Source organism: Trinickia sp. HAY1-2D (genome assembly GCF_056754935.1).
The window spans coordinates 4,269,024-4,326,694 of the sequence record NZ_JBPGWX010000002.1; the positions used below are offsets into that span (position 1 = coordinate 4,269,024).

The window sequence follows — 57,671 nt, forward strand, 5'->3', positions numbered from 1 at the left end:
GTAAGCTCAAGTCGACGGTCCAGGTGGATCCGTCGCTGATCGGGGGCGTGCGCGTGACGGTTGGCGACGAAGTGCTCGATACCTCGGTCCGCGCGCAGCTCGCCGGCATGCAGACGGCGCTCACGAATTGAGCGATGCGCGACATGCCCAGCGGCACGCAACAGAATTGAACATCAGGAGCGAATAATGCAACTCAATCCCTCTGAGATCAGCGAGCTGATCAAGAGCCGGATCCAGGGCCTTGAAGCGAGCGCGGACGTTCGCAACCAGGGCACCGTGATCTCCGTGACCGACGGTATCGTGCGCATTCACGGTCTGTCGGACGTGATGCAGGGCGAAATGCTCGAATTCCCGGGCAACACGTTCGGCCTCGCGCTGAACCTCGAGCGCGACTCGGTCGGCGCCGTGATTCTGGGTGAGTACGAGCACATCTCGGAAGGCGACGTCGTGAAGACGACGGGCCGCATTCTCGAAGTGCCCGTGGGCCCCGAGCTGATCGGCCGCGTGGTCGACGCGCTCGGCAACCCGATCGACGGCAAGGGTCCGATCAACGCGAAGATGACCGACGCCGTTGAAAAGATCGCCCCGGGCGTGATCTGGCGTAAGTCGGTGTCGCAGCCGGTGCAAACGGGTCTGAAGTCGATCGACTCGATGGTGCCGATCGGCCGTGGCCAGCGCGAGCTGATCATCGGCGACCGTCAATGCGGCAAGACCGCCGTGGCTGTCGACGCGATCATCAACCAAAAGGGCAAGGACCTCATCTGTATCTACGTCGCGATCGGCCAGAAGGCTTCGTCGATCATGAACGTGGTGCGCAAGCTCGAAGAAACGGGCGCGATGGCATACACGATCGTGGTGGCCGCTTCGGCATCCGAATCGGCTGCGATGCAGTATCTCGCGCCGTACGCGGGCTGCACGATGGGCGAGTACTTCCGCGATCGCGGTCAAGACGCGCTGATCATTTACGACGACTTGACCAAGCAAGCGTGGGCGTATCGTCAGATCTCGCTGCTGCTGCGCCGCCCGCCGGGTCGCGAAGCGTATCCGGGTGACGTGTTCTATCTGCACTCGCGTCTGCTCGAGCGCGCCGCGCGCGTTTCGGAAGAGTATGTCGAGAAGTTCACGAACGGCGAAGTGAAGGGCAAGAGCGGCTCGCTGACGGCACTGCCCGTCATCGAAACGCAGGCCGGCGACGTGACGGCGTTCGTGCCGACGAACGTGATCTCGATTACCGACGGTCAGATCTTCCTCGAAACCGACCTCTTCAATGCGGGTATCCGTCCGGCCATCAACGCCGGTGTGTCGGTCTCGCGCGTGGGCGGTGCGGCGCAGACGAAGGTCGTCAAGAAGCTCTCGGGCGGTATCCGTACCGACTTGGCGCAGTACCGCGAACTGGCTGCATTCGCGCAGTTCGCCTCGGATCTCGACGAAGCGACCCGCAAGCAGCTCGAGCGCGGCCGCCGTGTGACAGAGCTGCTCAAGCAGCCGCAGTATCAGCCGCTTCAGGTGTGGGAGCTGGCCGTCGCGCTGTTCGCCGCGAACAACGGTTATCTCGACGACCTCGAAGTGAAGGACGTGCTTGCGTTCGAAAAGGGTATGCGCGAATACCTGAAGACGAGCCATGCCGATCTCGTAAAGCGCATCGAAGACACGAAGGACTTGTCGAAGGACGACGAGGGCGCGCTGCACGCCGCTCTGAAGGACTTCAAGAAGTCGGGTGCTTATTGATCGAGGCATAGGGACCTAGAAGCCGCGCTCGCCGGAAACGAGCGGTTCGCGCGGCTTCGATCAGGGAGCAAGCAATGGCTGGAATGAAGGAAATTCGCGGCAAGATCAAGAGCGTGCAGAACACGCGCAAGATCACGAAAGCGATGGAGATGGTTGCCGCATCGAAGATGCGTCGTGCGCAGGAGCGCATGCGTGCCGCCCGTCCGTACGCCGAAAAAGTCCGTGACATCGCAGCGCACATGAGTCGCGCGAACCCCGAGTATCGTCACCCGTTCATGGTGTCGAACGAAGGCGCGAAGGCGGCTGGCCTGATCCTCGTGACGACGGACAAGGGTCTGTGCGGCGGCTTGAACACGAACGTGATGCGTGCGTCGCTGCAAAAGATCAAGGAGCTCGACGATAAAGGCCAGAAGGTCGAGGCCACCGCGATCGGCAGCAAGGGGTTCGGGTTCTTGAACCGCCTCCATGCGAAGGTCGCCTCGCATGTCGTGCAGCTCGGCGACACGCCGCATCTGGAAAAGCTGATCGGCGCGGTCAAGGTGCAGCTCGATCTGTACTCGGAAGGCAAGGTCTCGGCCGTGTATCTCGCCTACACGCGTTTCATCAATACGATGAAGCAGGAGCCCGTGATCGAGCAGTTGCTGCCACTGTCGGCCGAGCATTTCGAGAGCGACAAGACAACGCCGAACGCCGCGTGGGATTACATCTACGAGCCGGATCCGCAGGCGGTCGTCGATGAGTTGCTCGTGCGCTACGTCGAGGCGCTCGTGTATCAGGCGGTAGCCGAGAACATGGCGTCCGAGCAATCGGCACGCATGGTCGCGATGAAGGCGGCATCGGACAACGCGAAGACGGTGATCAACGAGCTGCAGCTGTCGTACAACAAGAGCCGCCAGGCTGCGATCACGAAGGAATTGTCGGAAATCGTCGGCGGCGCTGCCGCGGTCTGACGCGCCTCGTACCGAACTGCGCCCTTGCGCGAGTGAAGAATTGAGTATCTAAAGGAAAAGCGATGAGTACTACTGCTTTGGTAGAAGGCAAGATCGTACAGTGCATCGGCGCGGTGATCGACGTGGAATTCCCGCGCGCGCACATGCCGAAGGTCTACGATGCCCTCGTGCTCGAAGGCACGGAACTGACGCTCGAAGTTCAGCAGCAGCTGGGCGACGGCGTGGTGCGCACCATCTGTCTCGGTGCATCCGATGGTCTGCGCCGCGGCATCATGGTGAAGAACACGGGTTTGCCGATCAGCGTGCCTGTCGGCAAGCCGACGCTCGGCCGCATCATGGACGTGCTGGGTCGTCCGATCGACGAAGCCGGTCCGATCGAAAGCGCGACCAAGCGTTCAATCCACCAGAAGGCGCCTAAGTTCGACGAACTGTCGCCGTCGACGGAACTGCTGGAAACGGGCATCAAGGTTATCGATCTGATCTGTCCGTTCGCGAAGGGCGGTAAGGTGGGCTTGTTCGGTGGCGCCGGCGTCGGCAAGACCGTGAACATGATGGAGCTCATCGACAACATCGCGAAGGAGCACGGCGGTTACTCCGTGTTCGCCGGCGTGGGCGAGCGTACCCGTGAAGGGAACGACTTCTACCACGAAATGAAGGACTCGAACGTGCTCGACAAGGTCGCGCTCGTCTACGGTCAGATGAACGAGCCGCCGGGCAACCGTCTGCGCGTGGCGCTGACGGGCCTCACGATGGCCGAGCACTTCCGCGACGAAGGCCTCGACGTGCTGTTCTTCGTCGACAATATCTACCGTTTCACGCTGGCCGGTACCGAAGTGTCGGCACTGCTCGGCCGTATGCCGTCGGCGGTGGGCTATCAGCCGACGCTGGCAGAAGAAATGGGCAAGCTGCAAGAGCGCATCACGTCGACGAAGACGGGCTCGATCACTTCGGTGCAAGCCGTGTACGTGCCTGCCGATGACTTGACGGACCCGTCGCCGGCTACGACGTTCGGCCACTTGGACGCAACGGTCGTGCTCTCGCGCGATATCGCCTCGCTCGGTATTTATCCGGCCGTGGACCCGCTCGATTCGACCTCGCGTCAGATCGACCCGAACGTGATCGGCGAAGAGCACTACTCGATCACGCGTGGTGTGCAGCAGACGCTGCAGCGCTACAAGGAACTGCGCGACATCATCGCGATTCTCGGGATGGACGAGTTGTCGCCCGAAGACAAGCTCTCGGTGGCTCGCGCACGTAAGATCCAGCGTTTCCTGTCGCAGCCGTTCCACGTCGCGGAAGTGTTTACGGGTTCCCCGGGCAAGTATGTGCCGCTCAAGGAAACGATCCGCGGCTTCAAGATGATCGTCGAAGGCGAGTGTGATCATCTGCCCGAGCAGGCGTTCTACATGGTCGGTACGATCGACGAAGCCTTCGAAAAGGCGAAGAAGATCCAGTAACGATCGGGCCCAGGAGTCAGTACGAATGGACTGACTCCGCCGACCGCTGAGGAATCAATATGGCAACCATCAAAGTAGACGTCGTCAGCGCGGAAGAGCAGATCTTCTCGGGCCATGCGAAGTTCGTCGCGCTGCCGGGCGAGGCGGGCGAGCTCGGCATTTTGCCGGGCCACACGCCGCTCATCACGCGTATTCGTCCGGGTGCCGTGCGCATCGAAGCCGAAAGCGGCGAAGAGGAGTTCGTCTTCGTGGCCGGCGGCATTCTCGAAGTGCAGCCGGGTGCCGTGACGGTGCTGGCCGATACCGCGATCCGCGGCAAGGATCTCGACGAAGCGAAGGCTGAGCAGGCGCGCAAGCGCGCAGAAGAAGCGTTGCAGAACTCGGGCTCGAACCTCGAGTATGCGACGGCGCAGGCCGAGCTCTCGTATGCCGTGGCGCAACTTGCGGCGATTCAGCGGCTGCGGAAGATGCGCACGACGCAGCACTGAGCGCCTCATTGCTTTCCGGCCGTGCCGTGCTCACTACCGCCGGCAAGTACGGTCAACGGCCCGCCCCTCGCAGGCCCGAAAGCGCGGAAATGCCGTTCAGCGATCACGCTGAACGGTATTTTCATTTGAGAAGCAGATGATCGCGCTTCTGTGGTCTCTCGCACAACCACGTCGTTGCGATCCATTTTTCTCCCGCCGTTACGGGGGTGGAACCGTGTAAGAAGCTGCGATCAGGGTTTCCATCCTCACCGTGATAGCTAAAAAAAAGCGCGTTGCCCCGGTGCGGACTCACGAACGAGCCATTGAGCAGCGGAAACACGGTGGCCCCGGCAGCGGGGCAATCATTCAGATAGACGATCAGCGTCGCAAGCCGTTGGCCCTTGCTGCTCAGCGCAGTGCGATACGAGGGTAGTTCGGGATCGAAAAAATCGTGATGGGGCTTAAACTCGTCGCCCGCTTCGTAATGCGTGACCTGCAAAGGCTGAAAACAGGCGGATGGCCAATGCGTGAGCGTCTCGATACGGTCCTCGAGCCGCTTGATCGCACCGTGCTCCGCGCCGAACAAGCGTCCGATGGCGCCAATGCGCGCGGCGGTGAACGATTGCCTGCGTGTGACCGCGTCTACGACGCGCGCCGCTTGAAGCGTCCCCCTCGACAATTCGATCAGTTCATCGCATTCGTGGCCTGTCAGAAAGCCTTCCAGCAGTACCCACTGCGAACGACCCGGTGCCGAGTGCCGGTGCGCTACGATCCGTGCGCGGTGGCCGTCCGCGAAGGCCACGGTGCTTTCGTTGAGATCGACGCACGGGACGACTGATTGCGACGAAGGCACGAGATTGTCTCGAGCTCGGATGATCGGGCGTCAGCTCAGGGCGGGCGCATTCGCTGCCTTGCTCGACAGCCATTTCGTCGCGATCCACCCTTCGCCCCCGGAAATCGGCACGCCGCGATACTTGCCGCGGTGTGCACCCGGTTCATCCATCCCCGGGTAATTGAAAAAGAGCGCATTGCCTTTGTGCGGGCACACCGACAAGCCACTGTCCGGAAGCGAGATTGCGCCGGGCGCCGTACCGTCGCTCAGAAACATGACGAGGGTGGCAACCCGCTGTCCCTGCCACGCCTGGCGATCGCCCGCTTCCCGGTGCGAATCGTCGAAGTCTCGGCTCGACGCGAACGAGCCGTCCTCGCGGTAACGTGAGACTTCGATGGCGTAGGCATCGTCGTCGGGCCATTGCGTCAACGCGCCGATACGCGCTTCGATCTTCGCGACGAAGCTGCTTTCCGAGCGAGCAAAGCGGACATGTTCGACAGCACTCGAGGAGCGGGCGTAGTCACTGTGGTTGGCTTGCAATCGCGCTTTCGCGAGCGCGAGCCATTCGTCACATTCGTCGTGCGAAAGCAGCCCGCCCAGCACGACGACCTGCGGCGCGAGCTCCGGCGTCAGCGAGTACGCATGCAGCCTGACGCGGTGGCCGTCGGGGCAGGTCACGATGTTTTCTTCGATGCTGATCCACGGGTAGGTCGAGTCCATGATGTCGCTCGGTTCAGAATTTGATTGGTGTTGACGATGGGTTCTCGCGCTCGCACAGCCACGTAGTCGCGATCCACTTTTGTCCCTCGAGGACGGGGCCCGCGGCATGCAAGCAGCTGATATCGGGTTTGCCGCCGCTGCCCGGGTAGCTGAAGAACAGCGCATTTCCCTTTTGTGGGCACACGAAGAGGCCGTCCAGGCGTGGAAACGCTGTGGCACCGGAGCGCGGACAGTCATTCAGGTACATAAGAAACGTCGCCAGCCGCTGACCGTTCGTTTGCAGAATTTCCCGGAAAGCCGGCATGTCCGGGTTGTAGCAGTCGTGATGCGGCCGGTATTGTCCACCCACGCCGTAGCGGATCATCTGGAAGTGCTGGAAATGGGTCGACGGCCAATGGGTCAGCGCTTCGATGCGTGCCTCGATCTTTCTCGTCAGGTCGTATCGAGCACCCGCAAATTCGACGGCTTCAGCGACCCGCGCTGGGGAGACAAAGCCCTCTCCGGTTCGCGAACTGACCACCTCGGCAGGTTCGAGCTTGTTTTCGGCCAGCACGATCAACTCGTCGCATTCGGCATCGGTCAAGAAGTGCTCCAGTACGACCACTTGGGGCGTCGAGTCGGGGAGCCCTCGATAGCTTAGAAGCCGAGTGCGATGGCCGTCGGCGAAGCGAACGCTGCCTTCGTGGATGTCGATTCGTGGATATGTCATGGAAGTCAATCAACGGTAATGGTCGTTGGCCGATCGCCCTGACTTCAGGCAAACGGATCGTAGGCGTGCTCGCACACCGCGTAGACGAATTCATCGTCGACGACCGAGACGAGGTTCAGGAAAGCGCCGGCGCGCACCGTCTCGCGGCGAAGCGGGACCACCTTTGTCGTGGATAGCCACTCCCACCCGTTTTCCGTTCGAAACGTCGTCGGCGGCATGTGATAGAGAAAGCTCTCCGCGTCCAGGTCGATCAGGTCTGCGCGAACCGCCACGAAGACCTCGTCCTGGTTGCACCACAATCGCGCACGGCGAAAATCCGAACGCTCGATCGAGCGGTATCCGAGCGCAAACGCGAGACCGACTCTGCGCTCCCTCGACGCATAAACGGCTCTGCGGCATTCGGGGTCCGTGATGGGCGTCGTAAATGAAGGCAACGCTTCGTCGAAGCAATAAGGGCTTCCGTGATAGAGAACGGAGGGCGTTTCGCGGACTTCGCGCATCCCGATCGCAGAGGGGGCGGCTCCCATTCGTTCCTCGCATGTCGATGCTTTCCGAAAAAAGGCGGCGTGCCAGCGCAGGCATCATGGCGGCCCGGCGCCGCCAAATCAGGCGAGCGCCTGTGACGCTCGCCTGGCAACATTACAGTCGCGGGTTGCCCGTGTTGGGCGGCTCCCACTCGGCGGCATTGAGGCCGGCGCCGCCTTGCTGTTCCTTCGTGCGCTGGAGTAGCGCGAGGTTCTGCAGCAGCGTGCTGCCGCCAGACGCCTGACGCGGTGAAGGGATGAATACTTTGGGGTCCGCGGACTCGGCGGTGGGCTGCGGGGTGGATACAGGTGTGGCCGTACCAATCGTAAGTGGCATATCGAGCTCCGGTTGAAGGATAAAAAATCAGGCAATGTCGATTTACGACACTTCTACTACTCATGCGCCCGCTCGCGATGACGCGCATGAACTCTCTGCGCCAATGCATCGGCATCGGCGTTTAATCGGGGAAGCCGGTACAAGAGTGTGCTATTGATGTAGGTTCACGCTTTGTGGAATTAACTCGTCGAGCAAATCGGCCGCTTGTTTCGACAAAAACTTCCGATTTGGCTGAATGCCGACTCTGCCCAGATCCATACGATCGCCGTCCCAGCACGATTGAATCGTGACGTCGGAATGGGTCAGCCCGTCGCTGTGAAAGTAAATGGCGGTGCACAGCAGGTCGATCCGATATCCGGATAACGAGAAAAACGTCCCGTTCAACGCATACGCGAGTTCTGCGCCTCTTTCCCCATGCAACGGATCATGCCGTTCGCTCTCCCGGCAGCTGTCGTGCAGCAGTGCGAATAATTCCACGACCAACGGGTCGGCCCCACGCCGCATACAGACCTGCGACGCATAATGCTGGACGCGAAGCCAATGATCGATTCCATGAACGCCGTGCCAAGCGATCTTGAATTGTCGCTCGATATGCTCCAATAGACCAGCTCGATCATAATCTGCCCGGCGCTGCTGCATGTTTCTCGCCCTCGAATAAACGCACGTTGGGTATTATTTCGCCGGCCGAATAAATTATCGGTGGGGCGAACAGATTTTGACTTTATCTACATATTTACGTAGTCATGAGAACAATTTTTCGGTGTGCCAATGCATGGCGTTATGAAACAGCAATTGGGTCGTCGAGCCGGCAATGCAGGCGAAGATTTCATCGTATGTGCGAATGAACGTGCGGTTCGAGCCGGTGCTTGCGGTCCGGTCAATCGCCGCCCGACGGTGAAATCGTTTTTCCGCAATGCTGCGGGTAACCCTCGATATATTGGCGCAGGCTCGAATGGGAGAATCGAGCGCCAGAAGGCCAACGCCGCAAGGGACCTGCCATGTCAAGCAATGATGCCGGGCGCGAGAACGGCGCGCTGATTGCGCCGAGAAACGGTGTTTCGTATGTGCGAGGGGCGAGCGACGCGCCATTGTCGGACGCGACGATCGGCGAGTTCCTTGGGGCTACCGCCGCGCAGTTCCCCGATCGTCTCGCTGTGGTCTTTCGGGAGCAGGGCATCCGTTGGACCTGGCGCGAATTCTCCGACGAAGTCGATGTGCTTGCCGCGGGGCTGCTAGGGCTCGGCATTGCGGCCGGTGATCGCGTTGGCATATGGTCGCCGAATCGCGTGGAATGGCTCATGACGCAATTCGCGACGGCTCGCATCGGCGCGATCCTCGTCAACATCAATCCGGCCTATCGCCTTACGGAGCTCGAATACGCGCTCAACAAGTCAGGTTGTGTCGCGCTGATCGCGGCGCCGCAGTTCAAGACGTCGATGTACCTGGACATGCTCCGCACGGTTGCGCCGGAGCTGGAGAAGTCCGAGCCCGGCGCGTTGCACGCCGCAAGCTTGCCGCAGCTACGCACGGTCGTGCGAATGGGCGATACGCCGACCCCCGGCATGCTGACTTTTTGCGAGCTCATCGAAAAAGGCCGCGTCTCGCTCGATCCGGCCGCGCTCGATGCCCGTGCAGCGATGCTTTCCGCGGGCGACGCAATCAACATCCAGTTCACGAGCGGCACCACCGGCCATCCCAAGGGTGCGACACTCACGCACCGCAATGTGGTCAACAACGCGCGGTACATCGCCCGCGCCATGCGGTTGACCGAGAACGATTCGCTTTGCATTCCCGTTCCGCTTTATCACTGCTTCGGCATGGTGCTCTCCGTGTTGGCCTGTGTTTCCGCGGGCGCCACCATGGTATTTCCGGCCGAGGCGTTCGATCCCGGCGCCACGCTCGCCGCTGTCTCGGAGGAGCGCTGCACGGCGCTGCATGGGGTACCGACCATGTTCATCGCCGAGCTCGATCACCCCGATTTCGACCGGTTCGATTTGACTGCGCTCCGTACGGGGATCATGGCCGGTTCACCGTGTCCGATCGAGACGATGAAGCGTGTCGTGGCACGGATGCACCTGTCCGAAATCACGATCGCCTACGGCATGACCGAGACGAGCCCGGTCTCGTTCCAGAGTGCAACGACGGATCCGCTCGACAAGCGCACGTCGACGGTGGGCCGCATTCAGCCGCATCTCGAGGCGAAGGTGGTCGATGCCGAGGGACGGACCGTTCCGGTCGGCGCGATTGGCGAGCTTTGGACGCGCGGCTACTCCGTCATGCGCGGCTATTGGGACGACGATGCCCGCACACGCGAGGCGATTCAGGATGGCTGGATGCACACCGGCGACTTGGCGACGATCGATGCCGAGGGCTATTGCAACATCGTCGGACGCCTGAAAGACATGCTGATTCGAGGCGGCGAGAACATCTATCCGCGCGAGATCGAGGAGTTCCTATTCCAGCATCCGAAGATTCAGAGCGTACAGGTCTTCGGTGTACCGGACGCGAAGTATGGCGAGGAGGTCTGCGCCTGGGTCACGTTGCGTCCCGGCGAGCAGATGACCGAAGACGAATTGCGCGAGTACTGCCAGGGCCGCATCGCGCACTACAAAGTGCCGCGCTATGTGCGCTTCGTCGACGAAATGCCGATGACCGTGACAGGCAAGGTGCAGAAGTTCGTCATGCGCGAGCGCATGGTCGAGGAACTCGGGCTCGCCTTGCCGAAGACCTGTTGAGGGCGGTGGCGCGACGAACCCGTGAGGCAAAAAAAAAGCGGGCCAGCGGCCCGCTAAAAACCACACGCTACGGGGTTAGCGCGAGGAGACCAAGGAAGGAACCAATGAGGCGCTATGTATTGCGCCTCGACGATTCCAGCAAAGATGTACCCAAAAGGATTCGATCTGTCTGATCGGATTTCGGCATCATTATTGCACGAAGTCAGAAAGTGCAAATATTGGGACGTCGAAACACACCTGTGTTGAAACCGTTGAGGGGCATTGTGGGCGAATTGCCCGGGCGACGCGGTAACAAAGTGTTTCAGGATGTAACCTAGGCGGGACAAGGCGCAGCGGGACTTTTTGCCGAATTTTGCGCAAATTGGGTCATTATTTCCGATGCGCAAGTGGCTTGGTATCGATTACAGAATTGCATGCCAATTGCGGGCGGGAGTCAATTGCCGGATATTCCATTTCATGCAAACCAATATAAAGATTAGCCGGAAAATTTAGCTCGAAATGCTAAATCGCCATTTTTAGGACGATGCGCAAGTGGACATGTTGCTCGTTGCTTTTTCTCTACGGCTTTCGAGACGATGAAGGAGCCATTGGCATTGCGGCGTATGTTGACGCGCGATCTCCGGAGCGGGCTGTCCTGGCATCGGCGTCGTCCCAGCGACTCGGTGGCCGGCTACATGCGATCGCGCGGCTGCCGAATGGTCAAGATCGAGCGCGCGCCTCCTTGGCGCCGACCCCCAGCATGACGGCGGCGCGCCGCGCATGCGGAGGGAGCGGGGAAACCCCGCGCGGCCGGTCTTCACGCCGCTTCGGGGCGCGCCTTCATTTCAGCCATTTATCGGAAATGGCCTGAAACTCGCCCGTTGCGCGGGCAAGATGCAGCCATTGGTCGACATATTGCTGAAACGCGACATCGCCGCGCGGGACCATGTAGGCCTTCTCCCCGTATTGAAACGGCTTGTCGGGATGGATCGAGCACAGGCCCGGATTCAATTTTTGCTGCAGCAGCGTCTCCGATGCGTCGGTCACCATGACATCCGCCTTGCCGGCCAGGATCTGCTTGAAGATCGTCACGTTGTCCGGGTAGACGGTGACATTCGCGTGCGGGAAATACTGCTTGGCGAAACGCTCGTTCGTGCCGCCCGGATTGACGATCACACGCGTGGACGATTGGTCGATCTGAGCGACCGTCTGGTATTTGTCCGCGTCGGCGCAGCGCGCGATCGGCGTCTTCCCGTCGATCATGTACGGTTCCGTGAAGAACACGTGCTTCTGGCGCTCGAGCGTCGTCGAGACGCCCCCGACGGCGATATCGCATTTTGCGATGAAGTCCTTCATCAGATTCGACCACGTCGTCTTCACGAACTCGGCCTTCGCGCCGAGCGACTTCGCGAGCGATTCGGCCATGTCGATGTCGATTCCTTCGAAGGTGCCGTCGGACTTCAGGAACGAATAGGGTTTGTAGTCGCCGGTCGTGCACACGCGCAGCGTGGTGCGCGCCGCGATCGCATCGAGGCGCGATGCCGGAGGCGCCGCTGCCGAGTCCGCTGTCGCGTCGGCTAGCGCAGTGCCAGAGCAGGCAAGGCTGAGCAGGCAGGCAAGGGTGGCTTTTCTCATCGTGGTCTCCGATTGGACGTTTGCGGCGATGGTAGCAGCATCAAAACTCTGCCTGCGTGCTTTTGTCGCGAGCGCGACGGCTGCCCGCTCGCGTCCGGTAAAATGAGCGCTTTTCCAGCCGCGCCGCCTCGCAGACCCAACGTGCCCTCGACCCTGATCAACGACACCTTCTTGCGCGCGCTGCTGCGCGAGCCGACCGAGTACACGCCCATCTGGCTGATGCGCCAGGCCGGCCGTTATCTCCCCGAGTACAACGCCATGCGCGAGCGGGCCGGCAGTTTCCTCGGTCTCGCCAAAAACCCCGACTACGCGACCGAGGTCACGCTGCAGCCGCTCGAACGCTACCCGCTCGATGCGGCGATCCTCTTTTCCGACATCCTGACGGTTCCCGACGCGATGGGGCTCGGCCTGTCGTTCGCTGCAGGCGAGGGGCCGCGCTTTGCGCGCCCGGTGCGCGACGAGGCCGATGTTGCGCGCCTGGCCGTACCCGACATCGAGGCGACGCTCGGCTACGTGACCGATGCCGTGCGCGAAATCCGTCGTGCGTTGACCGACGCACAAGGGCGCCAGCGCGTGCCGCTGATCGGCTTCTCCGGCAGCCCGTGGACGCTCGCCTGCTATATGGTCGAAGGCGCCGGCTCGGACGACTTCCGGACGGTGAAGTCGATGCTCTACAGCCGCCCCGATCTCATGCATCGGATCCTCGAAATCAACGCGCAGGCCGTGGCCGCCTACCTGAACGCGCAGATCGAGGCGGGTGCGCAGGCGGTCATGATTTTCGATACCTGGGGCGGTGCGCTCGCCGACGGCGTGTTTCAGCGTTTTTCGCTCCACTACACCGGCGAAGTCGTGCGTCGGTTGAGGCGGGAGCATGACGGTGCGCGTGTCCCGGTGATCACGTTCACGAAAGGCGGCGGCCAGTGGCTCGAAGCGATCGCCGATGCCGGCGTCGATGCCGTCGGGCTGGACTGGACGACCGATCTCTCACGCGCACGCGCGCGTCTCGGCGATCGCGTGGCGCTGCAAGGCAACCTCGATCCCACCGTGCTGTTCGCCCCTCCCGCGACGATCCGCGCCGAGGCGCGAGCCGTGCTCGAGCGCTTCGGCCCGCATTCCGGCCACGTATTCAATCTGGGCCATGGGATCTCGCAGTTCACCCCGCCCGAACACGTCGCGGAGCTCGTGGACGAAGTGCATCAAGCAAGTCGCACCCTGCGCGCCCAGTCTCCTGCCACATAAGCATGTCCTTTTTATTGCGACGCAGCGAAATGGGCTCTGGCTCTAAGGGCTGCGGTGGGCTGAAAACGGCGCCGACCGGGGGTTTCCAAGTTGTCAAGACTTGACTTATGCACATTCTTCTCGTTGCGGCGCGGTAGAGCGAAAGCGAGTTGACGCGATGCTGCAAACGTTGTAGCGGACCCCCTCCGGCCTTGTTCGACAAGGGTTTCCGGGCGGTGGGAGATATGTGCGGTTGCCCACGGAAGGCCGTCGCCGCGCCACTCGACGGCCAACGCCTGGGCACTTTTCAACAAAGTTATCCACAGGGGCGCGGCGGGTAGGGCAATCCCCAGCAAGATCCTCGACTTAGCGGCGAATGTGATGTTTTACTTTAAGTTCGATTCGGCGGTATGCCGGGCGCAGCGAGCTGGCCGCTACATGATCCCGCGGGCCTTTGCCGCATGACGCAACTGATCGCCCGGATTGCGCTCGATCATCCCGTGCCGACCTTGTTCGACTATCGGTGTGAGTCCTCACTCGCGCCGCAAGCGGGCATGCTCGCGGTGGTGCCGTTCGGCAGACGCGAGATAGTGGGGTTGATCTGCGAGGTTGTGACGACGACAGAGGTGCCGTCCGAACGGCTGCGCGACGTCCGACTGGTCTGCGCCGGCTGTGCGCCGTTCACCGATGAATGGCTTCGCCTCGTGGCGTTTGCCGCGGATTATTACCAGCGTTCGGTGGGCGAGGTTGCGTTACCGGCACTGCCTCAAGTGCTGCGCGATCCCGCGCGCTGGGAGCGGCTTTTCGCGCCCGGTATCTCGTTCGGGCTCACGCCGGCCGGACGCGAAGCGTTGCCGGCCGCGCTGCCGGCGCGCGCCAACGCGTTGCGGCGCCTTGCGGGGGCACTGGAGGCGGGGCCACTCGATGCTCGCGAGGCCAGATCGCATTTTTCAAAGGCGCGCGCGACGTTGGAAGCGTGGCAGTCGCAGGGCTGGATCGAGGCGATCGAAACGGCCGCGGATGCGGCCGTTACCGAGGCCACCGATGCCGGACCCGGAGCGGGCGTGCCTGCGCCGCCTGCACAGCCGTGCGCGCCACGGCCCACGCTGACGCCCGAGCAGAGCCAGGCGGTGGAGGCCATCGGTGCGGCCGAAGGCTTTGCGCCCTTCCTGCTGCACGGCGTGACGGGCAGCGGCAAGACCGAGGTCTATCTGCATGCGCTCGCGGAGCTCTTCGCGCGCCATCCCGATGCGCAGGCGCTCGTGCTCGTCCCCGAGATCAACCTCACGCCGCAGTTCGAGGCCGTGTTCCGCGCGCGCTTCGCCGCCCGGCTCGGCGGCGAAGCCATCGTCACGCTGCATAGCGGCATGGCCGATGGCGAGCGCGCGCGAAGCTGGCTTGCCGCGCATCGTGGCCGCGCGCGTATCGTGCTCGGCACGCGCCTCGCCGTGCTGGCCTCGATGCCGCGGCTCGCGCTCGTCGTGGTCGACGAAGAGCACGATCCCGCCTACAAGCAGCAAGAAGGGCTGCGTTACTCGGCTCGCGATCTCGCCGTGTGGCGCGCCAAACAGCTCGCGATTCCGGTTGTACTCGGCTCGGCCACGCCCTCGCTCGAAAGCTGGTGGCACGCGCAGCAGGGGCATTATCGGCGGCTGACGCTGACGCGACGGGCCGTGGCCGACTCCGCATTGCCGGCCGTGCGGATGATCGATCTCGAGGAAGAACGCCGACGCGGCCGGGCGAGTGTCGAGGGGTTTTCGACGCCGCTCGTCGCCGCGCTCGAGGCGCGCCTCGAACGCGGCGAGCAAAGCCTCGTGTTCCTGAATCGGCGCGGCTACGCTCCGGTGCTCTCGTGCGACGCATGCGGCTGGTTGGCCGGCTGTCCGCGCTGCAGTGCCTATGTCGTGCTCCATAAACCCGAGCGCGCCTTGCGCTGCCATCATTGCGGCTGGGAGTCGCGGGTTCCGCGCGCCTGCCCGGAGTGCGGCAATGTCGATATCGCGCCGCTCGGCCGCGGCACGCAGCGCGTGGAGGAAACCCTCGCCACGCTCTTGCCGGGCGCACGCGTACTGCGCATCGACGCCGACAGCACGCGCCGCAAGGGCAGCGCGCAGGCGCTTTTCTCCGATGTCCATGCCGGCGAGGTCGACGTTCTGGTGGGCACGCAGATGATCGCCAAAGGGCATGACTTTCAGCGCGTGTCGCTCGTCGCCGTACTCAATGCCGATACGGCGCTCTTTTCGCACGACTTTCGCGCCGGCGAGCGGCTGTTCGCGCAGCTCATGCAAGTCAGCGGGCGGGCGGGGCGAGCGGGGCTATCGGGAGAAGTGCTGGTTCAAACACGCTATGCACGCCACGCGCTCTATCAGGCGCTGGCGCGTCACGATTACGGAGGTTTCGCCGACGCGACGCTCGGCGAGCGGCGCGAGGCGCATCTGCCGCCTTTTGTCTATCAGGCACTGCTGCGAGCCGAAGCGCGTACGCTCGAGGCGGCGATCGGCTTCCTTCAGGCTGCGGCTGCCGCGCTCGGCGGCATGGAGTCGGCGGACCGTGTGACCGTCTACGATCCCGTGCCGATGACGATCGTCAAGGTGGCCAACGTCCATCGGGCGCAGTTGCTCGTCGAAAGCGGTTCGCGCGCGGCATTGCTAGCCACGTTGCGGGGCTGGCAGCCGGCGCTGCGCTCGCTCAAGGGCGTGCTGCGCTGGGCACTCGAAGTCGATCCCGTCGATATCTGACACGCACGGCCGCACCGCCTCGCCTTATCGCAACCGGCCGCGAGCCGAACGCGCGCGGGCGCGCACATCGATAGCGTAGCCGGGCTTCGCGGTAGCAAGCGGGAGCGTTCTACCTCGGGCGGGGGCGGCCTGGCGCCGCTTGAGCGGTTGCCGATATCTGGCCGACGAGCGGCACTCATGTGAGCAAAGCATGACGAAGTCTCGCGTTATTCGTCCCGGGGGCTGCGCATTGCGGCTGCTGCGGTTGGCGGCTGTTTTCGGCCGTTCTCGGCCATTGGCCGGCGGCTCGCTTGGCCTGCTGCATGTCCGGTTACCCCGGGCGCCACGGGCATGCTGCGCTTCGATAGGGTTGTCGTCAGATTCGTTGGGCGTCCTGTCGCGCCTTGCCTTCGCGTTGCGCCTGCTGCGCTTGCTCGGCGGCGAGCCGCGCGGTACGCACTCGGGCGATGGCCATCGCGCGATTCATCGCGGGCGAGGCACCTCGAACGAAAAGCGTCAGGCAGAAGACCGTCATGATCCAGATGCTGCCGAGTACGAGCCACTTTTCCATTGCGCCTCCCTTCCTGTCCGTTGCCCGCACCCGATGCCCGGGCGCTCACCTGTGTTTACGGCAGCCCCGAACGCTTCCGGAGGGCGCTGGTAACGATTTAGGCTCAGGGAAAACACTGAGCGCGTGAGTGGCACCGCGGCCGGGCGCCGTTCCTGCTCAAACCCTTACCTGACAAGGGACGGCATGAGGTGCAACCCTATCTTCAATTCGGTTGCACCTTTTTATTGGGAGGCGTACGATTCGGCCAACTTTTGATCATTGGCCGGCATCTGGCTGGCAAGCGAAGAATCATGGCTAGCACCACCCTTGGCGTCAAAGTCGACGATCTGCTCCGCGCCCGGCTCAAAGAGGCGGCGACGCGGCTCGAACGCACTCCGCACTGGCTCATCAAGCAGGCCATCTTTGCCTATCTCGAAAAGATCGAGCACGGGCAGCTGCCCCCGGAGTTGACGGGCGCAACCCACGCCGCCGATTTCGCCGACGCGGCGTCCGGCGCCGAGCATGACGACGAAGGCGCACCGCACCCGTTCCTCGATTTCGCGCAGAGTGTGCAACCGCAATCGGTGTTGCGCGCGGCGATCACGGCGGCCTACCGGCGGCCGGAACCCGAATGCGTGCCCTTCCTTCTCGGCGAGGCGCGGCTGCCTGCGGCGCTCTCGGCCGAGGTCCGCAAGATGGCTGGGGGGCTCGTCGAGGCATTGCGCGCCAAGCGCACGGGCGGTGGCGTCGAGGGCCTTATCCATGAGTTTTCGCTGTCGAGCCAGGAAGGCGTCGCGCTCATGTGCCTGGCCGAAGCACTCCTGCGTATTCCCGACCGCGCGACGCGCGATGCGCTCATTCGCGACAAGATCAGCAAGGGCGATTGGAAGTCGCATGTGGGCCATGCCCCGTCGTTGTTCGTCAACGCAGCGACCTGGGGCTTGATGATCACGGGCAAGCTCGTCACGACGAACAGCGAAGCGGGGTTGTCGTCCGCGCTGACGCGTCTCATCGGCAAGGGCGGCGAGCCGCTCATCCGAAAGGGCGTCGATATGGCGATGCGCCTGATGGGCGAGCAGTTCGTGACGGGCGAGACGATTTCGGAAGCGCTGGCCAACAGCCGCAAATACGAAGCGCGCGGCTTTCGCTACTCGTACGACATGCTCGGCGAAGCCGCCACGACCGAGGAAGATGCGCAACGCTATTACGCATCGTACGAACAGGCCATTCATGCGATCGGCAAGGCCGCGGGGGGCCGTGGCATCTATGAAGGCCCCGGCATTTCGATCAAGCTCTCGGCGCTGCATCCGCGCTACTCGCGCGCGCAGCAAGAGCGCGCGATGACCGAATTGCTGCCGCGCGTGCGCGCACTCGCGGTATTGGCGCGCCGCTATGACATCGGCCTGAATATCGACGCAGAAGAAGCCGATCGGCTCGAGCTCTCGCTCGATCTGCTCGAGGCGCTTTGCTTCGATCCCGAGCTTGCCGGCTGGAACGGCATCGGCTTCGTCGTGCAGGCCTATCAAAAGCGCTGCCCCTACGTCATCGACTACGTGATCGATCTTGCGCGCCGCAGCCGTCATCGCGTGATGGTCCGGCTCGTCAAGGGCGCCTATTGGGACAGCGAGATCAAGCGTGCGCAGGTCGACGGGCTCGAGGGCTACCCGGTGTACACGCGCAAGGTCTATACCGACGTCTCGTACCTCGCCTGCGCGAAGCGCCTGCTCGGTGCGCCCGATGCCGTCTATCCGCAGTTCGCCACACACAATGCGCATACGTTGGCGGCGATCTATCACCTCGCGGGGCAGAACTACTACCCGGGCCAATACGAATTCCAGTGCCTGCACGGCATGGGCGAGCCGCTCTACGAAGAAGTGACCGGACGGGACAAGCTCAATCGCCCGTGCCGTATCTATGCGCCCGTCGGCACGCACGAGACGCTGCTCGCGTACCTCGTGAGGCGGTTGCTCGAAAACGGCGCCAATACGTCGTTCGTGAACCGCATCGCCGATGAATCGGTGCCCGTCGCGGCACTCGTGGGCGATCCGGTCGAAGAGGCATCGAAGATCGTGCCGCTCGGCGCGCCGCACACAAAGATTCCGCTGCCGCGCGATCTCTATGGGTCGGAGCGCGTCAATTCGATGGGTCTCGATCTGTCGAACGAGCATCGTCTCGCATCGCTTTCCTCAGCGCTGCTGGCCAGCGCGCATCACCCGTGGCGAGCGGCGCCGATGCTCGGCGACGGCGAGGCCGCGGCCGGCGCGGGGCGCGAGGTTCGCAATCCGGCCGATCAGCGCGATATCGTCGGTATCGTCGTCGAAGCCACACGCGAGCATGTCGATGCGGCGCTAGTCCATGCCGTGGCCGCCGCGCCGATCTGGCAGGCGACGCCTGTCGAAGCGCGCGCCGATTGCCTTGCCCGCGCGGCCGATCTGCTCGAAGCGCAGATGCATACGCTGATGGGGCTCATCGTGCGCGAGGCCGGCAAGTCGCTCGCGAACGCGATCTCCGAAATTCGCGAGGCGGTGGATTTCCTGCGCTACTACTCAGCGCAGATTCGCGACGAATTCTCGAACGATACGCATCGCCCGCTCGGTCCCGTCGTTTGCATCAGCCCGTGGAACTTCCCGCTCGCGATCTTCATGGGACAGGTGGCCGCGGCGCTGGCCGCCGGCAACACGGTGCTGGCCAAACCGGCCGAGCAGACGCCGCTGATCGCCGCGCAGGCCGTGCGCATCCTGCGTGAAGCGGGCGTGCCCGCGGGCGCCGTGCAACTGCTGCCGGGCGACGGCGAAACGGTTGGCGCAACACTCGTGGCCGACGCGCGTACGCGCGCCGTCATGTTCACGGGTTCCACCGAAGTCGCGCGCCTCATCAACAAGACGCTCGGCAAACGCCTCGATGCGGACGGGCGGCCGATTCCGTTGATTGCGGAGACGGGTGGACAAAATGCGATGATCGTCGATTCGTCGGCGCTTGCCGAGCAAGTCGTCGCCGACGTCATGCAGTCGGCGTTCGATTCGGCTGGCCAGCGGTGCTCGGCGCTGCGAGTGCTCTGCGTGCAAGACGACGTCGCGGATCGCACGCTCACGATGCTCAAGGGCGCGATGTTCGAGTTGACGGTCGGCAACCCCGACCGGATGTCGACGGATGTCGGCCCCGTCATCGACCTCGAGGCGAAGCGCACGATCGATACGCACGTCGCCGCGATGCGCGAGAAGGGGCGCGCGGTGACGCAACTGCCGCTGGCGGAGAGCTGTGCGCACGGAACGTTCGTGGCGCCGACGCTGATCGAAGTCGACAGCATCGCCGAGCTCAAGCGCGAAGTGTTCGGGCCGGTACTGCACGTCGTGCGCTACCGCCGCAGCGAGCTCGATCAATTGCTCGAGGAGATTCGCGCAACGGGCTACGGGTTGACGCTCGGCATCCATACGCGCATCGACGAGACGATCGCGCACGTGATCGCCCGTGCGCATGTCGGCAACATCTACGTCAACCGCAACGTCATCGGCGCGGTGGTGGGCGTTCAGCCGTTCGGCGGCGAAGGCCTCTCCGGCACGGGACCGAAAGCGGGCGGCGCGCTCTACTTGCAGCGCTTGTTGGCCAAGCGTCCGGCCGGCTTGCCGAAATCGCTTGCGTCCGTCCTCGTGGCCGATGCGCAGCCGCGAGAAGCGAGCGGCAACGGTAGCGCAAATCCGCGCGCGGCACTGACGGTGCTGCGCGATTGGCTGATCGCCGAGCGCGAACCGGCCCTCGCCGCGCGGTGCGACAGCTACCTGGAGAACATGCCGGTCGGCGCGACGGCCGTGCTGCCGGGCCCGACGGGCGAGCGCAATACCTACACGCTCGGTGCGCGCGGTACCGTGAGCTGCGTGCCAACGACGCCGAGCGGCGCGCGCGCTCAACTGGCGGCCGTGTTGGCCACCGGTAATCGCGCGCTGTTCTCGGGCGCGGCGGGCGAGGCGCTCGTTGCGGCTCTGCCGCCGCAGCTGAAAGCGTATGCGAGCGTGCAACCGGGCGCCGATGCGCAGTACGATGCCGTACTTTTCGAGGGCGACAGCGACGAGTTGCTCGCGCTCGTGAAAGATGTGGCGCAGCGCCCGGGGCCGATCGTCTCGGTGCAGGGCGTCGCGACGAACGGGTTTGTCAACGGCAGCGATGAGGATTACGCGCTCGAGCGCCTCATGACCGAGCGTTCGGTGAGCGTGAACACGGCCGCGGCGGGCGGCAATGCGAATTTGATGACGATCGGCTGAGCGACCCTCGTCGATCGGTTCAAAGCCGGAGGCGGTACGGCCAACCCGAGCCGCTCCACACCTACCTGGTACCAAGGAGAAAATATGCAGCACAAGATGAAACAGATGGCGGGCGCAACGGTTGTTGCGGCAATGTCGCTGGTGGGGACCGCACACGCGCAGCAGGCCGAGGATGTGAAGCTCGGGTTTGCCGGCCCCATGACGGGTGCACAGGCGCACTACGGCGCCGACTTCCAGAACGGCATTACGCTGGCTGTAGAAGAAATGAACGCGACGAAGCCCGTGATCGGCGGCAAGCCGGTGCGCTTCGTGCTCGATTCGGCTGACGATCAGGCCGACCCGCGCACGGGTACGACGGTCGCGCAAAAGCTCGTCGATGACGGCATCAAGGGCATGCTCGGCCACTTCAATTCGGGCACGACGATTCCGGCCTCGCGCATCTACGCGAACGCGGGCATTCCGCAGATCGCCATGGCGACGGCGCCCGAGTACACGCAGCAAGGTTTCAAGACGACGTTCCGCATGATGACCTCCGACACGCAGCAAGGCTCGGTGGCCGGCACGTTCGCGGTGAAGAACCTCGGTATGAAGAAGATCGCGATCGTCGACGATCGCACCGCTTACGGCCAGGGTCTCGCCGATCAATTCGCGAAGGCTGCCAAAGCGGCGGGCGCGACGATCGTCGATCGCGAGTACACGAACGACAAGGCGGTCGACTTCAAGGCTATTTTGACGAAGCTGAAGGCGGTCAACCCTGATCTCGTCTACTACGGCGGGGCCGATTCGCAAGCGGGACCGATGGTCAAGCAGATGAAGTCGCTCGGTATCAAGGCGCCGTTGATGGGCGGCGAAATGGTGCATACGCCGACGTTCCTGAAGATCGCGGGCGACGCCGCGGAAGGGACGATCGCTTCGCTGGCAGGCTTGCCGCTCGACGACATGCCCGGCGGCAAGGACTATGTCGTGAAGTACAAGAAGCGCTTCGGCAAGGATGTCGAAACCTACTCGCCGTACGCCTACGACGGTGCGATGGCGATGATGAAGGCGATGGAAAAGGCCAACTCGACCGATCCGGTCAAATACCTGCCTGTGCTCGCCAAGACGGATATGCAGGGCGTGACGACGAAGGACCTCGCATACGACACGCGCGGCGATCTGAAGAACGGCGGCATCACGATCTACAAGGTCGAAGGCGGCCAGTGGAAAGCGCTGCAGAGCATCGGCGGGAAGTAAGCCGGCTCGGCTGACGGGCTGAGCAAAAAAGCGGTCCCGCGGAACGAACCACGTTTCGCGGGATTCTCTGCGGTCGGCCGAAGCGTTCAGGCAATGGCAGATGCGCTTCCGGCGTCGGTCGTGCCGGGACCGAGCAGGCCAAGTGACTGGAGGTTCTTCACTTTCCTCTCAAAGTTGCCGCGGTGGACGGCGTTCACGATCGGCAGGCTCGCCATCGCGAGCGGCACTTCGAAGGCGCCCGCGACGGCTTCGCGTGTTGCGTCGCCCAGGATCTCGGGGCCGAAGACGCCGCCGACGGCAATCGAACCCAGCACTGCGGCCAGCAAGCCCAACTGCATCTGGTTGACCACCATCACCTCTTTGGCGCCGCGGACTAGCGCACGCCCTCGGCTGATATCTTGCCGGTTGGCTTCCGGGTGCTTGTCGACCGGCGGCAATTCCATTTCTTGTAGCGCCGCAATGATTTCGGCGCGTGCGGAGGGCTCGACTTTCTGTTTCTCGAGCGTCTTCGAGATACTGTCGATGAGCCAGTCTTTCGACGCGAGCTTGTCCAGCGCCGAACCATCGTCATCGCTCAAAGTCGTGCCATTAGGCAGTTTGCCCTCGCGGCCGAGCTTGCGGAATTGGCTTGCGAAGTATTGGATCGAGAACGGAATCGTAAACAGCGGCAGCATGACGGCCGACAGGGAAAATGCACCACCGGCAATGTGCGGACCGAACGCGTGGGCTATGTTGTCGATGTGCGTGGCGAGTGCAAAATCGGGGGGAACCACAAAAAGCCCGAGGAACGCAGCGCGTTTCCTGATGTCCGCGGCCGGCACACCGGCCGCGGACAAGGTTTGGAGCTCTCCTTTTTCGGCGAGCACATTATCGGACGAGCCCGCGATGAACGCAGCGGGGCCCGACAGACCCAGCACACGCTGAACGATTTCGGCGATCGGGGACACCGCCATCAGCGCCTTGAAGGTTTCGCGCACGTCCTCACCAACGCGTCGCGAATCGTCGAATCCGACGCGGTGGTGCGCCCATTCGCCGCCCAGGTACGCGTGAATGACTTCATTGATCTGCTCGAGCTCGGCATGCTGCTGCGGGCCACCTCCTGTCAGCGCAATGCCTATGGCGGTGCTGGAGTACTGATGGATGAGCTTGGCCGCGCCGACAAAATCGAGTTTGCCTTGAAGATCTTCCACGAGATCCGCGTCGATCAGTCGTGCCTCCAGACTGCCGTCCTTCGATTGCTTGTTGGCTTTGCGCAGCGCGCGCGAGTGAGTTTCGGCGATGCGGTTGTAATCGTCGACCGTCAAGGTCGGCATCTTGCCATCTTCGACGAGCGCGCGAAGCCAGTGCGAAACGAAAGCACGTTGCGATTTGGCGAGATCGCGCACGGCGTCGAGCACGGGCTCCGGCGTGAGCTTGGCTTTGATGTAGTGCAGCGATACTCCGTGCTGCTGAAGCGATCGCAGCTTGCCAGCCAATGCGGGTTCCAGTTCGCAAAGCTTCGCCAGCTCGAACGGCAACTCCTCGTCGAGGGCGATGGCCTTCATGTCGAAATGCTGTTCGAAAAAGCGTTGCGCTTGGGGGCCGGTGTCGATGCCGAGGCTGCGCAAAGCTTCGAGCCTGGTTTGCAGCCACGTCTGTTGATCGGCAGGGAGCGCTGCAACAACTTCTCGCGGAAGAGCCGGTATATGACCGGCGTTGAACATCTTGCTCGTATCGTGGCCCACCCTCAAAGCGAGCGGCTGCATCCATGATCCGACGCCGTCGAAGAGCGGTACGACGGTGACCTGGGCACGGTCCTCCGGACTCAGGGACGAGAACCAGGTGGAAAGCTCTTCGCGCGTGAGTTGATCGTTTTTCGCCTCTTCGACCACTCTGCGCATCTCTTTCTCGAGCTGGTCCAACTTTTTGGACGGGCCTGTCAAAAGAGGCAAGTGGTCTTTGACGGTTTGGCCCAATCGGACGATCGGAGGCTCGGTTGCCTCGCCGAGTGCACGCGCGAAATCGCGCGGTGTCAGGTCAATACCCTGTTGCTGCGCGAACCGGTGCGCTTTGATCACTTTGCCCACACGACCGTCATGTTCCGATGGCGTGGCGTGCTGGGCCAGGGCGGAATTACTATCCACCGCGCCGGGCATTTCGTCGACGAGATCGAACAGGGCTTGCAAGCCGGCGGCGCCGTTGCGTTGCTTGCGGGGGCGTAGCTCGGCCGTCGAGAGTGGGGCTTCGTCTCTGCCGCTACCGCTTCCCCCCACCGGTTGATCGGGGCTGATTCGCATTTGACAATTGCTCCATCGTTTAGCTCGTACGGGCTCCGCTGCGGCGGCATCGCGCGCTTGGGCGCCTCGGCTGTCGAGTCACCGATCGACAGGACGGGTTTCACTATGGCGCGTACTTTAAAGACGGCGGAGTCGCCGCGAAGGCGGGAGGGCGCAACGATGCCATGCGTAACGAATTGCCGCCGCATGACTTCGTAAACGATGACCTCGCTGCGCATGCAGGGCCCGCGCCGCCGCTCAGATTTTTCCTACCTGAGTTTCCGCCGATGACTACCGGTAATCACGCTAATAAAAGGCAATTGCGTCTCCGTTAACGCAACAATGGAATGCCTTGGCTGCGAGAACGAACGTCTACGCGCAAACGTTTGCGTTCCCAGCGTGATCGATCGACAGCCCTGCCCAATTCACGGAAAGCCAACACATGGACGACTTGAAGAAGAACGAACAGGAAACGACGGTTTCGCGGCGGACGTTTCTCTATAGTCTCGGCGCACTGGTGCTCTCGGCCTGTAGCGGAGGAGGCGGCAGCGCCGGTGCAGCAGTGAGCCGCACGGCGAGCGCGGGCACGAGCACGGCGGCAGCCGGCCGGGCACTGGCACTCGTGGCCACAGGCGCCGCCGATATCACGACGAGCGGCGCCTTCGTTCATCCAGGCCTGCTGCATACGCAGGGCGACTTCGACCGGATGGCGCTGAAAGTATCGACACAAGCCTCGCCCTGGATCGACGGTTGGAACGTGCTCATCGCCAACAGTCATGCAAGCTTGACATGGACGCCTCGTCCTCAAGTGGAGGTCGATCGCGGCGGCACTGGCCCGCAGAATTACCCGGTGCTCTACAACGACATCGCCGCAGCCTACGCCTGCGCCTTGCGATGGAAGGTCAGCGGCGATAAGCACTACGCGGACAAGGCGGTGCAAATCATGAATGCGTGGTCGTCGACACTGCAGCGCCTCGGCGGCGACAGCAACGTCGACCTGGCGGCTGGGCTGTATGGCTACGAGTTTGCCAATGCGGGCGAAATCATGCGCAATTACAGCGGCTGGGCAACGGCCGACTTCGCCGCGTTCCAGACGATGATGCGCAACATCTTCTACCCGATCAATCACGATTTCCTGAATCGCCACAACGGCACCGAGATCACGCATTACTGGGCCAATTGGGATTTGTGCAATCTCGCTTCCGTGATGGCCATCGGCGTGCTCTGCGACGATCACTCGCTCTTCGACGAGGCGGTCAACTATTTCCTGAACGGCCCTGGCAACGGCGCCATCGCGCAAGCGGTCTACTATCTGCACCCTGGCTATCTGGGCCAGTGGCAGGAGAGCGGGCGGGACCAGGGACACAATACGCTCGGCATTGCGCTCGCCGGGGCGATCTGCGAGATGGCCTGGAATCAGGGCATCGATCTTTATGGGCACGACAATAACCGGTTCCTCGCCGGTGCCGAATACGTGGCGAAGGCGAACCTGCTTCAGCCGGACGGCACGACTTACTACACGGTGCCCTACGTCACTTATTCGAACGTCGACGTGACGCAAACGGCGTTCTCGACCGCGAGCCAGGGCACGATCCGCCCATGCTGGGCGCTCGTCTACAACCACTATGTCAACCGCAAAGGTCTTGCCGCACCCTGGTCGAAGCAATTCGCACTGAAGATCCAACCTGAGGGCGGCGGTGGAAACTACGGGCCGAACAGCGGCGGCTACGATCAGCTCGGCTACGGCACGTTGACGTGCACGCGTGACCCTGTGGTGCCGGCGGCCGCACCAAGCGGGCTGACGGCCTATCCTGCCGCCGGGCAGGTCGTGCTTTCATGGTGGGGCGTATCGAACGGCGCGAGCTACAACGTCAAGCGCGGCAGCAGTGCTGGCGGGCCCTACAGCACCGTCGCCACGGGCATCACGGACCCGCTGACCTACACGGACAGCCCGGCGGCGGGTACCTGGTATTACGTCGTCAGTGCCAGCACCGCCTCGGGCGAGAGCGGAAACTCGAACGAAGTCGTCGCCGTGACGGCCCTTGTGTTGCATACCGATTTGACGTTCGACGAAACCGCTGGCACGAGCGCCGCCGATGCGAGCGGCAACGGCCATGCGGGTACGCTCGTCGGCGGGGCCTCGCACGGGACGGGCAAACTCGGCAACGCCGTCGTGCTCGATGGTGCGAGCGGTCACGTCAGTTTGCCGAGCGATCTCGTTGCCGATGTATCGGACTTTACGATCGCCGCGTGGGTCTACTGGACGAAGTCGGTTCGTTGGGCGCGCATCTTTGATTTCGGCGCAGGCCCGGGCCGCTATATGATGCTCACCCCGATGGGCGGCGCGGGATTGGTGCGATTCGCAATCACGACGAACGGCCCGTATGGCGAGCGCCGCATCGACGGCAAGGCCCCGTTGCCGACGAACCAATGGACGCATGTTGCCGTGACGTTATCGGGTACGGTGGGTACGCTTTACGTCAACGGTGTTGCGGTCAACAGCGCCACCGACGTGATCTTTGCACCGTGGCGCATCGGCGAAACGGCTCAGAACTGGATCGGCCGCTCGCAGTTCTCGGCCGATCCGTATTTCTCCGGATCGATCGACGAGTTCCGCATCTACCGCGGGGCGATGTCGGCCGACCAGATCGCGACGCTTGCGCAAGGGGTGTGATCGACTGCTTGGCGTGGTAGGACAAAACCATGCGACTTTCCCGGCTGGGCGGAGCTATGAGTTCTGCCAGGCCTCGTCGAGCGGCACGATCGAAACGTTTGCCTACTTCCCAATACAAAACCTGCTGAAAATCACCCCCAACAGATCATCCGAGGTGAATTCGCCGGTGATCGAATTGAGCTCTTCCTGCGCGAGGCGCAGCTCCTCGGCAAACAGATCGAGCGATTGATTCCCGGCCTCGCCGTGCTCCGACGCAAGCGCAAGATGGTCCTGCGCCGCGCGCAGCGCGCGCAAGTGTCGCTCGCGTGCGAGATAAACGCTCTCCGTGCCCGCCTGCCAGCCGGCGATACGCAACAGCTCAGCCCGCAGCAAATCGATTCCTTCGCCCTTTTTCGCAGAGAGCCTCAGCTCGCATACTTCGCTATCCACTTCGGTCGCACCAAGCCGATCGAGCGTCGGCGCCAGCTCGGTCAAATCCGTCTTGTTCAGCACCCGCACGACCGGCACGCCCGCCGGAAAGCGCGCGGCAATGGTTGTGTCGTCGGGCGTCATGCCCGCACGCGCATCGAGCAGGTGCAGAACGACATCGGCATTTTCGATCTCGTTCCATGTCCGCGCGATGCCGATTTTCTCGACCTCGTCCTCGGTATCGCGCAGCCCGGCGGTATCGACGATATGCAGCGGAATACCTTCGATCTGGATCGTCTGCGCGACTTTGTCGCGCGTCGTACCGGCAATCGGCGTCACGATGGCGAGTTCGGCGCCCGCAAGCGCATTCAGCAAAGAGGACTTGCCGACGTTCGGCTGCCCCGCTAGCACGACGGCGAGTCCCTCCCGCAACAGTGCGCCTTGCTTCGCTTCGCCGAGCACCTGAGCGAGCCGCTCGCGCATGTGCGCGAGCTTGCCGCGCGCATCGGCCGCCTCGAGAAAATCGATCTCTTCCTCGGGAAAGTCGAGCGTCGCCTCGACGAGCATCCGCAGCGCGATGACTTCCTCGACGAGTGCATGAATGTCGCGCGAAAACGCCCCCTCGAGCGAACGGCCCGCCGAACGCGCCGCGGCCTCCGTGCTCGCCTCGATGAGATCGGCGACGGCCTCGGCTTGCGCGAGATCGAGCTTGTCGTTGAGAAAGGCCCGCCGCGTGAATTCGCCGGGCTCGGCAAGACGCAGAGCGAATGTATTGCCGGCATCGAGGCAGGACTGCAGCACCAGTTGCAGGACGACCGGCCCGCCGTGCCCCTGCAACTCGATCACATGTTCGCCGGTGTACGAATTCGGCGCCGGGAAATAAAGCGCAATGCCGCGGTCGAGGACCTTGCCGCCGGCATCGAGAAACGGCACATAACTCGCATGACGCGGCTCGAGCGTTTGGGCGAAGAGCGCCCGCATCAGCGCTTCGGCGGCCGCACTGCCCGCGCGGCCGCACGAGATGCGGACCACGCCGATTCCGCCGCGCCCCGGCGCGGTGGCAATGGCGACGATCGGATCCGAATCGGTAGCGAGCATGGTCATCCGGCTAATGCAGTGAGAGAACAGTCTTGCGTGCTGTGTTACGCCTCGCGCGACGCGGTGCAACGCCCAGGGGGCGAACACGGCAAGAGCGGCATTGTAGCGCGCCGTTGCCGCACCTTTCGGCGGTGTCCCACCGTGGACCGCGGCGCTCCTACCATAAATTAGATTTATCTCAATCGGGATAGTGTATTCTTCAGACGGAGTGAAGGTGCGATCACCGCGTCCGAGGTGAAACGCCCGTTCCAAGCGGGGATTCCTTGAAGAACTGAATTCCCTTGGCACGCGGGCGATCTACGCGATCTGGCTAAAACCGCGTTCCTGCAGGCTAAAACTGTCGTGAGTGGTTGTCTTCTTTGCTCCGGCTCGATTGCACAATTTTGCGATGCCTACCGCAGAAGAGAAAGCGGCGTTCTCGGAACGCCTCAAATTTGCCCTGCAGCGCAGCCCAGAGAAAGCGACGGGTGGGACGCAACTCGCGCTGCAGTTCAATTTGCGTCATCGCGGCGCGAGCCCGATCTCCCCGCAGACCGCGCATAAATGGCTCACGGGCCGAACGATCCCCACGGCCGACAAACTCGCGACGCTCGCCGATTGGCTGCGTGTCGATTTGCACTGGCTGCATTACGGGCCGGCGCCGACTGCATCGGCGCGTACGACGCCTAAACCGCTGCCGCGCGATGAAAAGTACCCGCTGACGCCCGAGACGATCGAATTGGCTTCGAAGATCGAAGCGCTTTCGCCGCATCACCGCTATCTCGTGCAAGAGCTGATCGAACAGTTCTACGGCGACGGCTCGGAGTCGTAATCCTCAGGAACCCGCCAAAAAAAATCGCCCGGTTTGCAACTTCACCGGGCGATTCCTTTTCAACGCCGCGGCCACGCCGCAGGCGTCGTTCAAACCAGCGTCAAGCCGTCTTTTCCTTCTTCCTGGCGCCCATCATGCGCGTGATGTAGTACTGCTGCGCGATCGACAGCACGTTGTTGACGACGTAGTACAGCACGAGGCCCGACGGGAAGAAGAAGAACATCACCGAGAACGCGATCGGCATGAACATCATCATCTTCGCCTGCACAGGGTCGGGCGGTGTCGGGTTCAGCTTCGTCTGCACGAACATCGAGACCGCCATCAGCACGGGCAGGATGTAGAACGGATCCTGTTGCGACAGATCGTGGATCCAGAGTATCCAAGGCGCGCCGCGCATCTCCACCGACGAGAGCAGCACCCAGTAAAGCGAAATGAACACTGGAATCTGGACGACGATCGGCAGGCAGCCGCCGAACGGATTGACCTTCTCCGTCTTGTAGAGCTCCATCAGCGCCGCGTTCATCTTCTGCGGATCGCTCTTGAAGCGTTCACGCAGTGCCTGCATACGCGGCGTGATCTCCTTCATCCGCGCCATCGACTTGTAGCTCGCCGCCGAAAGCGGAAAGAAGACGGCCTTGATCAGCAGCGTGAGCAGCACGATCGCCCAGCCCCAGTTGCCGACCAGACCGTAGATCTTCTCGAGCAGCCAGAACAGCGGCTTCGCGATGATCGTGACCCAGCCGTAATCCTTCACGAGATCGAGGCCGGGCGCGATACCTTCGAGCACGCGCTCTTCCTCGGGACCCGCGAAAAGCCGTGCCGATACATCGGCCGATTGTCCCGGCGCGAGCGTCGGAAGCGGCTGCTGCACGCCGACGCGGTACAGCGTCGGGTCGATCTGCTCGACGTAGTTGGTGCGTTTGGCGCCTTCGGCCGGAATCCAGGCCGTCGCGAAATAGTGCTGCACCATCGCGACCCAGCCATTGTTGGCGGAGCTCGCGTACTCGGCCTTTTTCTTGTCGATGTCGCTGAACGAGATCTTCTGGAAGTGATGCTCGTTCGTATAGACCGCCGGCCCGATGAACGTGTGCGAGAAGCGCGGCGTTTCGACGGGCTGGCTGTCGCGCACGAGCTCCATGTAGACCGTCGGCGTAACGGGGGCGGTGCCGACGTTCTCGACCTTGGTGTCGACGCCGATGACATAACTGCCGCGCGTGAACGTGTAGGTCTTGACGACTTTGACGCCGCCCTTGACCGGCGATTCGAGGCTGACCTGAAACGACTTCTGATCGCCCGTCAGCGCGCGCGGACCCGGCACGGGCGTGAAGATGTCATTGTGATAGGGCAGCTCGGCGCCGCTGGCGATGACGCCCGTGCGCGCGAGATAGGTGTGGTTGGCCGTGCGATCGAACAGCGTCACGTTCAGATCGGCCTGCTTCGGATCGCTGTTGCGCGTGAGCGTGAGCTTTTCGAGGGTGCCGCCGCGCGTATCGATTTCGCCCTGATAGACGTCCGTGCTGAACGGGATCAACTGAGCCGACGGCTGCGGGGCGCCTGCCACCGTCGCCGGTGCCGCGACGCCCGGTGCCGACGGCGCTTCGCCCTGGCCCGCGGCCGACGCGGCGCTGCTCGCGCTGCCCGGCGTCGCGCCCGTGCTCGCGGTGTGGGTCGCGGCCGGGTTCGGGAAGAACATCGACGGGCGTCCGTGCTCGCGCTGCCAGTTGTCGAACAGCATGATCGCTGACACGAAGAAGATCGCCCATAGGACGGTGCGTTTGATATCCATGCGTGGTCTCAGAGTCGATAAAGCGGCGCTTCAGCGCTTTTTCGAGGGTGCGGGTGGAACGAGGTCGATCCCGCCCGCGGAAAAGGGATGACAGCGACAAAGCCGCTTGAGCGCGAGGTAACTTCCGCGCGCGGCGCCATGATACTGGATTGCCTCGCGTGCGTAATCGGAACAGGAAGGATAAAAGCGGCACCGGTTGCCGAGCAGAGGGCTCAAGGCAATCTTGTACAAGCGCAGCAACGCGATCAGTACCGTTTGCATGGCGATGAAGCGGCGTTCATGGCCGCCCCGAACTCCGGTCGTCTTGCGCACCGCTCGACGGTCCGGGCGTGAGCCCCGGTTCCGTCGCCGCGGCACTGCTTTCGCGGCGCACGATTTCGCGCGCCACTTTGTCGAGCAACGTGTCGATCTCGGCACGAACGAGCGCCTTGAGCGGTCTCGACGCGGCGCTCGGATAAGCGGCCTTGTCGAAGCGCGCGGACAGGCGCAGTAGAACATCCCACCCGCCGAAATCGTCGCGGCGGACGCGAAACGCTTCACGCGCGAGGCGCCGCACGAGATTGCGCGTGGCGGCGCGCGGCGCGAACTTCTTGCCCGTCACGAGACCGAGGCGCGCATCGCTGCCCGTCGGCCTGGCGTAGACGACAAAATGCGCCGTTCGGCGCCACGGGCGTAAACGAAAAACGGATGAAAACTCATCCGTTTTGAGAAGCCTCGCGGCTTTGGGGAAGACGGCTCGCGCTCGCAACGGACCCAGCCCGACGGCGGCGTGCGCATGTCCCCGCGTTGCCGCGGGCGCCTGACGCGACGCGCTCAGGCGCCTTGCCTTAGATGGCGAGACGCTTGCGGCCCTTCGCGCGACGGGCGTTGATCACTTTGCGGCCGCCGACGGTCTTCATGCGAACGCGGAAACCATGGGTGCGCTTGCGGCGCGTCACGGAAGGTTGGTAGGTACGTTTCATGTCGCTCTCACTGGAGAATGGGCCGCGTGCACTTTGGCGCTGTCAGCTTGCCTGCAAACCGTGCAGGACAACGCCGAGAGGCAATCGACGGGGCCGGGAATCAGTTTTCGCTTTCGCGGGAACCCGCTATTTAAACCGGTTTTCTTTTGGTCGTCAATACGTTACGTTGATTTCGGATGCCCGCGCAAGGCCCGCGGGTGCGCATGCAGCGCTCGATCCGGCCCTGTGGATAACTCCCTGGCCGGCCGTGTTTGGCGGTAGAATCTCGCCTTATCTCAAGAATCCTGCACGTCGTCGCGAGTCCCATCGTTCGCCGCAAGTACTTGTTGCGAAAGGGTTTGTGGCGGGCTCGCCTGGCCGGTCCGGGTCCTTCGGCGCATCGCGCGACGAAGGCGGCGGCGAGTGACCGTGCACTAAAAACGACGTCACTTTGATGAACGAATTCTGGCAACACTGTTCCGCACTGCTGGAGCGTGAATTGACGCCCCAGCAGTACGTGACGTGGATCAAACCGTTGGCCCCGGTCGCCTTCGACGCCGCCGCGAACACATTGTCCATCGCTGCGCCGAACCGCTTCAAGCTCGATTGGGTCAAGAGCCAGTTTTCGGGTCGCATCTCCGATCTCGCGCGCGACTTTTGGCAGGCCCCCGTGGAAGTCCAGTTCGTGCTGGATCCGAAGGCTGGCCTGCGTGCATCGGTCGGCGGCGCGTCGTCGGTGCCTTTGCCGCGTGTTCCCGCATCGGTTGCAGCCGCGTTGGCGGCCAATGGCGGTATGCCGTCCGCGGGCGCTGCCTCCGGCGCCTCGCGCGGCGAGCCGAATGGCGCGCGCAGCGGGATGGGAGCGGGGATGAGTGCGGGGATGGGCGCGGCCGGCAATGGCGCGGGCGCGCACATGGCCGACGATGCCGCCGATAGCGACTTGCCGAGCGTCGATGCGAGCGAGGCTGCGGCTGCGCGGCGCACCTGGCGTCCCGGTGCGTTCGCCGGTCCTGGCGGTGCCGAGACCGATTCGATGTACGAGCGCTCGAAGCTCAATCCGGTGCTGACCTTCGACAACTTCGTGACCGGTAAGGCGAATCAGCTCGCACGCGCCGCGGCCATTCAAGTCGCCGACAATCCCGGCGTGTCGTACAACCCGCTGTTCCTGTATGGCGGCGTGGGGCTCGGCAAGACGCACCTGATCCATGCGATCGGCAACCAGCTGCTGCTGGACAAGGCGGGCGCGCGGATCCGCTACATCCATGCCGAGCAATATGTGTCCGATGTCGTGAAGGCCTATCAGCGCAAGGCGTTCGACGATTTCAAGCGTTACTACCATTCGCTCGATCTGCTGCTCATCGACGATATTCAGTTCTTCTCCGGCAAGTCGCGTACGCAGGAAGAGTTCTTCTATGCGTTCGAAGCACTCGTTGCCAACAAGGCGCAGGTGATCATTACGAGCGACACGTATCCGAAGGAGATTTCGGGTATCGACGATCGCCTCATCTCGCGCTTCGACTCGGGGCTCACCGTGGCCATCGAGCCGCCCGAGCTCGAGATGCGCGTGGCCATTCTGATGCGCAAGGCGCAATCCGAAGGCGTGAGTCTTTCGGAGGACGTCGCGTTTTTTGTGGCCAAGCATCTGCGCTCGAACGTGCGCGAGCTCGAAGGCGCGCTGCGGAAGATCCTCGCCTATTCGAAGTTCCACGGCCGCGAGATTTCGATCGAGCTGACCAAAGAGGCGCTCAAGGATCTGCTGACCGTGCAGAACCGGCAGATCTCCGTCGAGAACATCCAGAAGACCGTCGCCGACTTCTACAACATCAAAGTCGCCGATATGTATTCGAAGAAGCGTCCGGCGAATATTGCGCGGCCGCGTCAGATTGCGATGTATCTCGCGAAGGAACTCACGCAAAAGAGTTTGCCCGAGATCGGCGAGCTCTTCGGCGGGCGCGATCACACCACCGTCTTGCACGCGGTGCGCAAGATCGCCGACGAGCGCGGCAAGGATGCGCAGCTGAACCACGAATTGCACGTGCTGGAGCAAACGCTGAAGGGCTGAGCCGCGGCGGGCGGGTGCGGTCGGGGCATGGCGGGCCCTCCCTCCGATTTAGCGGAGTCGGTTTCTTTTTCAGGCACAATATTGGTTTAGCCGCCCTGGCTGCGCGGGTGGCGGGAAAGTGCGGGAAGTGGGCACAAAGCGCGGAGAAATGCGGGGCGTCGGCGCTTGAGTCGACGAATCTGCCGGGCGAGGCGGCTGGAGCCTGCCGTCCTATCAACGAAGGAACCCTATGCAACTGGTCAAGACCGAACGAGACAACCTCCTCAGGCCGCTGCAAACCGTGAGCGGCATCGTCGAACGCCGCCATACGTTGCCGATCCTCGCGAATCTGCTGATCACCAAGAACGGTCCGGACGTATCGTTTCTGTCGACGGACCTCGAATTGCAGATCACGACGCGGGCCGATTTCGGCGTGGGAGGCGAATCGGTTGCGACCACCGTCGCTGCGCGCAAGTTGCTCGATATCCTGCGCGCGATGCCCGATGGGCAGGTGAGCCTGACGCTGGCCGACAAGCGGCTGACGGTGCAATCGGGCAAGAGCCGCTTTGCGCTGCAGACGCTCGCCGCCGACGAATTCCCGACCGTCGCCCAGGCCAAGGATTACGGTGCGAGCCTTGCCGTCCCGCAAAAGACGTTTCGTCAATTGCTCGGTATGGTGCATTTCGCCATGGCGCAGCAGGACATCCGCTATTACCTGAACGGCATGCTGCTCGTCGTCGATGGTGGCCGGCTGATGGCTGTGGCGACCGATGGGCACCGTCTCGCGTATTCGTCGATGAAGATCGAGGGCGAGTTCCCGCGCCAGGAAGTGATCGTTCCGCGCAAGACGATTCTCGAGTTGCAGCGGCTGCTCGAAGACATCGACGATGTCGTCACGATCGATATCGCATCGACGCAGGCGAAGTTCACGTTCGGCCAGGTCGAACTCGTTTCGAAGCTGGTCGAGGGCAAGTTCCCCGATTTCCAGCGCGTCATTCCGAAGGCGCACAAGAACACGTTCGTGATCGGGCGCGACGAGTTGCAGCGTTCGCTGCAGCGCGCGGCCATTTTGACCTCGGACAAATTCAAGGGCGTGCGCTGCGTGATCGAGCCGGGGCAGTTGAAGATCATGTCGACCAACGCCGATCAGGAAGAGGCGCAGGAAGAGCTCGAGATCGCTTACCAGGGCGACACGATCGACATGGGGTTCAACGTCACTTATCTGCTCGACGTGTTGGCGAACCTGAAGGTCGACATGTTGCAGGTGAGCGTGGCCGACGCGAGCTCGAGCGCCTTGATCACCATCCCGGAGAACGAGGATTTCAAGTACGTCGTCATGCCGATGCGCATTTGATCCGACGGCCGGGAAGCAGCCAAGACCAAGGGGCGCAGCGCCCCTTTGGCGTTTATTTGGCAGACCGAAATACCGTACGTAGTACCCAGGCAGTAGATGCAAAACCGGAAGATACCCATGAGTGAACAGCACATTTCGCAGCCCGACAACAGCTACGGCGCCTCTTCGATTCAGATCCTCGAAGGTCTGGAGGCAGTCCGCAAGCGGCCCGGGATGTATATCGGCGACACGTCGGACGGCACCGGTTTGCACCACCTCGTATTCGAAGTGCTCGACAATTCGATCGACGAGGCCTTGGCCGGGTATTGCAATGAAATCCAGGTGACCATTCACGCGGACAATTCGGTTTCCGTCATCGATAACGGCCGCGGGATTCCGACCGGCGTGAAGCTTGATGACAAACACGATCCCAAGCGCAGCGCGGCCGAGATCGTGATGACCGAGTTGCATGCGGGCGGCAAGTTCGATCAGAACAGCTACAAGGTGTCCGGCGGTCTGCACGGCGTCGGTGTCTCGTGCGTGAATGCGCTTTCGAGCTGGTTGCGGCTGACGGTGCGCCGCGACGGCAAGAAGCACTTCATGGAGTTTCATCGCGGGGTGCCGCAAAACCGCGTGATCGAGGAAGTGAACGGCGAGCACGTATCGCCGATGCAATTCCTCGGCGATACGGAAAAGCGCGGTACTGAAGTGCATTTCATGGCCGACCAGGCGATCTTCGGTACCGTCGAATATCACTACGACATTCTGGCCAAGCGGATTCGCGAGCTTTCGTTCCTGAACAACGGTGTGCGGATTCGGCTGACGGACCAGCGTACGGGCAAGGAAGACGATTTCGCGTTCGTGGGAGGCGTGAAGGGTTTCGTCGAGTACATCAACAAGACGAAGACCGTACTGCATCCGACGATCTTCCACGTAGTCGGTGAGAAGGACAGTGTCGGCGTGGAAGTCGCGATGCAGTGGAACGACAGCTACAACGAAAACGTGCTGTGCTTCACGAACAACATTCCGCAGCGCGACGGCGGCACCCATTTGACGGGGCTGCGCGCGGCGATGACGCGCGTGATGAACAAGTACATTGCCGATCACGAAATCGCGAAGAAGGCCAAGGTCGAGACCTCGGGCGACGATATGCGCGAAGGGTTGTCGTGCGTGCTATCGGTGAAGGTGCCCGAGCCGAAGTTCAGTTCGCAGACGAAGGACAAGCTCGTCTCGTCCGAGGTGCGTGCGCCGGTGGAAGAGGTCGTGGCTAAGGCGCTCGAAGAGTTTTTGCTCGAGACGCCGAACGACGCGAAGATCATCTGCGGGAAGATCGTGGATGCCGCGCGTGCGCGCGATGCTGCGCGCAAGGCGCGCGAGATGACGCGACGCAAGGGCGTGCTCGACGGCGTGGGCTTGCCGGGCAAGCTGGCCGATTGCCAGGAGAAGGACCCGGCGAAATCGGAGATCTACATCGTCGAGGGCGATTCCGCAGGCGGTTCGGCCAAGCAGGGCCGCGACCGCAAATTCCAGGCGATTTTGCCGCTGCGCGGCAAGGTGCTCAACGTCGAGAAGGCGCGCTATGACAAGCTGCTTTCATCCGAGCAGATCGTTACGCTGATTACCGCTCTGGGCTGCGGGATTGGCAAGGAAGATTACAACCTCGACAAGCTGCGCTACCACCGCATCATCATCATGACCGACGCGGACGTGGACGGTGCGCATATTCGTACGCTGCTTTTGACGTTCTTCTATCGGCAGATGCCGGAGATGATCGAGCGCGGGTACATCTATATCGCGCAGCCGCCGCTTTATAAGGTCAAGGCTGGCAAGGACGAGCGTTATCTGAAGGATGGCGCCGAGCTCAATGCGCACATGCTGCGGCTTGCGTTGCAGGGGTCGGAGCTTATGGCGAACGAAGGCGCGGTGCCGATCGCCGGCGATGCGTTGGGCGAGTTGGCGCGGTCGTATTTGTTGGCGCAGGGCGTGGTGGAACGGCTGGCGCGGATTTATGATGCGAGCGCGTTGGAAGCGGTCATGGATGGCGTGGCGATCGATCTGACGAGCGAGGCTGGGGCGGCGGCATCGGCCGAGGCGCTGCAGGTTGCGCTGCGCAGCGATCCGTTGAAGCCTGAGGTGAGTGTCTATCCGCAGTATGACCCTGTGCGCGAGCTGCGCTCGTTGCGCGTCGAGCGGCGGCATCACGGCAATGTGAAGGTTTCTGTGATCGACGAGGAGTTCTTGTTGACGGCCGATTATCAGCAGCTCGTGAATACGGCGAATACGTTTAAAGGGTTGATTGGGGTTGGGGCGGTTATCAAGCGTGGTGAGCGTAGTATGGCCGTTACGGACTTCAAGAGCGCTATGCGGTGGTTGATCGCAGATGCGGAGCGCAATGTTTCCAAGCAGCGGTATAAGGGGTTGGGAGAGATGAACCCGTCGCAGCTTTGGGAAACGACGATGGATCCGAATGTGCGGCGGTTGCTGCGCGTGCAGATCGAGGATGCGATCGCGGCGGATGGGATCTTTACTACGCTTATGGGGGATGAGGTCGAGCCGCGGCGCGCGTTTATTGAGAGTAATGCGCTTCGGGCGGGGAATATTGATGTTTGAGGTGTTTGGTCGGGCTGTAGGGTGACAGAGTAAGTGCGATTGGGGCCGAAGTTGCGCGGCTATGCGATAAGGTCGTGCGACAGCCCTACGCCCGCTGGCGTGCGGCGGCGCTCGGCTACGATGCATCATTTGCCGACTCCGTCGGGCGGACCTTCGGACGGCCGGTCTGCATCAGTGCGCCGCCGCGTGAACGAGTGTCGTGCCCTTCGTGCGAGCGCCAATATCAGCGCGGCTGAAATGCGATGATCGCCATTCCGAGCAGAGAGAATGCCACACCGGCCAAGTCCCAGGCTGTGGGCCGCATGCCCTGGACGAGCCAGAGCCAGATCAGCGCAACTGAGATATAAACTCCGCCATAGGCCGCATAGACGCGGCCCGCAGCACTTGGATGCAGAGTCAGAAGCCACGCAAAGATGGCAAGCGACAGCGCGGCCGGTATCAACAGCGCAACGCTTTTCCCCTCCTTGAGCCACAGGTACGGGAGATAGCAGCCAATTATTTCGGCAAGCGCTGTAGCGACGTACAGGCTAAAGGTTCTCATTGCTTGATGACGAGGCGAATTCTTGGAGATGCTACCCCAGAAGGCACGGAGTCATGCGACGCGATATTCTGCTCGACATGGATTCCGACAAGCGCATCGCCGAGAATGTCGCCATGTCATCGAGGACAACGGGGACATCGGCTCACCGCGGTAGTTTCCAGGCAGGATTTCGGCTCAAAGGAGCGGTTCCGGAAAAGCTGGAAAGAGTTTCGGCGTAATTCGCTCCATACTGGCTGGCTGCCGGTATCAACAACAACGTTAAACCACACGAGGAAAAAAATGCGCCTTTTGCTTGCCCTGATCGTGCCGTGGCTCCAGTTCTTCACGATTGGCCGGCCGTTAGCGGGGATCGTTTGCCTCTTGCTTCAACTCACAATCATTGGTTGGGTGCCCGCCGCTATATGGTCGGTGTACGCGTTGAGCCAGTACAAGACAGACCAGAAGATTGAGCGAGCGCTCGCCAGCCGAGAATGAGTGGAGCACGAATGAAAGCGGTGGAGGAAAGACGCCTAATGTCGATTTCCCCTCGGGTGCGTTCACGCATGGGGCGCTTGTTCATTTTTGCTCGCCTATCAGCTTGTCGCTTTGATGCGATTTTTTCAACATTTCGACGGACCCGCCCGGTGACCTCGGTGAGGACGGCGCGTTGCGGGCATACGCATAGGAGAACGCTGGCTACCGGAGGTTGCCGGCAGCAATGAACAATGACATTGATTAGTGCATCAAACTCAGTGAGACGACCCGCGATCGTTACAGGACTGGCATACCTATTCCTGACGTCCGTGTTCACCATGATTCGCGCGTACGACGCAAACGCCTCCATTGGCAGGATCCCTCTCTATCCCGGCAGTGCGTTTCCCGTCGCGGATCAATGGACGTGGCACGGAATTCAAATCCCGCTGACTGTGGTTGTCACGGTCGGCTTGTTCCGTGGTTGGCGTTGGGCGAGATGGCTCGCACTCGCCGTATTTGTAGTTGCTTCTGTCGTCGCAGCTCCCCTGTGGGACCTGCGGGCAGCGCCATCGTACGTGTTCCTGTTGACATTGAATGTTGTAGCCTACGTGCTGCTCTTTCTCATACCAGGGGCGACGGTCTATTTTTCTCGCTCGAGCCGGCCTGAGCGGGCTTTCGCATGGCGAGGGGCTCTTGGCACGACCTTGCTAATTTTTGCGATCTTTACGGCCCATAGCATCGGCTTTGCCTCCTTATGGAAGAATGGGAGCGCCGAATACACGTGGGGGAGCACGGCCATCTTTCTGGTACCGACCCTTGCGCTCAGTGCACTTGTTCGCTGGGATCTCCAGCGTTCTGCCCGGGAGACCGCGGCGGCATTGATGGCCGTGACCGTCGCCCTGGCAAGCTCGCAGGTCACCGCGTTTATCTTAGTAGTACGTGGTTGGCAGCCCGTTGCGACGCGTCGGTTAGGCTGGCGTCACAGTCTGCTTCTGACCGTCGCTCTAGGATTCGCAGCACTTGCACTTGCGGCATGGGCCGTACGCGCTCGAAAGATTGCCGCAACGTGACCAGCGTCGGTCGCATGCCGTTGGGGCATGGGTTACAAAGATCGCAGCGTATTGGGATCTTCTGCGCCGGGGTGCTGATCGCTCTGCTTATCGTTTTCACACACAATCCGCTTAACGGTTAAATCGCTTGGATAGCTCCGACGGGCCACAATGCCCGCGGCCCACACTGAATGAATTGAAGGCAATGAACCAAGCGATATCGACTGTAATATGGCTTTGAGCAGGCAGCGCTGCAGCGGTGATGAATCGAGAAATCTTCCCGTTTGGCTGTCATCGGTTGTGCAGTGGCGGCAGCTGCCGCCGTGATGTCCTGGCCCAAGCGCGCGGCGGCCTGCACTCGGGCCAAAGTTGCTTTGATCACTAGACAAACAGGGCTGGTGTCGGTTGGCGCGCCCTTACGTGGCGGGGTTCGAGGAGATGGTCGCCAAGCTAAATCGCGGCGAACCGTTGGGCAGATCAACCCGTGTTGAGTAAGTCTGAGCGGTGATCCGCTTACTGCTAACCGATCGATCGTGGGCTTCCACGACCGGCGGGAATCGGCCAAAAGCGGGCAGTCAGGCTAATCCTGAGGCGAACGCTCAAGCGTCTGATCCCCTCCGAAACCCGCCGGAGAGCCTGTCAGAATTTTAGTGTGCCGAGGTCATGAGACGATAACGGAAATTACGTCCTATGACCGAAGCAACCGTGACCAAGAAGAGCAAGAACCCGAAGGCGCCGAAATTGTTCCCTGACGAACTGGTCGATCAACTGCTGGCGCAGATTCAGAACAAGGATGCCGAGTCGGTTCTCGGCGAATCGGGCCTGGCCGGGCAACTGAAGAAGCGACTGGCTGAGCGCATGCTGGCAGCGGAGCTCACGCATCACCTGGAGAACGAGGCTGAGCAAGGCAAGGCCGGCAACCACCGCAACGGTACGAGCCCCAAGACGGTCCTCACGCCCAACGGCGAACTGAATCTGGACATTCCGCGCGATCGGCAGGCGACGTTCGAGCCGCAGCTAGTGGGCAAATATCAACGCCGGCTGCCAGGCTTTGATGACCACGTCATCAGCATGTACGCGCGCGGCATGAGCGTGCGCGAGATCCAAGGCCATTTGCTGGAGCTATATGGCCTACAGGTGTCGCCCGACCTGATTTCGACCGTCACCGATGAGGTGCTGGCCGAAGTCGAACAGTGGCAGCAACGCCCCCTCGAAGCGATGTATCCGATCGTGTATTTCGACGCACTTCGGCTGAAGATTCGCGACGAAGGCACGGTCAAGAACAAGGCGGTGTACCTCGCGCTGGGCATTCGGGCCGACGGCCGTAAGGAAGTGCTGGGTTTGTGGATCGAGCAAACCGAAGGCGCCAAGTTCTGGCTGAAGGTCTTCAACGAACTGAAGAACCGCGGCTTGCACGACATCCTGATCGCCGTCGTCGATGGCTTGCGCGGTTTCCCCGAGGCGATCGAAGCGGTGTATCCGGCCGCCCAGATCCAGACATGCATCGTGCACCTGATCCGCAATTCGCTGAATCTGGCGAGCTGGAAGGACCGTAAGCCGTTGGCTGCGGCGCTCAAGCCGATCTATCAGGCCGCCACCGCCGAAGCCGCTGAGGCGGCGCTGCAAGCCTTCTCGCAAAGCGAATGGGGCAAGAAATTCCCAACGGTCGCCGCGATGTGGCAGCGCCAATGGGAACAAGTCATCCCATTCTTCGCCTATCCGCCGGAAGTACGCAAAATCATATACACGACCAACGCGATCGAGAGCATGCACATGCAGTTGCGTAAGATCGTCAAGAACCGCGGTCACTTCCCAAGTGTGAACGCCGGTCCAAATCCGACACTAAACGACGGCGTTCCGGAATCGAGCCACTGAGCGGCCGGATCTTATTGCGCGATGTGTAGGGAAGGTTGCGCTGGGCATTGACGACGCTTTGCGCGTCGTAAGGAGCCCGTAGGGCGAGTGCAGACGCGCAAAGCGCGTTGGGAGATGACGGCGGGAAGCGGTTGCGGTAGAAAGGCACAGCGCCGAAGAAACCACCGACGCGACCCCGGCTAAACCGCCAAGTTAACCCCGGAGTCGCGCCACACAAGTCAACGTGCAAAGCCAGGGGCTTTAACACAGGGAGCGCGTGCAGCCGCAGTATTCCACGGCTGGCGCGCTCCTGTCTATGCGTTCGTCTTCGGCGTTTCGATCGGAGCGCCGATGACCGAAGGCTATTGCCAAGAGCAGCCCACGGGCCGCCTGTTCCTTTGCGCCCGCTGTCGGGCACAGGTGTTCATTTGTCGCCGCTGTGATCGCGGCCAGATCTATTGCGCCAACGGCTGTGCGCAAGCGGCTCGCCGCGCGAGCCAGCGCGAAGCGGCCCAGCGTTACCAGCACTCTCGCCGTGGACGTCTCGCCCATGCGCAGCGCGCCCGGCGTTACCGGGCACGAATCAATAAAGTGACGCATCACGGTTCACTCGCGACGGCGTCCAGTGCTCTACTGGCTGCGGAGTCGATGCGCGCCGCCTTCGCTCATCATCGCGTCACGGCATCAGTGCCGACGGCGACGCATTGCCACCTATGCGGCAATGCGTGTTCGCCGTTCGTACGCCTTGGCCCGCTGCGCCGTCGAGCTTTCCATTCCATCTACCGATTGCGGGGAGGCTCTGAAGGTGACGATTGACGCTGAACTCGAAGCCCATATCCTGCGGCTCTATCACGTCGAGAAGTGGCGCTGCGGCACCATCGCGCGGCAACTGCACGTGCATCGCGACACCGTCAAACGGGTGCTCGCGCAGGCCGGCTTGCCGCGCCATGGATCGGCGCCGCGCTCTTCGATGATCGAGCCATATCTGCCGTTCATTGGCCAGACGCTCGAGAAGTATCCGACACTCACCGCCAGTCGCCTTTACGGTATGGTGCGTGAGCGCGGCTATCAGGGCGGCCCCACGCACTTCCGGCATCTGATCTCGCTGCACCGGCCGCGCCCGCCTGCCGAGGCGTACCTGCGGCTGCGCACGTTGCCCGGCGAACAGATGCAATGCGATTGGGGGCACTTCGGTCACTTGCAGATCGGCCGAGCGCGCCGGCCCTTGATGGCCTTCGTGATGGTGCTCTCATACTCGCGCGATCTGTATCTTCGGTTCTTCCTCGACGCGCGCATGGAGAACTTCCTGCGCGGCCATATCGGCGCCTTCACCTGCTGGGGCGGGCTCGGCAGGGTCATCCTCTACGACAACCTGAAGAGCGCCGTGCTCGAACGCCAGGGCGAGGCCATCCGTTTCCATCCGACGCTGCTCGCCTTCGCCGCGCACTATCGCTTCGAGCCCAGGCCGGTGGCCATTGCGCGCGGCAATGAGAAGGGCCGCGTTGAGCGTGCGATTCGACATGTCCGCGACGCGTTCTTCGCGGCCAGGCAGTTCACCGATCTGGACGATCTGAATGCGCAAGCCGAGCACTGGTGCCGCACGCAGGCGGCCGATCGCCCGTGCCCGGAGGATCGCATGATCAGCGTGCGCCAAGCATTTACTCAAGAACAGCCAACGCTGCTTGCGCTGCCCGAGAACCCGTATCCCGTCGAGGAAACGCTCGCCGTCAAAGTCGGCAAGACGCCCTACGTGCGCTTCGATCTGAACGACTACTCGATCCCGCACACGCACGTGCGGCGCACGCTCACGATACGCGCCGATCTCGAGCAGGTACGTGTGCTCGATGGCGCCGAGATCATTGCCCGCCACGCTCGCAGTTTCGACCGCGGCGCGCAAATCGAAGAGCCCGTTCACATCGAGACGCTCGTCGGCGTCAAACGCGAGGCCCGGCATCATCGCGGAATGGATCGCTTGGCCAAAGCCGCCCCTGCTAGCCAAGACCTGCTGCGCCGCGCGGCTGAACGCAATGCGAATCTGGGCACCATCACGGCGGCGTTGCTGCGTCTGCTCGAACGATACGGCGCTGCGCAATTGCAGGCCGCAATCGGAGATGCGCTCGAAAGCGGCGTTCCGCACCCGAACGCCGTGCGCTTGGCGCTGGAGCGCCGCCGCGAAGAGCAGCAGCTACCGCCGCCGCTTGCCGTGTGTCTGCCACCGCACGTACGCCAGAAGGACACGCCGGTTCGACCACACCGGCTCGACACCTACGACCAACTCGCCGGAGGCTCCGATGAGCTCGCTTGAATCATTGCGTACGCGCGCACAGGAATTACGTTTGCACGGGCTGTTGGCCCACTGGCCGGAAGTTGCGCAGCAGCCGTGGGTCGCCCCGCTCGTGCAGTGGGAAGAAGACGAGCGAGCCCGTCGCTCGCTCGAGCGGCGCATCAAGGAAGCGCATCTGGGTGGATTCAAAGCCCTATGCGACTTCGATTGGGCTTGGCCGTCACGATGTGATCGCGGCGCCATCGAGGATCTGATGACGCTCGGGTTCATGAAGGACGCCGCCAACGTCGTGCTCATCGGCCCGAACGGCGTGGGCAAGTCGACGCTAGCGAAGAACATCGCGCATCAGGCGCTCGTGCATGGGCATACGGTGCTGTTCACCACCGCCGGCAACATGCTGGGCGAACTGGCCGCGCTCGATAGCGATTCAACGCTGCGCCGGCGCCTGCGTCGCTATGCTGCGCCCGACGTCCTTGTAATCGACGAGGTCGGATACCTCTCGTACTCGAATCGCCATGCGGATCTGCTGTTCGAACTGATCAGCCGCAGATACCAGAACAACAGCACGATCGTGACATCGAATCGACCGTTCGCCGAATGGCACGAAGTGTTCCCCAACGCTGCCTGCGTCGTCTCGCTCGTCGATCGCCTGGTGCATCTGGCCGAGGTCATCTCGATCGAAGGCGAATCGTACCGCCTGAAAGAAGCTCGCGAGCGGGCTGACAAACGCGCCCGCCAGCGCAGTCCCGGCAAATCGGCCAAGGGAGGGCAGACATCATGAAAGCCCCGCTGTTGCCTTCCGGTCGAACGCGCGGCCTGAGCTTCGTCGTGCCCGATGATTGGACGCCCGAGCAGGCGCTCGCCGTGTTCGAGCTACTCGACGACCTGCGTGAAGTGATTTGCGCCCGATATCTGCCCGACATGCAGCGGGTCCTACGTGACGATCGCCGGCAACACGAGCTGCCGCTCAACGAGTGCGATCCGCCGTTCTGATCGATGTCATTGACGACAAAGGGGCCCACGCGGCCCCTTTGTTCTTGAGTGATTCGCTCAACCTTGCGCCGTCGTTTAGCGTCGGTTTTACACCGGCGCTAACACCAAGCGACGAAGCCGCCAGCAAACTGCTGTACCTGGCCTTGCGCAACATCGAAAAGGATTGGAAGATGCCACCGATCACTTGGCGGCAAGCAGTCAATCAGTTCGCCATCCTGTTCGGCGAGCGATTCACCGCCGCCATCAGCTGAGATTTTTAACCGACCTCAGCACACAAACTTTCTGACACCTCCCCGCCGGATGGAGTGCTTCGCCATCTGGGCGGAAGCCGACCTTCACGTTCAGCGGAAAGAAAGGCTGCTATGTGACAGCCTTCTGTCACTCAGCGCACTTGCAGTCTGAACGGCAGCATTCCCTCCCGCCTGCCGTCGTGTGAGTCGCCCGGAAGCATATCCGGGGTCCGGAAGCCACCATCAGGCCTGCGGAGCCTCGATCGCCTCGTCGAGCTTGATGACGGTCTCGAGCATGCGCCGAACGATCGTCGCGTCGAACTCTTCCGCCCGGTCCGCTTCATGGGTTCCCTTGTTCAGGTAGTTCCATTCGAGTTTGTGCTTCTCGCCATATCCAAGCATCTCGCCCAGGTGTGGTACGACCTCCTGGAACACCGTCACGTCCTTCCTACTGAGGAACTGGTGAAGCCCCGTCGCCAAGCTCATAAGGTCAGGGTCTCCCGGCCCCCTCATCCCCACACTTATCTGCGCCGACAGCTTCTTATTTGCAATCTTCTTCCAGAGACGGTTGAGTTCTTCTTCGAAGGCCTTCCGGACGTAACTCAGGGAGTCGCGCGTACGCCCTTCTTCGTGGCTTCGGACCGCCACCGTGAGGTAGTGGCGGGGCGAGTCGAGCTTCACCGTGATCTTCTTGGCGGCGAACGGCACGAGGAAGTCGATTCGGGTCACCGTTTCCTCGTACTTTTTCATTGGCACGGCGTTCTCGAGGCGCTTCACGAAATCCTCACCGTGGGTCGTGACGATGAGTTGTCTTTTGCCGACTTCTTCCGGATTTAAGATGAGGTCGATGATCGCGCCACGGTGCTCATCGTCGATCGAGTTCACCACATCGTCGAATATCAGGAACGGGACGCGGTCCATGGTGATCTTCGCCAGCAGGATCGCGAGCCCGAGGCACCGAATGTGACCTTCGCTGAGGACCTGGAGCGCGTCGCACCTGTCCCCGTTTTCGAACTCGATGTCTATCCTCGTCCCCACAGCCGTCGGCAACCTCAGGGACTTTAGCCTGTCGGAAGGGTGGTCGTTCTTATTGATCTCGTTGTAGAACTTGAGCGTCTTTTCGTTGAGATCCGCGGCCAGGGCCAACGGCAGTCCGGCGTTGTAGGCCAGGAGCTTCTCGCGAAGCGAGACGTAAGCGATGCCGTAACTCAGGTTTCTCGCGACTCCCGGTTTCTCTGCTTCCGCTTCCCTGATGAGTTCCTCGTTCTCCCGGTTGAACTTCTCGATAGCCTGCGTCGCTTCCGTCTCGCTCTTCGCGTTCGTAGCGATAAGGGTCGAGATGGCCACGATTTCCTCGAGGTCCTTGGAGATCGCGAGGTTAGCATCCTCGAGCTTCTTGATCGCGGCCTCGGATTGTTCGACCTTTCCGTTATGGGTCGCGGTCGCGTCCTTCAGCGCCTGAAGGAGCTCGCGCTTTGCCGGCACGGCTCGGAGGAAGGTCTCGATGCCCGCCGCATCCTTCGCGTCGGAAGCCTCGGCGCTGAACGAGCCGACCTCGGGTGCTCCGGCGAACCCGACAGCAGCGGCGGACGCCGGAAGCTTGGCGATTTTCGCAAGCAGGTCCGGCCAGCCGAGGTTGAGGGCCTCCCGGATTTCCTTGATCCGCCCTTCGGCCCTCAGGGCGGCGTCGAATTGCTTCAGCTTTTCCTCCGCGTTGCCGTACGGGTCGACCGGAACGGCGAGTTGACCGTCGCGGTAGAGTTCGGAGGCGCACGCGGGACACTCGTTCCCGAACCTTTCGCGGTTCCCCAGAATCGCGCCGTAAAGGTCCCGAAGGGAAAGCTGATCCTTGTACTGATTGAGGAACCATTCCGATTCTGCTTTCTCTTTGATGAGCCGGAGCAGTCCGTCCGCGTCGGCTAGGATGTCGTCCGTCCCTGGATCAGCGGCCGTTTTAAGGTTCTGCAGGCGGCCGATTTCGGTGTTGTTAGCCTTTTGCTTGCCACCGTTGCCTTCGGGGCCGGTTAGGGCTGCCTTGATTTCGTCGAGGTCCTTGCACTCCGGATATTTCCTGAGCAGCACAGCGCCTCGCGTTTCGGCGGTTTTGGCTTTCACCGGGAGGCCTTCGAGGATCGCCTGGTGTCCGGCGATGCCCTTCGCCCGGTCCGCGAGACCCTTCCCCTTTTTTCCGACGCAGTCCAGGTAAGGGTCGAGGCTCTCGTTGAACTGCGTTGCGAACGCGTTGAACTCTTCCAAACCGAACAGCGCCGCCAACCGCGCCTGCTGGGCGGCCGGGGTATTGGCCGCCACCCGCGCGAATCCGTCGATCCGGTTCTTTTCGATGAAGCTGAATTCGAAACTGCGGGGGTCCGCTTTTACTTCGATTCCCTTCTCCTTCGCGGTATCTCCGTACAGAACGGGTTTCGCCGACTTCCTCGAAGTTGCGTTCCTGATGTAGTCCGAGACGGGGATCCGCTTCGAATCCGCTTCGTGGATCGAGGCAAGCAATCCGTATTCGAGCGCCTCACAGAGACTCGACTTTCCCGTCCCGTTCGGCCCATAGACGAACGTGTACGGGTTTTTGAATTCGAAAGTGTGCTTCTCGGAAAACCCACGAAAATGCTCGACCTCCACTTTGGTAAGCCGGACGATCTCCCTCTCGTTGGCATTCGCTTCGTCGGCCGCGATTTCGAGTGCCGGAGGCGCTGCCTCCCCCTTGTCGACGATCAGTTTCGCCAAAACTTTCCCGCGCCGGCCTCCGGCCGTCCCGACCGCCGCGACTTCGTCGAACCCTCCCAGCATGAGGTTGGCCAGCTTTTTCTCTTGTCCGGACAGAGTCGGGGCCGATTTGGCCAAGAAGCGTTTGAATTCGACTAGAGACTTGGACATATCCATTCGCGGAGCTGTTGTTATCGGTTATACGGTCGGGCGCGGATCGTCGGCACGATGCCTTTATTCTATTCCAAAGTATTTTCAGGGAAGCCATGTTCGACGTTTCGCGGAAGACGGCGAGATTTAAAGCGACGACTTTTAGCCCGTAGCGGACGCATAACACCGACACAGTCGCCGTCCACTTCGGTCGAGGTGTTGTCGGGCAAAAAGCTTGCTCTCCGTCCGCTCGAATCAGTTTCCTGCCATTGGGAGCCTAAACCCACGAACGTCCGGATTGGGTCGGCTGCGGTCTTCTGCTCAAAGCACGGGTGGCGCTTCAGGCACACGGCGACATCGGGAAGAGGTCGACCGGCAGTGGTCAGTCGACATGAAAATCTGGATCATCGACAATGACGCGGTGCCCTTACCTTTGGGTGGTGGAAGTTGACGCGAGCGCTATTCATCTGCAGCCGGAACCGACTGCGGAGCCCAACCGCGGAACAGGTATTTTCCTGTTGGCCCGGCATCGAGGCGGATTCAGCGGGCCTTGCTGCTGATGCGATAACGATCGTGTCGGACGAACAAATCACGTGGGCGGAAATAATCTTTGTCATGGAACGCGCGCACAAGGTCAAGTTGTCGAAGAAGTTCGGTTCCCTCCTAAAGGGAAAAAGGGTTATGTGCCTCGACATTCCCGACAAGTACGCATTTATGCAACCAGAACTCATCGCCGTACTGGAACAAAAGGTCGGAAGGTTTTTGCGGTCGTGAGCGGGATCGAGTGAACTGTCTGCCATCGCACGAACGGAATAACTGACGGGACGTACCCCTGAAACTACTTTCTCCTTTCGATTGTTCGGCATGGCTCAAGAGTAACGGTTGACGTGAAGACCCATACGGGCGGACTGGATTTCGTTGACCTCTAGCGGGCCAAAATAATCGTTGGCGTAGACGCCCGCGCAATTGGCGAATGGCTGCGCAGGTGTCGGCGACGCAGGGGGCGTCGCTCCCGCCAGCGCGCCCGTGGGTATCGAATACTGCGCGAACACCGTAAAAAAACGTCGGCCAATCCTTCTGGGACTTGCCGTACTGCACGAGATCGAGGAGCTGGTACGCGAGCGCTTCGGGGCACGCCGACTGGCGCCGCGTTGGTGAGCACGATAATGCCGATGTTCATCGACGGCACGACCATGAAGGCAGTCTCGCGGCGCCGGTGGTGAATGCTCCGGAATGATTGAACATAACGCGGCCACTGTCTGTCGTGGTCACGGCGAAGCCGAATGCCGTAATAGGAGGCCGGCAACGTCGCATTGGCGGCGCGGGTCTTCTCGGTATCGTCTACGCGCGCTACTGAGCGGCGTGGGGTGACCCAAGGCGCTGACCCCTCGCCGACGCTCACGCCGAGCGTTAGCATCTATCTTCGGATGCCCCGATGCTCAAGGAACGGGCGCGCCACTTCGCTGGCGTCATGCCTGTTTGCCGTTTGAACATGCGCTGAAACGCGGCGTCGGATTGATATCCCACAGCTTCCCCGATCTCTGCCACAGACATTCCCGTTTGCGCCAGTTTGCGTCCAGCTAGCGCCATGCGAATGTCCGTGAGCACGTCGCTCGCTGAGCGGTTGATGGCTTCTTCGAAGTGACGCGCAAACGTGGCGCGCGACATGTGACAGAGTTCAGCCAGCTTGGGAAGCGTCCACGGCTTCTCTGGTTCGTCGAACATGGCCGCGAGGGCAGGTTGCAGGCGCTGACGCTGCGCAAGTGCAAGCAGGCCGCGGGGCGCCTGATCGGTCTCGGAGGCGCAGCGCAGGGTCAACGCGAACAGCGCGCCCGAAAGCTGATTCACGATCGTCGCGCTGCCCGGGCGTTGCTCGAACGCTTCCTCGCGCATCAATTCAATGAGTCGGGCAAGCCGGGTTGCCGCAAACGCGGCGTCGCGCGTCTGGACGTCGCCCTCGCTCACGCTGCTCACCAGCAAACGTCCCGGCAGATGGTCGCGCATCAGTTGCTGCGGTACCGCCGGCAGCACGAAGCGCCCGCACAGCACGTCGGCATCCCCGCGTGCGCTGCCATTCGTGGCAATAGTCAGGCCGTCCTTGTCCCGCTTACGTGTCGCCCGGGGGGAATCGCCGCTGCCATCGTGCAGTCGGTGAGCGCCGCCGGAAGGAAACAGCACGATATCGCCGGCCCTCATGCGAAGCGCTGGTTCGCTACCTCCGGTGTCGCTTTCGACGACAGCCTCGCCGCGCAACAGCACGTGATAGTGGAATTCCCACTCGTTCGACTCGGATTGGTCGATGCGCCATGGCGAGCCGAAGTGGCACCGTACATCGAGCCGTCCGGTGACCGGCATCAGCGAGAGCAGTCGGTCCAGCAGTTCCATATGAGACGTTTGAGCATGAAATTGCTGAAGTATGGCATTAAAGAACTCGCCGCACATCCCTACACTGACTCCCATGCCATACGACATGGCTAAGCAGTTCAAACCATCAACCGTGAAGGAAGGAGTCAATCATGTCCCGTCTGACCACCATTCGCCCTGAAGAAGCAACCGGCGCAGCCGCTGAAGTGTTCGCGAAGATCAAGAAGGCCGCCGGCAAGGTACCCAATGCATACGTGACCGTCGGCACGCACAGCCCCGAAGCGCTCAGCGCGGCGCTCGCGTTCGACGCGGCGGTGGCTGCGAGCACGCTTGGCAAGGCAGACATCGAAGTCATCAAGCTGGCCGTCAGCGAATACGTGGGCTGTGACTACTGTATCGCTGCCCATACGCTGATGGGCAAGCTTGCGGGACTGTCGGGCGATGACATGAAGCAGGTGCGCGCTGGTGTGGCAACTGGCGACGCGAAGCGCGACGCGCTGGTGACGTATGTGCGAACGCTGGTCGGTACGCGTGGCACGGTGCCCGAAGCGGTCGTCGATGCGGTGCGCGCGGCGGGTTACACCGAACGCCAGATCATCGAAATCAACCTCGCCATCGCGTCGATTACGTTCACGAATCTCGTGAACCGCGTGAACGACACGACGCTCGATTTTCCGGAAGTCAGGTAACGCGTAGTGGCCTGTGCCGAGGATTGCGATCGAAGGACCGGTCTCTTAGCCGCTCTGGACGAGAGACCGGTCAGTAACGACTGGTTCGCTTTTACTTTGCGCGCTCACGCGCGAAGTGGCTCAGATTTCAAATGCGCTTGACGACGTTGAGCAGCGTACGGCGCGCGGTATAGTGCGCCTGCGGGGCTGCAAGCCCCTGACTGGCATCGAGGGTTTCATGCCGCGCACACGGATCGCCTTGCTCACCGTCCTCGCGATGCTCGCCTTTGCGGGGAACTCGTTGCTTTGCCGCTTGGCGCTGCGTAGTGGTGCGATCGATGCTGCGACATTTACGCTGATGCGGGTCGTGTCTGCCGCGTTCGTTCTCTGGATGATCGTGCGGGTGCGGAACGGTCCGCAGGGTATAGCGGGCAATTGGTATTCGGCGTTCGCACTTTTCGCTTACGCATGCGGATTTTCTTTCGCATACGTCGCTCTTCCTGCAGGCACGGGTGCGTTGCTGCTCTTCGGTGCCGTGCAGGCCACGATGATCGGTTACGGCCTCTGGGCCGGCGAACGTCTGCGTGCACGTCAATGGGTGGGCTTGGCGTTCGCGCTTGGCGGTTTGATCTGGCTCGTTCTGCCGGGAGTTTCGGCGCCGCCGCTGCGGTCTTCCCTTTTGATGCTGAGCGCCGGCGCGGCGTGGGGTATCTATTCGTTACGCGGCAGGCGCGCCGGCGATCCGACGACGACCACCGCGGGAAATTTCATGCGAGCGGTGCCGTTCACGGCGACGACGAGTGTGCTCGCGTTCGGGGAGTTCTCGTTCGAAGGATCCGGTGTGATGTATGCCATGCTTTCCGGGGCATTGACCTCGGGTATCGGCTATATCCTGCGTATTTCGGACGAACGTGACCGGCCGTTTCGGGATCGTGACCGACGATTTCGGCAACGTGACCGGTCATTTCGGGAACGTGACCGAGCGGACCGGAAGGCAGGATTGGCGTTGCGCATGACATCAACCACGCGGGCTATGCTCGCCGGCTTTGGCCGGAGAGAACATGCCCGCGCACCGGATGAACATGCGCATGATCAAGGACGTTTTACGACTTAAATTCGACGGCGGCCTCTCGCACGATCGGATCGCCGCGTCGCTGGGCATTTCCAAAGGCGTGGTCACGAAGTACGTCGGACTGGCGGGCGCCGCCGGGCTGGACTGGGCAAGTGCCTGCGACATGGACGAAGGCGAGCTCGAGCGACGGCTACTCGGCAAGCCTACAGGACCAGCCGCCTACGCCCAGCCCGATTACGGGCGCATCCATCAGGAACTGCGCCGCAAAGGTGTGACGCTGACCCTGCTGTGGGAGGAGTACCAGGCCGAGTTCGCCGACCGGCAAACCTACCGCTACACGCAATTCTGCGAGCACTACAAGGCGTTCACGAAGCGTCTTAAGCGCTCGATGCGTCAGATCCACCGCGCCGGCGAGAAACTGTTCGTTGACTTCGCCGGTCCCACATTGCCGCTGACCAGCGGGCGACGCGCGCACGTGTTCGTGGCCGCCATGGGTGCCTCGAGCTACACGTTCGCGTGCGCGACGCCGGCCGAGACGATGGAGGACTGGTTGGGCGGCATTGCGCGCGCGCTGACCTTCTATGGCGGCGTGCCGCAACTGATCGTGCCGGATAACCCGCGCGCGATGATCGCCGATCCCGACCGCTACGAACCCCGCGCCGGTGACACCGTGCTGGACTTCGCGCGTCATTACGGCACTTCATTCCTGCCTGCACGCGTGTATCGCCCGCAGGATAAACCGAAGGTAGAAGTTGCGGTCCAGGTCGTCGAGCGTTGGATCATGGCGCGCCTGCGTCATCACCGGTTCGCATCGGTCCAGTCGGTCGACGACGCAATCCGGCCGTTGCTCAAGAACCTAAACGAGCGCCCGTTCCAGAAACTGCCCGGATGTCGTGCGAGCGCATTCGCCGACCTCGACGCACCGGCACTGCAACCGTTGCCCGCCCAGCCCTATGAGCTCGCGCGCTTCAAGACGGTGACAGTTCACATCGACTATCACGTCGAGATCAACAAACACCGCTACAGCGTGCCGCACGCCCTGGTCGGTCTCAAGCTCGATGCGCGCATCACGGCGGGCGCCGTCGAGCTATTGCATCGCGGCCGCCGCGTTGCCAGTCATGCTCGCAGCGATCGCGTAGGTGGCTACACAACGGTCGTCGAACACATGCCGGCGGCCCACCGTGCCCACCTGGAATGGACGCCCCAGCGATTGATTCACTGGGGCCAGCAGATCGGCGCGGCAACTGGCGTGCTCGTCACCCGATTGCTGCAGGAGCAACGCCATCCAGAGCACGGCTATCGGGCATGTCTCGGGTTGCTCTCGCTGTCTCGCCGCTATGGCCGCGAGCGCCTCGAAGCGGCGTGTGCGCTGGCGCTGGAACTGGGCGTACACCGGTACCGCCATGTGCGCGACATCCTCATCAATAACCGCGACCGCGCTGCGGCGGCAACGCCTGCCGACTGGGTCAGCCCGAGTCACGCGCACGTGCGCGGCCCCAGCTATTACCAATAACGAGAACCCGCCATGATGATGCAACAGACATTGACGCAACTGCGAGCGCTGAGGCTTGACGGCTTCGCCGACGGCCTTGAAGAACAACTGACGCAACCTGGTTCGGTTAGTCTCAGCTTCGAGGAACGGCTATCACTCCTGGTCGACCGGGAAGCCAGTTGGCGTGATGATCGGCGCCGCACACGCCTGCTTAAGCAAGCACGCTTGAAGTATCCGCAGGCCGCCATCGAAGATCTCGACACCCGCGCCGGCCGAGGCGTGGACTCGCGCTCGCTCATGAGCCTCGCCCTCGGTGATTGGGTCGAAGCCGGTTACAGCCTGCTCATCAGCGGCCCAACGGGCGCGGGCAAATCGTGGCTGGCCTGTGCGCTCGCGCAATACGCCTGTCGGCGCGGACATTCGGCGTTGTATCTGCGCGTGCCGCGCATGAGCGAAGAGCTGCGCGTGCTGCACGGCAACGGCGGCTTCACCAAATGGTTGCTACAAGTAGCCCGCGTTGATGTGCTCCTGCTGGACGATTGGGGGATGGCTCCCCTCGATGCGACGGTTCGAAACGATCTGCTCGAGATGATCGACGACCGCGCCGCAGGCAAGGCGACCATCGTCACCAGCCAATTACCGATCGAACACTGGCATGGCTGGATCGGCGACGAGACCATTGCCGATGCGATGCTCGATCGGCTCATGCAGCGGCATCATCGGATCACGCTCACCGGCGAATCGCTCAGAAAAGCGGCCCTTAAACCCAACGTTCCGGAGCCCGAACTCGACCAAAACTAGCGAGGAAAACTACAATCGACACCGCGCAACGCCAAAACCCGCCGAATCGGTCACGTTCCCGAAATCGGCGGTCACGTTCGCCGAAATACGCAATATCCTTTGGTATGCCGCCTTGAGAGAGCTGAAGGCGGCTACCGCGGCCGCCGTGCAATTGAGCGTGCCGGTCATCGCAGCGATGGGCGGCATAGCGCTGCTCGGCGAACCGCTGACGCCGAGGTTGTCGGCCAGCTCGGCCGCGGTGCTGGGAGGTATTGCGTTGGTCATCGTCAGGAAGTAGCGCAGCCGTGGTGTGGCATCGTCAGGCGGCAAGTACTTAATGGATTTGTGGTCCAGTGATCGTGACCACACACGTCACCATCAGCGTAAAGAAGGACTTGCGCAGATTTCAGGGGGCTCGCCGCTGAACGGCGACGGGACTCCAAGAATGGACTCTGGGAGGTGTCAGGAAGTTTGTGTGCTGAGGTCGGTTAAAAATCTCAGCTGATGGCGGCGGTGAATCGCTCGCCGAACAGGATGGCGAACTGATTGACTGCTTGCCGCCAAGTGATAGGTGGCATCTTCCAATCCTTTTCGATGTTGCGCAAGGCCAGGTACAGCAGTTTGCTTGCGGCTTCGTCGCTTGGGAAGTGACCTCGGTTCTTGACGATCTTACGCAACTGCATGTGCATGCTCTCGATCGCGTTGGTCGTGTATATGATTTTGCGTACTTCCGGCGGATAGGCGAAGAATGGGATGACTTGTTCCCATTGGCGCTGCCACATCGCGGCGACCGTTGGGAATTTCTTGCCCCATTCGCTTTGCGAGAAGGCCTGCAGCGCCGCCTCAGCGGCTTCGGCGGTGGCGGCCTGATAGATCGGCTTGAGCGCCGCAGCCAACGGCTTACGGTCCTTCCAGCTCGCCAGATTCAGCGAATTGCGGATCAGGTGCACGATGCATGTCTGGATCTGGGCGGCCGGATACACCGCTTCGATCGCCTCGGGGAAACCGCGCAAGCCATCGACGACGGCGATCAGGATGTCGTGCAAGCCGCGGTTCTTCAGTTCGTTGAAGACCTTCAGCCAGAACTTGGCGCCTTCGGTTTGCTCGATCCACAAACCCAGCACTTCCTTACGGCCGTCGGCCCGAATGCCCAGCGCGAGGTACACCGCCTTGTTCTTGACCGTGCCTTCGTCGCGAATCTTCAGCCGAAGTGCGTCGAAATACACGATCGGATACATCGCTTCGAGGGGGCGTTGCTGCCACTGTTCGACTTCGGCCAGCACCTCATCGGTGACGGTCGAAATCAGGTCGGGCGACACCTGTAGGCCATATAGCTCCAGCAAATGGCCTTGGATCTCGCGCACGCTCATGCCGCGCGCGTACATGCTGATGACGTGGTCATCAAAGCCTGGCAGCCGGCGTTGATATTTGCCCACTAGCTGCGGCTCGAACGTCGCCTGCCGATCGCGCGGAATGTCCAGATTCAGTTCGCCGTTGGGCGTGAGGACCGTCTTGGGGCTCGTACCGTTGCGGTGGTTGCCGGCCTTGCCTTGCTCAGCCTCGTTCTCCAGGTGATGCGTGAGCTCCGCTGCCAGCATGCGCTCAGCCAGTCGCTTCTTCAGTTGCCCGGCCAGGCCCGATTCGCCGAGAACCGACTCGGCATCCTTGTTCTGAATCTGCGCCAGCAGTTGATCGATCAGTTCGTCAGGGAACAGCTTCGGCGCCTTCGGGTTCTTGCTCTTCTTGGTCACGGTTGCTTCGGTCATAGGACGTAATTTCCGTTATCGTCTCATGACCTCGGCACACTAAAATTCTGACAGGCTCGGACTCTGTCGCTTACGTCGCTATGGAGCCAAGTGTCTGAGATGCGATGAGCTTCGGCAGCGGTTCGCATTTGCACTGGCACAGGTCGTTTTCAAGTGCGACCTGCTTGCCCCTGACCGTCATCGTGCGTGGGGCGCCGTCGCTGATGATGACGCCATGCGTCCCGCAGGCCGGACACTGCACGCGGCCGCCGAGGTAAGCCAACGGCTGTCCCTGGAACGACGAATTTTCGATGCCGTCTTCGACGACGCCATTGCAGGTGGTTTTGTCGCCCTTGCGGATAAACCGGCGGCTCACGATGCGACTCCTTCCGCCTGTCCCTGCGCCGGGGTACACGCGCGCTCGACGTTGTCGGGCCACACGGGCTCGCGACACGTCAGCTGTGCGAGATGATAGGCGACCGCAAGAATGAACGTCGGGATCGCAGCGACGATGCCGACCAGTTGTAGAAACACGTTTCCCGAACGCAACATGTCCGACATGCCATCAAATTGGAGCTTCAGAGAGTTCCGAAAGGAAATCTCCGTTGACAGGAACTCCTCGACGGGCGGTAAAGAAGCGGGGCCGCTCTCCATGAACCGACGGTAGTACTCGAAGTCCTCGTACAGCTCATTCATGGTCTGTCGGCCCAGTTCACCTTCTTCCGACGAAGCGAGTACGACACGCTTGCCTATTGGGAAGCTGTCGGATACTTGCCCCTGCTCGTCGAGAACGAGACAACGAACGACGCGAGGCGCAGTAGCCGTCATGCCGGCTTTGGGCTGCCTCTCGACATAGAGGAAGGCGTCGTCCCATGGCACGGAAACGACTCCGCCCGGTCCGTTGTGGCGAAATGCGTAAATTTTTTGATCGATTCTATTGAAGCGAATAGGCCTGCGGGTGTAGTTAAAACAGTCGGTCATCATAGAACGGACAGACAACATAAAGACTCCGAACGCCGCAAGCGCGAGGAGGCCGAATCCCCAATGAGCGGCGGTCGCGCCCCCGTTCTGCTGTATCGCTGGAAAAACATTGATGGCCATCCAGGAGAACATTGCCGTGAAACACAACGCTCCTACTCCTGCAGTGAAGAACGCAATTAGCCCCCATCCCTTCTCCCGATAAAGGCCGTCGCATACTTCAAGGTAGTTACCTGTGGCCTTGAAGACCGTTCCTTTGCTCTTCGGGTTTGCCGCGCACGGCTTTTTCTGCTGTA

Annotated in this window: 45 protein-coding genes and 3 pseudogenes (2 of these 48 cut by a window edge); 28 read left to right on the top strand and 20 right to left on the bottom strand. The window is 62.0% G+C overall.

The genetic code is table 11. The features are described from left to right. From ACR9ZC_RS26895 to ACR9ZC_RS26915, 5 genes are all read left to right on the top strand, one after another. Positions 1-131, top strand: the end of a protein-coding gene (locus ACR9ZC_RS26895; RefSeq protein WP_331573556.1) for a F0F1 ATP synthase subunit delta. The gene continues 409 nt to the left of window position 1, outside the view; only the last 131 of its 540 coding nucleotides appear in the window; its start codon lies off the left edge, out of view; the stop codon is at positions 129-131. Positions 132-186: 55 nt separating this feature from the next. Further along, positions 187-1,728, top strand: a complete 1,542-nt coding sequence (gene atpA / locus ACR9ZC_RS26900; protein ID WP_331573554.1) for a F0F1 ATP synthase subunit alpha — start codon at positions 187-189, stop codon at positions 1,726-1,728. A 74-nt stretch (positions 1,729-1,802) separates the two neighbouring features. Then, positions 1,803-2,678, top strand: a complete 876-nt coding sequence (atpG, locus tag ACR9ZC_RS26905; RefSeq protein ID WP_331573552.1) for a F0F1 ATP synthase subunit gamma — start codon at positions 1,803-1,805, stop codon at positions 2,676-2,678. 62 nt (positions 2,679-2,740) lie between these two features. Continuing rightward, positions 2,741-4,135 (top strand): F0F1 ATP synthase subunit beta, encoded by a 1,395-nt coding sequence (gene atpD / locus ACR9ZC_RS26910; RefSeq protein ID WP_481582583.1) that lies wholly within the window; start codon positions 2,741-2,743, stop codon positions 4,133-4,135. A gap of 59 nt (positions 4,136-4,194) precedes the next feature. Next, positions 4,195-4,623 (top strand): F0F1 ATP synthase subunit epsilon, encoded by a 429-nt coding sequence (locus ACR9ZC_RS26915; RefSeq protein ID WP_331573548.1) that lies wholly within the window; start codon positions 4,195-4,197, stop codon positions 4,621-4,623. Between the two features lie 121 nt (positions 4,624-4,744). Here the strand turns inward: ACR9ZC_RS26915 and ACR9ZC_RS26920 are convergent, their stop codons facing one another. The 6 genes from ACR9ZC_RS26920 to ACR9ZC_RS26945 all read right to left on the bottom strand — a co-directional run bounded on the left by ACR9ZC_RS26920 (position 4,745) and on the right by ACR9ZC_RS26945 (position 8,363). Further along, the gene (locus tag ACR9ZC_RS26920) at positions 4,745-5,404 is read right to left on the bottom strand and encodes a 2OG-Fe(II) oxygenase (RefSeq protein ID WP_481582584.1); all 660 of its coding nucleotides are present in this window, start codon (positions 5,402-5,404) and stop codon (positions 4,745-4,747) included. 81 nt (positions 5,405-5,485) lie between these two features. Then, entirely contained in the window at positions 5,486-6,154 is a 669-nt protein-coding gene (locus ACR9ZC_RS26925) for a prolyl 4-hydroxylase family protein (RefSeq protein ID WP_481582585.1), read from the bottom strand. A 13-nt stretch (positions 6,155-6,167) separates the two neighbouring features. Further along, positions 6,168-6,737 (bottom strand): prolyl hydroxylase family protein, encoded by a 570-nt coding sequence (locus ACR9ZC_RS26930; protein WP_481582586.1) that lies wholly within the window; start codon positions 6,735-6,737, stop codon positions 6,168-6,170. A 170-nt stretch (positions 6,738-6,907) separates the two neighbouring features. Next, entirely contained in the window at positions 6,908-7,390 is a 483-nt protein-coding gene (locus tag ACR9ZC_RS26935; protein ID WP_481582587.1) for a hypothetical protein, read from the bottom strand. A 112-nt stretch (positions 7,391-7,502) separates the two neighbouring features. After that, positions 7,503-7,724, bottom strand: coding sequence for a hypothetical protein (locus ACR9ZC_RS26940; RefSeq protein WP_481582588.1), 222 nt, complete (start codon positions 7,722-7,724; stop codon positions 7,503-7,505). A gap of 150 nt (positions 7,725-7,874) precedes the next feature. Next, positions 7,875-8,363, bottom strand: coding sequence for an HD domain-containing protein (locus ACR9ZC_RS26945; RefSeq protein WP_481582589.1), 489 nt, complete (start codon positions 8,361-8,363; stop codon positions 7,875-7,877). A gap of 359 nt (positions 8,364-8,722) precedes the next feature. On the opposite strand from ACR9ZC_RS26945, the gene ACR9ZC_RS26950 reads away from it, so the two are divergent. Continuing rightward, positions 8,723-10,459 (top strand): AMP-binding protein, encoded by a 1,737-nt coding sequence (locus tag ACR9ZC_RS26950; RefSeq protein ID WP_481582590.1) that lies wholly within the window; start codon positions 8,723-8,725, stop codon positions 10,457-10,459. 819 nt (positions 10,460-11,278) lie between these two features. Here ACR9ZC_RS26950 and ACR9ZC_RS26955 read toward each other — a convergent pair. Beyond that, the gene (locus tag ACR9ZC_RS26955; protein WP_481582591.1) at positions 11,279-12,073 is read right to left on the bottom strand and encodes a transporter substrate-binding domain-containing protein; all 795 of its coding nucleotides are present in this window, start codon (positions 12,071-12,073) and stop codon (positions 11,279-11,281) included. 141 nt (positions 12,074-12,214) lie between these two features. Between ACR9ZC_RS26955 and hemE the strand changes: the two genes are divergently transcribed. Together hemE and ACR9ZC_RS26965 are read left to right on the top strand one after the other, a co-directional pair. After that, positions 12,215-13,312: a uroporphyrinogen decarboxylase gene (gene hemE / locus ACR9ZC_RS26960; RefSeq protein WP_481582592.1), complete on the top strand. Its 1,098-nt coding sequence runs from the start codon at positions 12,215-12,217 to the stop codon at positions 13,310-13,312. Positions 13,313-13,752: 440 nt separating this feature from the next. Then, the gene (locus ACR9ZC_RS26965; protein WP_481582593.1) at positions 13,753-16,029 is read left to right on the top strand and encodes a primosomal protein N'; all 2,277 of its coding nucleotides are present in this window, start codon (positions 13,753-13,755) and stop codon (positions 16,027-16,029) included. 355 nt (positions 16,030-16,384) lie between these two features. Here the strand turns inward: ACR9ZC_RS26965 and ACR9ZC_RS26970 are convergent, their stop codons facing one another. Further along, entirely contained in the window at positions 16,385-16,579 is a 195-nt protein-coding gene (locus ACR9ZC_RS26970) for a hypothetical protein (RefSeq protein ID WP_481582594.1), read from the bottom strand. 290 nt (positions 16,580-16,869) lie between these two features. On the opposite strand from ACR9ZC_RS26970, the gene putA reads away from it, so the two are divergent. Together putA and ACR9ZC_RS26980 are read left to right on the top strand one after the other, a co-directional pair. Then, positions 16,870-20,814: a trifunctional transcriptional regulator/proline dehydrogenase/L-glutamate gamma-semialdehyde dehydrogenase gene (gene putA / locus ACR9ZC_RS26975; RefSeq protein WP_481582595.1), complete on the top strand. Its 3,945-nt coding sequence runs from the start codon at positions 16,870-16,872 to the stop codon at positions 20,812-20,814. 84 nt (positions 20,815-20,898) lie between these two features. Beyond that, a complete protein-coding gene (locus tag ACR9ZC_RS26980) occupies positions 20,899-22,047 on the top strand; it encodes a branched-chain amino acid ABC transporter substrate-binding protein (protein ID WP_481582596.1) in 1,149 nt (382 codons plus the stop codon). Between the two features lie 86 nt (positions 22,048-22,133). Here ACR9ZC_RS26980 and ACR9ZC_RS26985 read toward each other — a convergent pair whose 3' ends face one another. Then, positions 22,134-24,323: a hypothetical protein gene (locus ACR9ZC_RS26985; protein ID WP_481582597.1), complete on the bottom strand. Its 2,190-nt coding sequence runs from the start codon at positions 24,321-24,323 to the stop codon at positions 22,134-22,136. A 421-nt stretch (positions 24,324-24,744) separates the two neighbouring features. On the opposite strand from ACR9ZC_RS26985, the gene ACR9ZC_RS26990 reads away from it, so the two are divergent. After that, positions 24,745-26,976 carry a LamG-like jellyroll fold domain-containing protein gene (locus ACR9ZC_RS26990; protein ID WP_481582598.1) on the top strand — a complete coding sequence of 744 codons (2,232 nt, stop codon included), beginning with the start codon at positions 24,745-24,747 and terminating at the stop codon, positions 26,974-26,976. Between the two features lie 102 nt (positions 26,977-27,078). On the opposite strand, the gene mnmE is transcribed toward ACR9ZC_RS26990, so the two are convergent. Then, positions 27,079-28,482 (bottom strand): tRNA uridine-5-carboxymethylaminomethyl(34) synthesis GTPase MnmE, encoded by a 1,404-nt coding sequence (gene mnmE / locus ACR9ZC_RS26995; RefSeq protein WP_481582599.1) that lies wholly within the window; start codon positions 28,480-28,482, stop codon positions 27,079-27,081. 388 nt (positions 28,483-28,870) lie between these two features. Here mnmE and ACR9ZC_RS27000 point away from each other — a divergent pair, with 388 nt between their 5' ends. Next, complete coding sequence (locus ACR9ZC_RS27000) at positions 28,871-29,293, top strand: transcriptional regulator (protein WP_173261296.1); 423 nt, start codon at positions 28,871-28,873, stop codon at positions 29,291-29,293. A 100-nt stretch (positions 29,294-29,393) separates the two neighbouring features. Here ACR9ZC_RS27000 and yidC read toward each other — a convergent pair whose 3' ends face one another. Genes yidC through rpmH form a run of 4 tightly spaced genes read right to left on the bottom strand, consistent with a single transcriptional unit; the run spans position 29,394 to position 32,041 of the window. Beyond that, positions 29,394-31,079, bottom strand: coding sequence for a membrane protein insertase YidC (yidC, locus tag ACR9ZC_RS27005; protein ID WP_481582600.1), 1,686 nt, complete (start codon positions 31,077-31,079; stop codon positions 29,394-29,396). A gap of 30 nt (positions 31,080-31,109) precedes the next feature. Further along, a complete protein-coding gene (gene yidD, locus ACR9ZC_RS27010; RefSeq protein ID WP_173261300.1) occupies positions 31,110-31,340 on the bottom strand; it encodes a membrane protein insertion efficiency factor YidD in 231 nt (76 codons plus the stop codon). Positions 31,341-31,356: 16 nt separating this feature from the next. Beyond that, positions 31,357-31,896, bottom strand: coding sequence for a ribonuclease P protein component (locus ACR9ZC_RS27015; protein WP_414720330.1), 540 nt, complete (start codon positions 31,894-31,896; stop codon positions 31,357-31,359). A gap of 10 nt (positions 31,897-31,906) precedes the next feature. Continuing rightward, positions 31,907-32,041 carry a 50S ribosomal protein L34 gene (rpmH, locus tag ACR9ZC_RS27020; protein ID WP_133649748.1) on the bottom strand — a complete coding sequence of 45 codons (135 nt, stop codon included), beginning with the start codon at positions 32,039-32,041 and terminating at the stop codon, positions 31,907-31,909. A 433-nt stretch (positions 32,042-32,474) separates the two neighbouring features. On the opposite strand from rpmH, the gene dnaA reads away from it, so the two are divergent. From dnaA to gyrB, 3 genes are all read left to right on the top strand, one after another. Then, positions 32,475-34,082, top strand: coding sequence for a chromosomal replication initiator protein DnaA (gene dnaA, locus ACR9ZC_RS27025; RefSeq protein ID WP_481582601.1), 1,608 nt, complete (start codon positions 32,475-32,477; stop codon positions 34,080-34,082). Between the two features lie 229 nt (positions 34,083-34,311). Next, positions 34,312-35,415, top strand: coding sequence for a DNA polymerase III subunit beta (dnaN, locus tag ACR9ZC_RS27030; RefSeq protein ID WP_173261302.1), 1,104 nt, complete (start codon positions 34,312-34,314; stop codon positions 35,413-35,415). 117 nt (positions 35,416-35,532) lie between these two features. Continuing rightward, complete coding sequence (gene gyrB, locus ACR9ZC_RS27035; protein ID WP_481582602.1) at positions 35,533-38,004, top strand: DNA topoisomerase (ATP-hydrolyzing) subunit B; 2,472 nt, start codon at positions 35,533-35,535, stop codon at positions 38,002-38,004. A 223-nt stretch (positions 38,005-38,227) separates the two neighbouring features. Here gyrB and ACR9ZC_RS27040 read toward each other — a convergent pair whose 3' ends face one another. Next, positions 38,228-38,545, bottom strand: coding sequence for a YnfA family protein (locus ACR9ZC_RS27040; RefSeq protein WP_481582603.1), 318 nt, complete (start codon positions 38,543-38,545; stop codon positions 38,228-38,230). 279 nt (positions 38,546-38,824) lie between these two features. On the opposite strand from ACR9ZC_RS27040, the gene ACR9ZC_RS27045 reads away from it, so the two are divergent. The 7 genes and pseudogenes from ACR9ZC_RS27045 to ACR9ZC_RS27075 form a co-directional block, all read left to right on the top strand. Next, positions 38,825-39,019 (top strand): YqaE/Pmp3 family membrane protein, encoded by a 195-nt coding sequence (locus tag ACR9ZC_RS27045; protein ID WP_481582604.1) that lies wholly within the window; start codon positions 38,825-38,827, stop codon positions 39,017-39,019. Positions 39,020-40,737: 1,718 nt separating this feature from the next. Further along, a pseudogene (locus ACR9ZC_RS27050) lies at positions 40,738-41,874 on the top strand (IS256 family transposase); the annotation flags it as partial. Between the two features lie 378 nt (positions 41,875-42,252). Next, complete coding sequence (locus ACR9ZC_RS27055) at positions 42,253-42,717, top strand: hypothetical protein (RefSeq protein WP_481580383.1); 465 nt, start codon at positions 42,253-42,255, stop codon at positions 42,715-42,717. Further along, positions 42,707-44,206: an IS21 family transposase gene (gene istA, locus ACR9ZC_RS27060; RefSeq protein ID WP_481580382.1), complete on the top strand. Its 1,500-nt coding sequence runs from the start codon at positions 42,707-42,709 to the stop codon at positions 44,204-44,206. The genes ACR9ZC_RS27055 and istA (ACR9ZC_RS27060) overlap by 11 nt, the downstream gene beginning before the upstream one ends. Next, positions 44,193-44,966, top strand: a complete 774-nt coding sequence (gene istB, locus ACR9ZC_RS27065; protein ID WP_481580381.1) for an IS21-like element helper ATPase IstB — start codon at positions 44,193-44,195, stop codon at positions 44,964-44,966. The genes istA (ACR9ZC_RS27060) and istB (ACR9ZC_RS27065) overlap by 14 nt, the downstream gene beginning before the upstream one ends. Then, positions 44,963-45,178: a hypothetical protein gene (locus ACR9ZC_RS27070; protein ID WP_481580380.1), complete on the top strand. Its 216-nt coding sequence runs from the start codon at positions 44,963-44,965 to the stop codon at positions 45,176-45,178. Before istB (ACR9ZC_RS27065) ends, ACR9ZC_RS27070 begins: the two co-directional genes overlap by 4 nt. Before the next feature lie 104 nt (positions 45,179-45,282). Continuing rightward, positions 45,283-45,429: pseudogene (locus ACR9ZC_RS27075) on the top strand (IS256 family transposase); the annotation flags it as partial. Between the two features lie 222 nt (positions 45,430-45,651). Here the strand turns inward: ACR9ZC_RS27075 and ACR9ZC_RS27080 are convergent. Then, positions 45,652-48,297: an AAA family ATPase gene (locus tag ACR9ZC_RS27080; RefSeq protein ID WP_481582605.1), complete on the bottom strand. Its 2,646-nt coding sequence runs from the start codon at positions 48,295-48,297 to the stop codon at positions 45,652-45,654. 426 nt (positions 48,298-48,723) lie between these two features. Between ACR9ZC_RS27080 and ACR9ZC_RS27085 the strand changes: the two genes are divergently transcribed. Continuing rightward, positions 48,724-49,050: a low molecular weight protein tyrosine phosphatase family protein gene (locus ACR9ZC_RS27085; RefSeq protein WP_481582606.1), complete on the top strand. Its 327-nt coding sequence runs from the start codon at positions 48,724-48,726 to the stop codon at positions 49,048-49,050. Positions 49,051-49,686: 636 nt separating this feature from the next. Here the strand turns inward: ACR9ZC_RS27085 and ACR9ZC_RS27090 are convergent. Beyond that, complete coding sequence (locus ACR9ZC_RS27090; protein ID WP_481582607.1) at positions 49,687-50,661, bottom strand: cupin domain-containing protein; 975 nt, start codon at positions 50,659-50,661, stop codon at positions 49,687-49,689. A gap of 131 nt (positions 50,662-50,792) precedes the next feature. On the opposite strand from ACR9ZC_RS27090, the gene ACR9ZC_RS27095 reads away from it, so the two are divergent. The 5 genes and pseudogenes from ACR9ZC_RS27095 to ACR9ZC_RS27115 form a co-directional block, all read left to right on the top strand. Continuing rightward, entirely contained in the window at positions 50,793-51,329 is a 537-nt protein-coding gene (locus ACR9ZC_RS27095) for a carboxymuconolactone decarboxylase family protein (protein WP_481582608.1), read from the top strand. Between the two features lie 217 nt (positions 51,330-51,546). Beyond that, positions 51,547-52,422: a DMT family transporter gene (locus ACR9ZC_RS27100; protein WP_481582609.1), complete on the top strand. Its 876-nt coding sequence runs from the start codon at positions 51,547-51,549 to the stop codon at positions 52,420-52,422. Further along, positions 52,370-53,893: an IS21 family transposase gene (gene istA / locus ACR9ZC_RS27105; protein ID WP_481580254.1), complete on the top strand. Its 1,524-nt coding sequence runs from the start codon at positions 52,370-52,372 to the stop codon at positions 53,891-53,893. The genes ACR9ZC_RS27100 and istA (ACR9ZC_RS27105) overlap by 53 nt, the downstream gene beginning before the upstream one ends. 12 nt (positions 53,894-53,905) lie before the next feature. Next, complete coding sequence (gene istB / locus ACR9ZC_RS27110; protein WP_481580255.1) at positions 53,906-54,673, top strand: IS21-like element helper ATPase IstB; 768 nt, start codon at positions 53,906-53,908, stop codon at positions 54,671-54,673. A 94-nt stretch (positions 54,674-54,767) separates the two neighbouring features. After that, positions 54,768-54,950, top strand: a pseudogene (locus tag ACR9ZC_RS27115) (EamA family transporter); the annotation flags it as partial. A 199-nt stretch (positions 54,951-55,149) separates the two neighbouring features. On the opposite strand, the gene ACR9ZC_RS27120 reads toward ACR9ZC_RS27115, so the two are convergent. The 3 genes from ACR9ZC_RS27120 to ACR9ZC_RS27130 all read right to left on the bottom strand — a co-directional run. Further along, positions 55,150-56,418: an IS256 family transposase gene (locus ACR9ZC_RS27120; RefSeq protein ID WP_481580563.1), complete on the bottom strand. Its 1,269-nt coding sequence runs from the start codon at positions 56,416-56,418 to the stop codon at positions 55,150-55,152. 70 nt (positions 56,419-56,488) lie between these two features. Further along, the gene (locus ACR9ZC_RS27125) at positions 56,489-56,773 is read right to left on the bottom strand and encodes a PAAR domain-containing protein (protein WP_481582610.1); all 285 of its coding nucleotides are present in this window, start codon (positions 56,771-56,773) and stop codon (positions 56,489-56,491) included. Then, positions 56,770-57,671, bottom strand: partial view of a DUF6708 domain-containing protein gene (locus ACR9ZC_RS27130; protein ID WP_481582611.1) — the 3' portion only. 67 nt of this gene lie beyond the right edge of the window; only the last 902 of its 969 coding nucleotides appear in the window; the start codon falls outside the window, past its right edge — the gene reads right to left on this strand; it ends in the stop codon at positions 56,770-56,772. The genes ACR9ZC_RS27125 and ACR9ZC_RS27130 overlap by 4 nt, the downstream gene beginning before the upstream one ends.

Excerpts from the sequence above, each read along its gene's own strand:
- putA (WP_481582595.1), top strand. The coding sequence starts at position 16,870 with ATGGCTAGCACCACCCTTGGCGTCAAAGTCGACGATCTGCTCCGCGCC.
- ACR9ZC_RS26965 (WP_481582593.1), top strand. The coding sequence starts at position 13,753 with ATGACGCAACTGATCGCCCGGATTGCGCTCGATCATCCCGTGCCGACC.
- ACR9ZC_RS27120 (WP_481580563.1), bottom strand. The coding sequence starts at position 56,418 with ATGACCGAAGCAACCGTGACCAAGAAGAGCAAGAACCCGAAGGCGCCG.
- atpA (WP_331573554.1), top strand. The coding sequence starts at position 187 with ATGCAACTCAATCCCTCTGAGATCAGCGAGCTGATCAAGAGCCGGATC.
- ACR9ZC_RS27055 (WP_481580383.1), top strand. The coding sequence starts at position 42,253 with ATGACCGAAGGCTATTGCCAAGAGCAGCCCACGGGCCGCCTGTTCCTT.
- ACR9ZC_RS26945 (WP_481582589.1), bottom strand. The coding sequence starts at position 8,363 with ATGCAGCAGCGCCGGGCAGATTATGATCGAGCTGGTCTATTGGAGCAT.
- yidD (WP_173261300.1), bottom strand. The coding sequence starts at position 31,340 with ATGCAAACGGTACTGATCGCGTTGCTGCGCTTGTACAAGATTGCCTTG.
- istB (WP_481580255.1), top strand. The coding sequence starts at position 53,906 with ATGATGATGCAACAGACATTGACGCAACTGCGAGCGCTGAGGCTTGAC.
- ACR9ZC_RS27080 (WP_481582605.1), bottom strand. The coding sequence starts at position 48,297 with ATGTCCAAGTCTCTAGTCGAATTCAAACGCTTCTTGGCCAAATCGGCC.
- ACR9ZC_RS26985 (WP_481582597.1), bottom strand. The coding sequence starts at position 24,323 with ATGCGAATCAGCCCCGATCAACCGGTGGGGGGAAGCGGTAGCGGCAGA.
- ACR9ZC_RS26980 (WP_481582596.1), top strand. The coding sequence starts at position 20,899 with ATGCAGCACAAGATGAAACAGATGGCGGGCGCAACGGTTGTTGCGGCA.
- ACR9ZC_RS26990 (WP_481582598.1), top strand. The coding sequence starts at position 24,745 with ATGGACGACTTGAAGAAGAACGAACAGGAAACGACGGTTTCGCGGCGG.
- ACR9ZC_RS27095 (WP_481582608.1), top strand. The coding sequence starts at position 50,793 with ATGTCCCGTCTGACCACCATTCGCCCTGAAGAAGCAACCGGCGCAGCC.
- gyrB (WP_481582602.1), top strand. The coding sequence starts at position 35,533 with ATGAGTGAACAGCACATTTCGCAGCCCGACAACAGCTACGGCGCCTCT.
- istB (WP_481580381.1), top strand. The coding sequence starts at position 44,193 with ATGAGCTCGCTTGAATCATTGCGTACGCGCGCACAGGAATTACGTTTG.
- atpD (WP_481582583.1), top strand. The coding sequence starts at position 2,741 with ATGAGTACTACTGCTTTGGTAGAAGGCAAGATCGTACAGTGCATCGGC.
- dnaA (WP_481582601.1), top strand. The coding sequence starts at position 32,475 with ATGAACGAATTCTGGCAACACTGTTCCGCACTGCTGGAGCGTGAATTG.
- ACR9ZC_RS26950 (WP_481582590.1), top strand. The coding sequence starts at position 8,723 with ATGTCAAGCAATGATGCCGGGCGCGAGAACGGCGCGCTGATTGCGCCG.
- dnaN (WP_173261302.1), top strand. The coding sequence starts at position 34,312 with ATGCAACTGGTCAAGACCGAACGAGACAACCTCCTCAGGCCGCTGCAA.
- ACR9ZC_RS26955 (WP_481582591.1), bottom strand. The coding sequence starts at position 12,073 with ATGAGAAAAGCCACCCTTGCCTGCCTGCTCAGCCTTGCCTGCTCTGGC.
- ACR9ZC_RS27100 (WP_481582609.1), top strand. The coding sequence starts at position 51,547 with ATGCCGCGCACACGGATCGCCTTGCTCACCGTCCTCGCGATGCTCGCC.
- ACR9ZC_RS26970 (WP_481582594.1), bottom strand. The coding sequence starts at position 16,579 with ATGGAAAAGTGGCTCGTACTCGGCAGCATCTGGATCATGACGGTCTTC.
- ACR9ZC_RS27040 (WP_481582603.1), bottom strand. The coding sequence starts at position 38,545 with ATGAGAACCTTTAGCCTGTACGTCGCTACAGCGCTTGCCGAAATAATT.
- ACR9ZC_RS26925 (WP_481582585.1), bottom strand. The coding sequence starts at position 6,154 with ATGGACTCGACCTACCCGTGGATCAGCATCGAAGAAAACATCGTGACC.
- atpG (WP_331573552.1), top strand. The coding sequence starts at position 1,803 with ATGGCTGGAATGAAGGAAATTCGCGGCAAGATCAAGAGCGTGCAGAAC.
- rpmH (WP_133649748.1), bottom strand. The coding sequence starts at position 32,041 with ATGAAACGTACCTACCAACCTTCCGTGACGCGCCGCAAGCGCACCCAT.
- ACR9ZC_RS27070 (WP_481580380.1), top strand. The coding sequence starts at position 44,963 with ATGAAAGCCCCGCTGTTGCCTTCCGGTCGAACGCGCGGCCTGAGCTTC.
- istA (WP_481580254.1), top strand. The coding sequence starts at position 52,370 with ATGCCCGCGCACCGGATGAACATGCGCATGATCAAGGACGTTTTACGA.
- yidC (WP_481582600.1), bottom strand. The coding sequence starts at position 31,079 with ATGGATATCAAACGCACCGTCCTATGGGCGATCTTCTTCGTGTCAGCG.
- ACR9ZC_RS26915 (WP_331573548.1), top strand. The coding sequence starts at position 4,195 with ATGGCAACCATCAAAGTAGACGTCGTCAGCGCGGAAGAGCAGATCTTC.
- ACR9ZC_RS26940 (WP_481582588.1), bottom strand. The coding sequence starts at position 7,724 with ATGCCACTTACGATTGGTACGGCCACACCTGTATCCACCCCGCAGCCC.
- mnmE (WP_481582599.1), bottom strand. The coding sequence starts at position 28,482 with ATGCTCGCTACCGATTCGGATCCGATCGTCGCCATTGCCACCGCGCCG.
- ACR9ZC_RS27090 (WP_481582607.1), bottom strand. The coding sequence starts at position 50,661 with ATGGAACTGCTGGACCGACTGCTCTCGCTGATGCCGGTCACCGGACGG.
- ACR9ZC_RS27045 (WP_481582604.1), top strand. The coding sequence starts at position 38,825 with ATGCGCCTTTTGCTTGCCCTGATCGTGCCGTGGCTCCAGTTCTTCACG.
- ACR9ZC_RS27000 (WP_173261296.1), top strand. The coding sequence starts at position 28,871 with ATGCCTACCGCAGAAGAGAAAGCGGCGTTCTCGGAACGCCTCAAATTT.
- ACR9ZC_RS26935 (WP_481582587.1), bottom strand. The coding sequence starts at position 7,390 with ATGGGAGCCGCCCCCTCTGCGATCGGGATGCGCGAAGTCCGCGAAACG.